Origin of the sequence: Nocardia sp. CWNU-33 (genome assembly GCF_046764895.1) — a bacterium.
Taxonomy (GTDB): Bacteria; Actinomycetota; Actinomycetes; order Mycobacteriales; family Mycobacteriaceae; genus Nocardia.
Genome location: NZ_JBKOQN010000011.1, coordinates 227805 through 277170, shown reverse-complemented (window position 1 = coordinate 277170; position 49366 = coordinate 227805). Strand labels below are relative to the sequence as shown.

Below are 49366 nucleotides of genomic sequence, written 5' to 3'. Positions count from 1 at the left end.
AGTGGTGTCCGAACCCTGGGTGAGAGGGTCGTCGGTTTCCTTGTCCCCTGCGGTGGCCAGGTCTTCCTTAATTGTGTCTGAGAAATCGACGGGTTTCACGCCGGTGTTGTTGGCGCCGGTGTTGTTGCCGCCGTTGTTGCCGCCGTTGTTGCCGCCGTTGTTGCCGCCGTTGTTGCCGCCGTTGTTGCCGCCGTTGTTGCCGCCGTTGTTGCCGCCGTTGTTGCCGCCGTTGTTGCCGCCGTTGTTGCCGCCGTCGTCGCCGCCATCGTCGCCGCCGTCGTCTTTCGGAGGTTTCTTGAGGCCACCGTCGTCACCGTCGATATCTGCGGCCTTCTTCTGGAATTTCGCGGCCTCGTCCTTGTATTTCTTTTTCCAATTGTCGGCACATTCGTCGATGTGTTTGACGTAGTGAAATTGTTCCATCGCTTCGGTTAGTTCATATTTGTTAGAGGTATGGTTCTTCTCGAAGTGGATTTCCTTACCGTCTTTGCTCCAAATCTTGTCGCCCTTATGTTCGCCCTCATCGAGCTTGACCTTGAGCGCCTCTTCGAGTTCTGTCGTGATGCCATCGAGATGTTCGTAGACCACCTTCTGGTCCTTATCGAGATCTTCGGTGGTGACTTTGATGGTTGTGTGTTCTGCCCTGTATGTCGTCTGCCGGCCCTCCATCTCCGCATTCACGTCCGTGTGCTTCTTTTTGACCTGTGACCAGCCATCCACTGTCGTGACCTGGGGGCCGTCGAGCACACTGTCGAAGTCGGGCGCGGCCGCAGGATTACGGGTGCCGAATGTGTCGAATCCCAACTGCATCGTGAACTCGGTGTCCTTGATCAGCGCTTTCAGCGTCTCAGTGGCACCCTTCGGCCGGTAAAATTGAACCTTACGCAGATGATCGCCCCCGGCCTTGGGATCATATAGATAGCCGTATTCTGGGTTGAACTCAACCGCGGCCTTCTGGTCCTCTAGATATTGCTTGGCGTCGAAAAACTTCTTGACGTCTTCCGAAGTGACGATATCCTTATCAAGCGCGGCTAGGAGATCCTTGTAATATGGCTTGTCCTCATCATCGAGGTCATGTTTGCGTGCGTCCGTCGCGAGTCTCTGTCTCACGTCCGCGGAGAGGTCGTTCAGGACATCCGTGAGCTGCTTCGTATCCAGCGTGTTGAGCTTCTCCATCGATTCTTTGGCTTGACCCTCCTGGAAACCTGTATCGTCCCCACCCCAGTCCCCGGGATCGTGGTGCTTTTGGATCAGATCACGGACTTTTTGTGCTTTCTCATCCATTAGGCCTTCTTCCGCTCGTCGGAGCCCTCGGGCCCCGCCAGAACTCTCAGCAACTCGGTGATGGGCGGAGGAGCCCCGCTGGAGCTGACGGAACTGACGCCGTGGGCACTCGGCCCGACACTGCGGGCAACCTCGATGTTCGGGACCGTCGAACCTGTGACGGTCGTCACCGAAGACTGTGCTACTGCACCAGCTGCCGCCGGGAGCAGCGGATGCTCAACTATCTGGCCATACGTGTAGAGCACATCGCGCAACGTCTGCCGGTCGGGTGCGCGTGTGGCCAGCAACGCCAACAGTTCGTTGGCGCGACGCTCGAAAACCATGTCGCGCAGCGCTTCCGCGGTAGCTGCGTCCAGGCGGACGCTCCCGGCGGGAACGTGAGACACATCCATTCGTTGCGATCGCAGTGCCGCCGCTGTCATGTCATCGGCGGCGCGTAGCTGGTCCAACCAGCTGGCGGGGATGGGTAAACCGGCGTCCAGCGCATCGAGGATCTGATGCCGCAGGGCGCGGTGTGCGACGTCCTGCGCATCGATGCCGGAGGCGGCGGTGCGGACTCGCGCATCCGCGGCTCGTGCCAGTTCGATGCACTTGGCCCGAATTTCCGCTTCTGGCACCGTCGCTGCCTGTCGCAGTAACTCGTCCGAGCCGGCCAGTGCGAGACGGTCGACCAGTCCGACACCGGGTGAGGTGAAGTCGACGGCGGACGCCTCGGCGGGCACCCGGTCCTCGATGGCGACATCCACGTCAAGGGCTGCGCGCAAGGTGTCGGGGATTTCCGCGGAGGACACAAGGGCACTGAGTGAGACGTGCTCGTGGCGGCCCATCAAGCCGCATTCGGCGAGCATCCGCGCCGGGTCGGTGGTGTTCTCCAATTCCGCGATGGCCTCCCTGGCCGCAGCGATGGCTTCCCGAGCCGCGCCGTTTCGGGGGAGGTCCCACCCCCACGGGAGGTTGACCTCCGATGGCAGGAACAGCCCAGGGGGTAGCCAGCCACGGCCCTCGGTGGACGTCAGCAGAACGACGGGCCCGACGGGTGTCCGCAGCACCGCCACCGCCCATTCCAGGCCGAGCCTCGAATCAGCTACGGCGGCAAGGGTTGCGGCGAGCACAGTGCGAGCGAGCACCAAGTCCTCGTCGGCCTGCTCACCCACCACGAACGACGGCAGCGCCTGCCTGTCCTTGTCGGCGGCCGCGTGGATTGCTGCCGCGAAGGGGCCTGTCGCCAATGGTGTCGGCTCCCCGCGTGCCATGCTTGCATGACCTGCGTCGGCTGGTGCCGCGGACGGGCTCGTCGCCAGTGGTGCACCTATCCCGCCGGCCATGCCTGGGACACTGCTCATGTCGCTGGTGGCTACGCCTGCGGGGCTGTTCGCCTCGACGGTCGGAGTTACAGGTGTGTAGGTCGCGTTGGACTCCGGTATGTCGACCGCCGGCGGCATTGTCGGTATGCCGACCAACGGCGGCGTCCCGATCGGTGTGGTGGATCCGGCGGGCGTCGTGCCGTAGGTCTGTGGTGCCGATGTGGTCGGTGGCGGTGTCTGGTCGGAGCGGCCGGTCTCGTCGGGCCTACCAGGGGCGTCGGGTGTGGTGGGGGAATGCTGCCCAGGCTGCGTGTCGTGCAGAATCGGCGTGTCCGGGTTGGTGCCCACCGGTGCCGCGGGACCAGGAGGTGTGCCGGGTTCCGGACCGACCTGAGGGGTTTTGTTGTCGACGCCACCACCGGCCTGGGTGATATTGCTCCCGCTGGTCCGTTCGGCCTCTTCGAGCGCATTTGCCGACGCGATCAATTGGTCTCGTGACCGCTCTTGGTCAATCGCGAGTTGTTCCGCACGGTCATAGCGCCTCTGGTAGTAATCTGCCAGAGCCCCCTGCACCGGGTCGGCAATCGAGCCGCGTGAACGTTTGAAGTGGACGAGCCACTCATCCGGTATCGCACCCCACTTCCGAAGGTCTGCGGCGCGCAGTTCGTGCTGCTTGGCGATTCTGCGCAGATCATCCGGCTCAATTTCCATCGAGTAGGGCATGCTCGGTTGATCCTTCCCGCCACCTAGTTCAGGTTCATTGTTCCGCCTTCCCGGAGTTGGGAAGCTGCTGGTCGGGACGGGTCTCGGCCCGCCATTCCTGCACGAGTTCCTCGAGCGGACGCGGCAGATTGGCGGGGTCGTTCATGGCGATGTCGAACTGCCGCTTCGCATCCGCGGTGCTCTCGATGATGGCGGCCATGATGTCGGCGGCCAGGCCCTGATTGTCGAACCGGGCGCAGGTTCCTGGCGCCAGATACAGGTCCGTCAGCCGTCCCAAGCAGTCGACCTCGGGAATGACCAAGCCGCTCGGGGACGGCCGACGCGCAACGATCCCGTCGGCCCGTTCGCGCACTTCGGCGATGCGGTGCTGCAACTCACGCTGCGCTCTGAATACGAGTTGTACCTCGGGGTGGATTTCTCTCATAGGTCCTCACTCATCCGTTGGCAGAACGCTCGTCTGTGTGGTGGTCGACCGACGAGCCGGTTCTTGTCCGGTGCGTCGGCAAACACCGTCGACAGGTGTCCGGACCCGCCGAGTGCCGGCTGCTTTACAGGATGCGGCATCCTTCCCCTCCGAACAACCGGGTCCGGTTCCAGTAGTGGGATGCGGCTTCCATGGCGGTGAAGATCGAGTCCCGGAATTCCTCTCACTTGGTAGCGAACAGGGCGCACACATTGCCGGCACTGCTCGGATGTGCCTGCCGTCGTCCGGAAGATCAAGCGGCACAACTCATTCGATCGACCCGCCCGATACAGCGTAGACGAGTGTGCTCCACGCCTCGGGTGTCGAAACGGCGGCGGAAGGATTCGATGTCACCGAGGTGCCGGTGGGTCCAGGCGCACATCTCATCGCACTTGATGTACCCATCCATCCTGTCGAGGTCGAAGCCGCCGTGGTCATCGACTGAACAGGTGTTTTTGCCTGGTTGCCCACGTCTTCCGCGTCGAGCGCGTATTGCTTTCAGCGTCGGTTCGCTGCCCGACGGTGTGCTCGAGAGCCAAGCAACCCGGCGTGCTGCTTCCATCCCTCGAACCGCGCTGCTAGCGTGGAACTAGAATTGATTTCAGTTTTGAGAGGTGGGGTGGCATGACCTCATTGCTGAGCTCCAGCACCGACACCACGGTCGGGCAGTTGCCGCCGCCGTCGATGGCCGAACGGATCACGCTGATCATGGAGGTCTTCGACCGACCGCATACGGTTCGGACGCTGGAGCAGGTGGCGCTGCGCACCCACTTGCCGCGGTCGACCGCCTACCGGATCCTCGAGCAGCTCACCAGGCTGCGGTGGGTCGACCGCACGGCCACGGGGTACCGGCTCGGGCAACGTTCCCTGAGCCTCGGTGGTCGCGAGATCGGTCACAGCGCATTGCGTGCTGCCGCGGCGCCGGTGTTGCACGATCTCGCCTTGCATACCAATCTTGTTGTGCACCTGGCTGTTCTGGACGGCACCGAGGTCTACTACCTGGACAAGATCGGTGGGCGATCCGTAGGTGAGGTACCTTCGCGCGTCGGCGGCCGCGCGCCTGCGCACTGCACGGCCCTCGGCAAGGCGATGCTGGCCTGGTTGGAACCGGAACGTGTCGACCTCGAGTACGCGCACGGCTTCATCCGCCGCACCCCACGTAGCATCGGAGATCTGGAAACGCTGCACTGCGAACTCCGTCGGGTCCGCGCGCGCAACGGACTAGCGTTCGAACGCGGCGAATGCGTGTCCCGAATCGCCTGCGTAGGTACGGCATTGCGCAGTCCGGACGGACAGATGGGCGCGATCTCGGTGGTCGGCGACGCGCAGACCGCGCTGGAACGGGTGGCGCCACTGGTGATCAAGGCGGCCAACGTCATCGCCGATGGCTTGCTCGCCGCCGTCGACCCGGCCGAGTCCGATACCCGCTGAGAGGATTAGGATCCGATGGCACGAATTGCGCAGGCGCGCCCTGCCGCGTCGCCGATATCGCAGCGGCAGGTGGCACGCCGGGAACGCATTCTCGACGCGGCCGCGGAGCTCGGCGCCACCGCGGAATTCGATCGCGTACAGATGACCGACGTCGCCAAGAGCGCCGGCGTCGCCATCGGCACGCTCTACCGCTATTTCCCCGCCAAGACACACCTTTTCGCGGCGCTGTTCGAGGACCGGATCGCTCGCTTCGTCGAGCAGGAATGGTCGGAAACCGGCGCGGATCCGATCGCGGATATCGGCGGGAACCTGGTCGCGTTGAACCGCACACTGCTGCGGACACCGCAGCTGTGTTCGGCGATGCTGCGCGCCACCGCCGCCGGATACATGAAAGATCTACCGGCCGAAACCTTGTGGCTGGAATCGGATTCGGCGCTGACAAAGGCCATCCTGGACACGCTCGGCGCGCCTGAACCGGACCCGCACGACCGCAGCGCCATCCTGCTGCTCGTCTACAGCTGGTGGGGCGTGCTGGCATCGAGCCTGAGCCACCGGGTTTCGCAGCGGCGCGCCGAGCACGATCTTCGCCTTGCCGCCACGTTGATCCTCGCCGGGCACCCGCGCTGAACTGACGTGCCGGTGCGGCTGCGGCCGAGACGATTTCAATCCGCTGGACACGTGCGCGCGATACTGGGTGTGCGCGTAGTCCTCGGCGCCGGGGACCGCGGTGGTGTCGGCGCCGCCGCCGAGTGCGTAGACCAGCGTGTCGTAGTGCAAGGCTCGTTAGTCGTCGAGGTGCACCGTCCGAGCGTCCGCGTCGAGGGCGGTCACCCAGCCGCGCACGAACTCGACACCGGTGTCCGCCAGCAACTCCGGGATGTCGAAGCTGGTGAGCTGCCGGCCGGTGGCAGTCAGGTGCAGCCGGAGCCGCTCGGTGAATCGCTCGCGCGGATCGACCAGCGTGATCTGCACGTCATCGCGACGTTTGGTGGAGCCTGCGGCGTATGCCGCTGCCGCCATGCCGCTGCCGCCATGCCGCTGCCGCCATGCCGGCATAGCCGGCTCCCAGAATGAGAATGCGGTGGGGAGTCGTCGAGCCTGTTTCACGTGATGGGTTCATCGTTGTGCCCTTTCTGCGGATACCGACGATCACCAGACGTGAGCTGCGCGGCAAATCGTGACACGAGTCGTCTGTCACGTGGGCCATAGGCAGCAACGGGCATGCAGAGCCCAGTCGGGGTGAGCCGGCCGCAGCGTGATGGTCAGCGACTCATTTCAGTCACCGACATTTCCAGCTCAACGGACCTCAGCTCACGGTAATCGGAATTACCGCCGACACACCGTTCGCGCCGTCGATCGTTACGGTCAGGAGGCCGCTGCCGGTGCCGACCGCGCCGACGCCCACAGTGTCCTCGTCCGTTTCACCCGGCAACAGCGCCACGACGTTTCGCCCGATCGACGTGATGAGCAGACCACCGTCCGTTCCGGCCAGATCGACCCGAACACCGGCCTCTGGCGATTCCTCATCACCGGTGTTCACGCATTTCCATTTCACGGAAAATTGGATGTGTGCCTGTGGTGGATCGGGGACGATCTGCGGAAAATCCTCGACAAAATCCAGCTGATGGGCCATGGCAGCTCTCCTGTGTGCTCGCGTCGCGGGCCGCGGTCAGAGGCATTCGTCGATGATGACGTTGCCCAGGGTCAGTGGCGCTTGGCCGTTGATGACGAGCGTCATGACGTAGTTGCCTGCCAGAAGGGTGAAAGTCAACGAGCGCTTCGCCGACTCGCCGACCGCCAGCGGCTCGCATCGCAGCTCCTTGCTGTCGCCCGATCCTTGATCGTCCAGATCGAATATGTCCTGGTACTGGACCGAATCTTCGTCACCGATGTTCTTCTCCTGCCAGGAGACCGTGAATTCTTCTCCTGCACAGGGGCTTACGGGATCGGTCACAAACGTGACCTGATCGTCCAGCATGATTTTGACCGACATTTTCGTCTCCCTACTCTGTTTCCCAGCCGGGCAAGCGCCACCGATGAGGTCTTCGGAATCGTCACCTGGTGATGGCGGTAATGCGAAGATTCGCAGATACTGCGCGCATCGGCGTGAGTGGTGCACTACTCGAATTGCGACGCAGAACTACGCCATCGGCCGGCCACCACGGATCAGCGGCATGTCTCCGATCACGAACGGCGGATGGACGGCGTTACGGCGTTGGCATGCCCGAGGGAGGCCGGCACCCGAACGGTTACTTGATCCCTGTCTTCAGTACCGGGACCAGCTTGTTCAGCAGGATCTGTTCGGAGTCGGAGTTCCAATAGCGAATGGCGTTGACCGTTTGTGGGTCGTCGACGACAAGGACTGTGGCGTGGGTGTCGAGGAGGGCGCCGGGGAGGCCGAGGAGGCCGCCACCGCCTGCGCGGGCGTCGCTGCGGACGGCGAGGATGTAGCCCTCGGTGACGGCGCTGAAGGCGACGTACTGGTTGTCCTTGCCGATCGGTCGGGGGGATGGTTCGTCGCCCTGCTTGGCGAAGGACGGGTGGTAGGTGAGGCCGATGTCGTGCAGGAAAGTGGTGGGCGGGGTGGTGTCGAGGAAGACTTCCATGTCGGGTTCGGCGGTGCGGCCGGTGCCGGTGATGTTGACCATCAAGATCGGGGTGCCGATGAATCGGGGATTCTGGGCGCGGGCCTGATCTTTCGACGTCGGCGGCGGCGCGGATGTCGCGGTCGCGGGGCCTGCGGTGGGGGTGACACCTGGACTGTCGCGGCCGGTGAGCAGCACGCCCGCGCTGATCGAGAGGGCGACCACGACGGCGGCGGCCGCCGCGATCACGCCCCAGCGCTTGCCGGAAGGCTGGGGGATCGATCGGAGCTCCGTGGGAGCCACCGGAATTCGCGGATCGGTCGGTGGCAGGGGTGCGCCGACCCGAATGGGGGAGGTACTGGTCAGGGCGGGGACACGGCCTGGGAGCATGGCGTCGGCGGCAGCGTCGGTGAATTCGCGGCAGCTGGCGAACCGGTCGGCCGGGTGTTTGGCCATGGCTCGGGCGAGCACGTCGTCGATGGCGGGCGGCAGGCCCGGGTTGGCCGCGGTGGCGAGCGGCGGCGGCTGGTGCAGATGCCCCATCATCACCACGGTCGGCTGCGTCGACGGGTACGGATTATGCCCGGTCAGCAGCTTGTAGAGCGAGCAGGCCAGGCTGTAGATGTCCGAGCGCGGATCCAGCTGCAGTCCCGAGAGCTGCTCGGGCGACGCGTAGGCGATGGTCGCGACGAAGCTGCCCGCCTGGGTGAGTTCGCTGGTGTCGTCGGAAGCCTTCGCGACGCCGAAATCGGTGAGCAGGACCCGCTCTTCGTCGCCGTCTGCGGTGGACAGCAGAAAGTTCGCCGGCTTGATGTCGCGGTGCAGCAAGCCTTTTCGGTGCGCATAGTCCAGCCCCTTGCCTACCTCGGTGATAATCCGAAGTGCGCGTAGCGGATTCATGCCATGCGGGTCACGCGTCATCTCCGCGGCGACGTCGGTGCCTGCCACATACTGCATGGCGATCCACAGTCGACCGTGCTCCTCGCCACGGTTGTACACGGAGACGATATTCGGATGATCCAGTCCAGCAGCGAGATTCGCCTCCCGCTCGAATCGCGCGCGGAACTCGTCGTCGACCGAGCGCTCGGTGCCGAGCACCTTGATCGCGTCGCGCCGCGGCAGGCTGGGGTGCTGGGCCAGGTAGACGGTGCCCATGCCGCCTGCGCCGAGTACCCCCAGGATCCGATATCCGCCGACGATGGTGCCGGGGCTCATCGCCATCTTTGCCGTCCTGTTCCTGCGTCGGCCGCGGGGGGCCGAGTGTGATGCCTGGAGGAGCCGATTGCTCGGGTGGGGTCTTGTCACTTCCCGCGGGCTAGCTGTTCGCGAAAAGTGCGTACTGCGCGGCTGCCTGTTTCTGGGCGTCGGCGAGGCTTCGGTGGGAGACGAACCCCACGTACTCGTGATACGCGACGATGCAGGTGAATTTATAGGACGACTTCGACGGCTCGTTCTCCACGCACGCCGAATCGGGCAGATTCGCCGGAGTTGTAGCGTCGCGCGCGACCGGAGTCAGGGTGAGGCGCTCGGTGACGATTCTTCTGGCCGTCGCGGCGTCGGCGGTGTGCGCGACCATTGTGCTTTCGACAGTCGCGAATTGGTCCGCGTTCATCGCCGCGAGGCGATTCTCGGCCAGCTCGCGATCCTTGCTGAGGTGCAGGACGCCTTGGCGGCCGACGAGTACTTGGCGGGTGCTGAACGACGGCACCAGGGACTTGTTCGGGTTCAACGCGCGACTGTAGAGATGGCCGGTATCCCAGGGTATTTGCAGCATTTCCATGGTGGACAACGGCTTCGCTTGCTCGAGTAGCGGCAGCTGTTTGTCGTAGGACTTCTCGGCCAGCGTGCGCAATGCGTTGAGATCCACGCCCGGAGTAGACAACAGGAACGCCACTACGTACGGTCCGCGCGCCAGCATGGTCCGCAGAAACGGCGAGTCTGGATGCCAATACGAGTGCGCCTCACCATATTTCGGCAAGGGCACCGCTTGGTTCTGGTCCGGGTCGACGGCGAGGTCGGCCTCGTAGAACTCTCTCGCCGCCCGCTCGGCGAGCCCCGCGTCCGGGAACTGCATGATCATCGAGGTGATGATCGTCTCGTCCGCCGTAAACTTCTTCGGCCAATCGTCGGGGGCGACACCGATGGAAAGGCTGAAGTCCTTGTCCGATCCATTCGATATGAATCCGGTGACCAGCTTGTTTCGGGTGGCGATCGGTTCCAGATCCGCAGGACGCCCCAGCTTGTCGGGCATGACGCCCGGCAAGATGCTGTAAGGGAAGTATCCGGTCTTCAACCGTGGGTCGATGTCGTGGGCGGTCGCGGCGTACTCGGCGAGCCGCATGGCCGCGACTTCACGCCGATAGAAGAAGCTCGGGGCATAGTCGTCGTTGTGCGCGTGGTACGGCACGGTCGGATACGAGCCGACATCGAGCTTGCGGACATCTATTTCGCCCGGCCCCGAAACACCGGGAACGGTGGATCCGCACGCGGCGACCAACAGCACGAGCGCAGCCGCGGTCATCGCGATCGCGCAGGCACGCACCGGTCCGATTCGGCGCTGGTAATTCTGCATGGAGAACCTCATTCGGCATTCACCAGGAGCGCGTATTGGGCGGACATTCGCTGCTGTAGATCGACCAGCTGATCCGACCAGACCAGAGCGACATAGCGGCCGTAGGAGACCGAGCAGTAGAACCGGATCGCGAACTTGTCGCTGCCGATGTACTCCTGGCACTTGGCCTGCGGAAGGTTCTTCGGCGACTCGACGCTGCGGAGCTTCTTGTCGAGCGCGGCCTGGTGCGCCAGCAGCTTCCTGGCAGCGGCCACGTCGCGGGTCCGGTAGACGATGGCGTGGTCGCGCGCGTACCGGTCGACACCCGCGGCCTCCAGTGCTGGGCGGGCCTCGATCGGTGTGGTGCTGAAGTGCAGTCCGGCGAGGCCGGTGTATACGCCGGGCGGATTGGTGAAGAGTTCCTCATTGATTCGGGGCAGCGTGCGACCGAGCATCCCGTCGATGTCGACCGGCAGATTCATCAGCTGGTCGGGCGGGGTCGGGGTGAACTTCGCGATCGAAGGAACAACCACGTCGAGGCTCTTTTCCACCAAGCTCACCAAGGTGGTCAGATCCACTTCACCCGCTGCGATCCGCAGATAGTCGTAGACCCAGCTGTAGACGACGAGTTTGCCTGCGGCGAACCAGGATCCGATCGACTGCTCGTGCGGCTGCCAATGGGCCTTGGCCGCAGGATATTTGGGAATCGCCACGGCCTGGTTGCGGTTGCTGTACTCGAAGTCGGAGTGTTCCAGCGCGACAACCGCGTCCTTGGCCTTCTGCTCGTCGGGGAAAACCATGACCACGTTCATCAAATCCATGCCCTGGACGTTCGGGTCGGTGGTGCCGCTGCTGGCGAAGCCGGTGATGAAATCCGGTGCGGTCTCGGCGAATTTCTCGAGCTTGATGGCATTGCCCAGGTCGGAATGCTTCGGATCGAAGAATACTTTCGAGGTGAGCTTGTAGCCGTGCGCGAAGCGTGGGTCGATGTCGGAGGCGAGCGGTATGAAGTTCGCCAGTCGCTCGGCCTCGACAATCTTGGCCTGTTCGAGTGTCTTGGCGGTGCCGTAGTCGTGCGGCTTTGTCGCGTTGCCGCCCACGTCGAGCTGCGTCAGGTCGACCACCGGATCCGGCGCTACCGGCACGTCCTGTTCGGACCCACACCCGCCGACCCCGATCGCAACGACCACGGTCCCGACCAATGCTATTGCGGTTTGAACCGCGTTCGATCCCATGACGGATCGCCCCTCCCCCTTGCCGAGCGTGTTTCCCTTGGGGGATGCTACCGGGGACCGATCGGTATGTGCCACCGCAGCTTTGGTAGCCGCAGCAACAGTGTTGTGACTCGCTCGTTCCGCTGCAATCCTTCCCTGTCGCGGGGAGCTGGGACAATACGACAAATTCGGAAGGCGGGTGTCGGCGGATATGGCGGACGGCGATGCTGTAAATGGCGTGGAACTTGCTGGCGTCCAGCAAGGACGGACTACGCCTGGCGGCGGTACATTGATCTCTCCGATATTGCCTGATCCTGGTCGGGTTCCGCCTGGCGGCGGTACGTCGGTCTCTCCGGTATTTCCTGATCCGAATGACGGCGGCACCTCGGTCTCTCCGGTCCTGCCTGATCCCCGGTATGGCCGGCCGGTGATCCCGGAGTATCCGGTACTTCCTGATCCCAGGTATGGCCGGTCCGGGCCCGGCGATCCGATGCCGCGGGATCCCAGCGATCCCGCTCCGCCGCACATCGGGCCCGGTGATCCGATGCCGCGGGATCCCGATGATCCCGCTCCGCCGCACATCGGACCTGGCGTTCCGCCCAAGCGTGGGCGCAGCACGCCCCCAGCGCCGCCCCGTGATCCGGATGACCCCAAGATTTTGCCGGGAGAGCCCGCGCCGAACAAAAATTACTCCGTGCATCTGGTGCCGCCGCCCGGCGCGTCGGACGGCTTCAAGGCGAAGCTGGTGTTGGCCCAGAGAGCGATTCAAACCGCGGTCGACCTGCTCGGCTGCGGTGGGCCGATCCTCCCGCCGCGCATGGACGACCTGCTGAAGTCTGCGCCGGACGGGAGTTTCGGCGAGAGCCAGGCGAACGAGATATACAAGATGCTCGCGGACTTCACCGCCAAGTTGAAGGCGTCGTTGCTGCACTTCGAACGCAAAGTACACATAGCGTCCGGCACCGTGGCAGACGAGCAGAAAAAAACGCTGCGTGCCATCAGGGGCATCGTCGACAAATTGAACAGCGAGCTGAAAGCCGTAGGAACCGGCAAGCTGAAGCCCGCGCAGGAGACGGCGTTGCTGCGGCTGGTCGCCGCCGCAGTGGAGGCCGTCTTCGATGAGGTCGATTCGGTCTCGGAGTTCAATCAAGACGTAGCCGACCCAGGCGAAAAACATCCCATAGGCATCGGGAGCGCCACCGCGGCCACCACAGCCACCGCCGCCGCCGCAAACAACGGCGTTAGTGGGGGCGGCGGCGGTGGCGGCGGTGGCGGCGGCGGTCTGGACGGGTTGATTCAGGCGCTGATGCCGCTCGGCATGATGGCGGCGCCGCTGATTCAAACGCTGCCAGGTCTGCTCAACAAAGAGGATGGCGGCACAGACGCTGCCGACGAGAGTGGGCAGACCGGCAGTCCGCTGCGCGATCGCAATGCGGCGTCGTCCGCGGCTGTGGCTGTACCCACCGGACTCCCTGCCGCACAGCCGATCGCCGCCGCCGCGCCCGTCGCGGGACAGGTCGCTCAGGTTTCGTCTGTGCTCAACGGGTCCAGTACCGGCCAGGTCGAAGCGAGTCTCCCCGCAACCCCGGCGTCGGCGATCGCACGACCTGCCGCTCGCACGCGACGCACGACAGATCCAGCCAAGCCTGCCGACGGTGCGCAAGCAGACAGCACCACGGATGCGGACGATACGGCAATCGAAGACGCGGCCGTGGTCGAAACCGTGTGATCGGTGCCGCCGAATCCCGGGGCTGTGTCGACTCGGCCCCGGGGTTCCTTTCGGCTGGTCAGGGTGGCCGCACGGGTGGGCCACACCGCGCAGCCCGTTGCTCGTCCACCGGGTGAACCGGCCACTGGAGCTGCTCGTCGAGATCACCGGCGGTGATCTCTCCGGAACTGGGCGGTCGTATCAGGTTTAGGCTTCTGCTCTTATGGCCCTCAGCGCAACATTGCACAACTTCGCCGTCCAACTGGCCGACGTCGACCGTAACGTCTACCAGGACCTGGAGTTGCGGATAGCGCGCCACCCGTCCGAAACCGCCGAATACATGCTGACCCGACTGCTGGCGTACTGCCTCGAATACCAGGACGGCATCGCCTTCAGCGACGGCGGTATTTCCGCGACCGACGAGCCCGCGGTGCTGGTGCGCGATCTCACCGGACGGCTCACCGCCTGGATCGAGGTCGGTGCCCCCGACGCGGAGCGTCTGCACCGAGGCAGCAAGCTGGCCGGCCGCGCCGCCGTCTATACCCATCGTGATCCGGGCAAAGTACTGGCCCAACTCGCAGGCAAACGGATCCATCGTGCCGAAGCCATTCCCGTCTACAGCTTCGATCGCGACTTCATCGACGCCGCTGTCGCCGCGCTCGGGCGCCGCAACACCATGACGCTGTCGGTCACCGAGCGCCTGCTATACCTGGATCTCAACGGCACGAGCCTGAGTGCTTCCGTCGACGAGCACCGACTTGGATAATCCTCGCGCCCGATCTCGCTACCGGACCGGCCGTCGCCGACCCCGCACAGCGGTTTCTCGCGCGCGTACTTTCGTTGTTACCGTGGCCTATGGTCAGTGAATCCACGCAGCGCCGCCGCGAGCAGCTCCGTGACTTCCTACGCACCCGCCGGGCGCGGCTGGCACCGCAGGATGTCGGAATTCCGGCGGCGGGCAGGCGACGGACTCCCGGGCTGCGGCGCGAAGAGGTCGCGCTGCTGGCCGGGGTCGGGGTGTCCTGGTACACCTCGCTCGAGCAGGGTCGCAACATCACGGTCTCGACCGAAGTGCTCGACGGCATTGCCGGAGCCCTGCTCCTGAGTGAGCCGGAGCGTGCGCACCTGTATCTGCTCGCCGGTCTGAACCCGCCGTCTACCGACGTGCGGACGGAGGCCACCGAGGTCACCTCCGAGATGCGGCACCTGCTGGATGCATGGGAGCAACGGCCTGCGGTGCTGCGGGATCGCTACTGGAACGTGCTGGCGTTCAACGACACCGCCCGGACGGTGTTCGGCTTCGATAACACCGCCCACAACTGCCTGATCACGTTCTTCACCAATCCGCGATACCGCGCGATGCCCGAGGTGTGGGCGTCGGCCTGCGCCGCTGTCGTTGCCGCCTATCGCGCCGACGCGGCGCACTTTCCCGGCGATTCCGAATTCCGAAGGGTGGTGGACGATCTCAGTGCGGTGAGCCCCGAATTCGCCGAACTGTGGGAACGCCATGAGGTAGGCGTGCCGATTCAGGCAGTCAATGCGCTGCGCCACCCCGAGGCTGGTGCGTTGTTCTTCGACGCGACGACCTTGACAGTCGCCGACCACCCCGACTGGTCCCTCGTGCTGTACAACCCACAGCCCGGCACCGATACCGCCGGCCGACTCGAACGACTACGGCACCTGCGCCTCGCAGCCCCCGCCTGAAAGCTATGGGCGGTTCGATACCGGTCCCGAACGTGCTACTGCCACTCCTACGATAACTGCGCACTGTATATCTCCGGTGCGCGGCGGCACGCTGAACCCATGACACAGAACAGTTCCCGATTCGACGGCAAGATCGCACTGATCACCGGAGGCACCAGCGGCATGGGGTTGGCCACCGCGCACCGGCTCGTCGCCGAAGGCGCGACAGTGATCATCACCGGGCGTGACAAAACCCGGCTGGACGCCGCGGTCGCTCAGCTCGGCGACCGGGCGCTCGGAATTCCTGGTGACGCGGCGAGTCTCACCGACCTCGAAACGCTGGCAGCAGCCATTCGCGAGCAGTACGGGCGGCTGGATGTGGTGTTCGCCAACGCGGGCATCGGTGCTTTCCAAGCTGCCCACGACGTCACCGAGGCCGAGTTCTACCGCGTCGTGGACATCAACTTCAAAGCAGCGTTCTTCACCATCCAGAAGACGCTTCCGCTGCTGTCGGACCAGGCGGCAATCGTGATCAACGCGTCCTTTGCAGTGCACCGCGGTGTGCCGGACGCTGCTCTCTACTCGGCGACCAAAGCGGCGGTGCACAACCTGGCCCGCACCCTCGCAGCCGAATTGGCGCCCAGAGGTATCCGAGTCAACTCCGTCAGCCCCGGCTACATCGACACCCCGGCTTTCCGGGCCGAGGCTTCCGCCGAGGCCCAGGCTGCCGTCGGTGCGACAGTCGCCGCCGGCCGTGTGGGCACTGCCGAGGAGGTAGCCGCCGCGGTCGCCTTCCTCGCTTCCGGTGAAGCGTCCTATATCAACGGACAGGACCTACTCGTCGACGGTGGCCTGATCTCCGCCATCCCGGCGGCGATGCTCTAGGTGGCGGAAGGCCGCGGCGCGGCAGCCGTAGGACGAAACAGGGACATGTGTCCGATACCGCGTGGGTTGGGCCGCTTCTAGAGTTGGCGTGCGGTCCGGTGTCGTCGACCACCAAGTAATTGGGGGCACGGTCCATTGCTGTGACCGCCGATTGATCCGTAACGCACCCAGCCATCGATCCGATGTCAGGTATGTGTCGCAAATGATTGCAGCACAATGATATTCGTGTGCTCGGTGTGAACCGTGCCGCTGCGGTGGGAACGCAGCCACGCTGTTCTTTGCGGACGAACAATCGAATGTCGACAACCCAATCGGGTCAACTGGTTGAAAGGGAGGCTATGAACATCAAGACGTCGGCTCTTATAGCGATCGCCGCGAGTGTCGTCATCGGCACCGCTGGATGTGGCGCGACTTCGGCGCCATCGGCCACCACTGGAACACCTGTCCCATCGGCGAATGCCACAGTGTCGCCCGCCGACCGACCGGTGCCGGCGGCCGCTCCGAAGCCTATCGCGCAGCAGCCCGCGGGCGCGCCGCAACCCGTTGCCCAGGAGCCCGAGACGGCACCGGGGCCTGCTGTTGCACCGGAACAGGCCGCGCCGCAACCCGTGACTGCGCAGGAACCTGCGCCTGGCCCAGCGGAATCCGCTCCCAACGGCAGCGGGCACGGTATGTGCTTCGACGTGAACTCGGCACTGGCCAACTCCGCGATCGCCGGACTGGCGCCGCCGCCGGCCGGGGGCGGATGGACTATCGAGGGCGCGAGCACCGACCCGATCCAGGCGGGATGCTCCGGCGTCTTGTCATGGATGGCGGTGGACTGGCAGGGAATTCATCCCGGAACCCACGTCCTGTTCTTCACCAACGGTACGTATCTCGGAACAGCGACGTCCAAGCCGTACGGCTACACCGAGGTGATCGGCAAGACCAGGAATACCGTGTCGGTGCAGTATCGGTGGCCGAAGCCCGAGGATGCACTGTGCTGCCCGCAGGGGGGACCGAGCGTGGTGACGTTCACCCTAAATGGAACGTCGATCCAGGCGCAGGGGCAATTCCCGCCCGACAACTGAGTTGCCGGGTCGGACACCTACACAAGAAGAAGCTCCCGCCCGTAGGCGGGAGCGGATCGTCAGGGGTGGGCGGGCGGCGGGGGCAGGGGCTTGCCGTCCGGACCGATCGGGGGCGGGCACGGCTTGCCATCGGCACCGGTGGGTGGCGGCAGCAGCTTGCCGTCGGATCCCAGCGGCGGGGGCAGCGGCTTGCCGTCCGACCCCATCGGGGGCGGCAGGCACCCGCTGGGTGGCTGCCCGGCGGGCTGCGCGCCGACCGGATTGTGGTCCGGGTGCGCCGCCGCCGACGACGCAGCGACAGGGGCAGGGTCGTGATGCTGTTCCTGCTGCGCGGAACACCCCGCGGTGACGGTGACAGCGGCGGCGACTGCGCACAGGCCAACCACGAGGCGACTTTGTATATGACGCATGATGGTGAACGTACCAGGCGTACCCGGGCACCGTCACGACCTTGTAGACGCATCGAAACTTGTTGAGCTGGAACATATTCGGCCACAGATAGTCGGATTTTGTCGAGCCTTGCGTCGTGCAGGATTCGTGGTGCAATCCGCATGGTCGGTTCGGTGTGTCGATAGCGCGCGATCGCATCGCCGTGTTGGGAAAGTGATTCATGGATTGTGCTGGTACGGTTCACCGGCATGTCCGTCTTGTCTTTTCGGCGCGCAGCTCTCGTTGTGGCTTCGCTGGGCATCTGCGCCGCAGCCAGTATCGCTATGCCGCAGGCGCAGGCGCAGGACCTTGGACAGCTGCGCAGCATCGGAGTGCTCGATCCCGCATGGTCATTCGCCGAGGCCGCGGTTGCGTTGGAGATCGTCTACACCACAAAGGATCAGCGCGACGCGCCTGCTCCGGCATCGGGTGCGCTGTACCTGCCCAAAGGCCTGCCGCCGCAGGGTGGGTGGCCGTTGGTGGTGTGGGCGCACGGCACTGCGGGCATCGGCGATTCCTGCGCACCCTCGCGCAGGCCGCAATCGGAACGCAACAAGACCTACTTCGACCAGATTCTGGACAGCGGGTATGCGGTCCTGGCGCCCGACTATCAGGGGCTGGGCACCGGTGGTCAGTTCAGTTACTACAACACGAATGTCGAAGGGCGCTCGATACTGGACGCGGTCGCAGCGATTCGCACGACGCCCGTTCCATTGTCGAGCAGATGGGTGGTCATCGGCCAGTCGGAAGGGGCGCATGCCGCGATGAGCGCGGCCGCCCTCTACGGCGCGAACGGCGGCGGCTCCGCGGCAGGGCTGAACGGGGTGATAGCCACGGGGCTGCGCACCAACCCGAGCAAGAGCCTGCGGGAGATGTTCGAGCGAACCTCGACCGGCGCCGAGAACCAGGTGGGCTACGCGGCGTACTTTCTTGCGTCGTTGCAGGAGTTGCACCCCGACGGCGTGACTCCCTTCCTTTCCGACTTCGGAAGAGACTATGTGGAAAAGGCGGCGTCGGAATGCCTTGCCGATCTGGTCGCCCGCGCCGATGGCCGTCGCCCCGCGGCACTGGTCGCCGACCCCGACGAGCCGACGCCGACATTCGAAGCGGATATCACCGCGTTGGCCGGATACCCCGAGGACCGCTTCGCCAGTGACGTCATGATCGGCTACGGGACCGCCGACATCGACGTACCTCCTGCGGAGACCGACAGTTACGGAAACCGGCTGCAGGAATTGAATACCGGCGTTCGAATCACCGTGCGGAAGTATCCGGGCAAGAACCATAGTGGCGCGTTCCTGGCCTCGCTGCCCGATGCCCTCGATTTCCTGAAGACACACCTGCGCTGAATCCTGCGCGTAACGGCCTTGCTGCACCGGCTCATCGAATCCGAGGATTCGATGAGCCGGGCCGGAGGCTTCGGATCGATTAGGGCACCGTGTATTCCACGCTACAGTCGCCGTAGGTGTAGTTATCGCCCGTACCGTGGTTCGTCACGCTCAGTACCAGGGCAATCCGTCCCGTTTTCGTGACAGTGCCGGGGATGGACAGAGTGTTGTCGGAGCCTTTCACAAAGGCGGAAGTATCGGCCTGTCCGTTGCGACCGGTAGTGATGTTCGCCCAGGTAACCGCGAATTTTTGATCATATCCGGTCTGCGACCGAGAGTCGGTGTGCAGCTTCAGTTCCATGGACCCGCTGTTGACCGAGGTGGCAAACGCGTCACTGGATGCCTGGACGGAAAAGTCGTCCGGAGTGGGGTATGTGATCGTGCACAATGGATCCGATGGAGCGTTCGGTGCCGCGAATGCGGTGGGTGCATAGCCGACTGTCACCGCGGAGATGCATGAGATGGCCGCGATCCCCGGCAGTAACCCCGAATACGTGCGCGATTTCATCAATACCGTCCTATCGATCCTAGAGCTGTACAGAGTGAACATGCGTGCCCTTGCCGAGCGGGGCCCAGAAGATTGGTTCCGCTGTCGAACGAATCGTCTCCCATGCGTAATCGCCCAAAGGTCAACGGCCGACCTGTCATTCATCCGGTGGTAGCGATGTCGCGGTCGTTTGCTCGGGCGTTTCGAACGTTGACCGGAGTTCGATGCTAGTGGGCGGAGGTGGAGATGTCGGGGCCGAAGGGTCGGTGGAGTGTCGTGGGGATCAGCCGGAGTGAAGACTAAAAGTGTTGTCCTACAATCGATTTAGCGAAGCGAGTCGAATGTTCGACGAATGCGCATCGGTTCCCAGGGTTGAGAGGAGGTCATGGTCGGACCTGCAGGACAACATCATCAACCGGTGAACTCGGCGACCGTATCGCGGTGTGCGCCAACGGAAATCGGCTTCGGTCCGGCGAGAGCCGGATCGGCCGCACGGCGGGTGCTGCGTGATCATCACGCGCGTGACGGAGAAATCAGCGGGGAACGGCTACCGGGTCGGTGCAGCTGGCGACGGCGTCGACGAGGGAGCAGGATTTCGGGGCACGGGTGGGGCGGTAGTCGGGGGTGACGCCGTTGTTGCGGGTGATGGCGGTGTAGGCGGGGACGGCGTCGGTGGGGCGACGGGTGAGGGTGGGGTCGGTGCGGACGTCGACGGTATAGAGGCCGAATCGGGGTGTGTAGGAGCCCCATTCGTAGTTGTCGGTGAGGCTCCAGTAGTTGTAACCGATGAGGTTCATGCCGTCGGCTTTGGCGCGTTGGAGCCAGTAGACGGTGTCATTGAGGTCGTCGGCGCGGGTGTAGCCGTCGGCGCGGGGGAGGCCGTTCTCGGTGGGCATGCCGTTTTCGACGATGTAGAGCGGCTTGCCGGGGAAGAGGCGGGCGTAGTGCTGGAGGGCGTAGTAGATGCCTTCTGGCTGGAGCGGGTTCTTCCAGAGTTCGGTGAAGTTGGTCATCCCGGCGAGAGTGTCGGGAGAGGTGCCGTAGTAGTAGTCGATGCCGATGTAGTCCAGTTTTGCCGCGATGCGGGAGATGATTGTCGAACCGTTGACGGCGTCCTCGGCGGCGGGAATGTAGGCGACATTGCTGGTGACCATCGCAGCCGGCTGGGTGTGGTGGATGTAGTCGTAGATGCTGTTGTGCGCTTGGGCGATCCGATCGAACATAGCGGGGGCGGCGAGCGGTGGGATGCCGCCGTGGCGCGTTTCGTTGAGGACATACATCGTGGGCTCGTTGAAGGTGACCCACAATGGATCGACCGCGGCGTAGCGATCGACGACCTTGCGTGCGTTGGCGAGCCAGTCATCGACGATGTCGGGGTTGTTCCAGCCGCCGCGGTCGGCTTCCCAGCCGGGGTAGACCCAGTGGTCCAGGGTCAGCATCGGGCGCATCCCGGCGGCGGTGATGGCGGCGATCACGTTGTCGTAGAAGCGAAGTCCGTTCTCGTCCCACACGCCGGGCTGCGGCTGTATGCGCGCCCATTCGATGCCGATTCGGTACACCCGCGTGCCCAACTGCTCGGCCAGTTGGATGTCGGACCGGTACCGCGAGAAGAAGTCGACCGAGTTCTGGTATTGATCGTCGGTCTTGCCCGCCGCGATGTAGCGGGTCCAATTGCTGTCGGGCGCATGCCCTTCCGACTGGAATCCCGAGGCGGCGACACCCCACAGAAAGTCCTCGCCGAGCGGCGCGACCCGCGCGGGCGGCTCCGGTCGTGCGGCGGCCGGTGCGCCTTGCGCGAACGTGGTGACGGCGGCAAGTGCGGCCAGGCAGAGGCTGCTGAGGCGGAGTCGCATCGAGGTGCTCCTGTTCATTCTGTGCAGGCACGGCAGGTACGAGGAGTGCGTCTGAACGAAAACCGTACAGTGCTCGGTTTTTGCTGGCAAGGTGTGTCGGGTCCGTGCCTACACTGACCCCGTGGTGAAACGGGGTCCCTATGGAAAAGGCATCGAACGGCGGGAACAGATCCTCGACGCCGCGCTGCGCACCATCGCCGAGCGCGGATACCTGGCCACATCCATTGCCGAACTCGCGGAGGCGGTCGGGTTGAGCCAGGGCGGTCTGCTGCACTATTTCGGGACGAAAGAGGAATTGTTCGTCGCCGTGCTGCGCAAGCGCGACGAATCCGACCTCGCCACCGTGCATGGCCCCGCGCCCGCGGCATTCGTGGAGATCGTCCGCCGAAACACGACGGTGCCCGGACTGATCGAGCTGTTCACCCACATGCAGGCGGCCGCCGCGGATCCACGCCATCCTGCCCACCACTACATGCTGGAGCGCTATCGGCTGGGCACCGAGGGTTTTTCGCGCGCACTGCGCGAGATGCAGAAAGCGGGTGAGCTGTCGGAGGACCTCGACACCGATGCCGCGGCGACAATGTTCTTCGCCCTCGCAGACGGCCTGCAGGCCCGGTGGTTGATCGATCCGAGCCTTGATATGGCAGCGCTACTCGAACAATGGTGGCAGCGCTATACCGCAGGCACGTCGATCAATAGCCGTCCTGCGAAGCACATCTGACGACGTGATCGACACACGGGAATCGCGCGTGCGCTGTCCTGAGTTTTCGACGGTTGCCGTGTTAGCGTCGCCAGCGATCTGCACGGGCGTCACCGGAAAGGAATCTACAGTGGCAAGGCGAATCATTGAGGCGCTGGTCGACGACATCGACGGTTCACAGGGTGACGAAACGGTGTCCTTCGCTGTCGACGGCCGCGTGTACGACATCGATCTGTCGGCCGCGAATGCCGCCAGGTTGCGGGCGGCACTCGCGCCGTGGGCGGAGAAGGCTCGCAAGACGGGCCGGGTGTCTTCCGGCGGTGGCCGGAAGCGGGCCGCATCCGGTGGCGAGCAACTCGCCGCTATCCGCGCATGGGCTGTCGAGAACGGACACCAGGTATCGAACCGCGGCCGTATCTCGGCGGAGGTGATGGCCGCATACCGCGCAGCGCAAGACGCACCGCGGGTGCCGCCACCCGCACGGAGTAAGCGGGACACCCCAGCTGTCGCGGAACGGGAACGGAAGCGTGGCGCGAAGGAAGGCAAGAAGACGGCCGAAGTCGGCGCGTAGGCGCTGGCTGCTGCCGGCGGTGGTTGCCTGGCCCGCCTTCGGGACCGGTCAGTATCCAATCGTCGGTGGCGAAGCTGCCGATGGCGTCGGCGTGTGCATCGACCGATGCCATGCGCGTGTATCGGATGAGCGGAACTCGCCCGTGATTGCTTGCCGATACGGCCGGGTTCCTTGTTCGATCCTCAACGGGTGAAGGCCTGCGCGAGCGCTGCCGCGGCCTCGGCTCGTGCTTGTTTGCTGTCGTCGAAGGGGTGCCGAAGGAACTCGTGGATCATGCCCGGATAGCGGGTGACCGTGACCGGCACGCCCGCTGCTTCGAGGCGTTCGCCGTACTGTTCGCCTTCATCGCGCAGTGCGTCGTATTGGGCGGTGATGATGAGTGTGGCAGGGAGCCGGGCCAAGTCGGGGGCCAGCAGTGGCGAGACGCGTGGATCGAGCTTCTCCTCGGCGCTGTTGAGGTAGTTGTCCATGAACCAGTGCTGGGTTTCGCGGCCGATGTTGCCGTACTTGCCCGCGTACTCGCGGATGCTGAAATTCGTTCTGCGGAAATCGAGATCGGGGTAGATCAGCAGCTGGAAGACCAGCGCCGGGCCGTCGTTGTCTCGTGCCATCTGCGCGACAACGGTCGCCAGATTGCCGCCCGCACTGTCACCGCCGACGGCGATCCGCGCGGCATCGGCATTGATGCTCGCCGCGTTGTCGGCCACCCACTGTGTCGCGGTGTAGCAGGCCTCGGGCGCCGCGGGGAAAGTGTGTTCGGGAGCCCTCGGGTAGTCGACCGAGACGACGATGCACTGTGCGCCGTTGGCAAGGCTGCGCGCCAAGCCGTCGTGGGTGTCCAGATCGCCGAGCATGAAGCCGCCACCGTGGAAGAAGACGAGCACGGGGAAGGGGCCGCTGCCATCGGGGGTGTAGATGCGGATCGGAATCCGGCTGCTCGAGCCCGGGATGGTGCGGTCCTCGACCTGTGCGATGGGTTCCGGCTCGCCGAGCAGAGCAATCTGTCGGCGGAGACCTTCGCGCGCCTGCTCCGGCGGGAAGGTGTGCAGCGCACCGAAGTTGAAGCCGGCCAGGCGCGCCAGATAGGCCTGGACCTGCGGGTGGAGTGAGATCTGGTCGTTTTGTGTTTCGGTCATGACACCAGCTTCGGACTTGAAGCGCGGTTCAAGTCAAGAGGCAACCATGCCGAAGGTGCGGGTTCGTGGCGTCGGGTCGATCACACCTGGACCGCGGCGATTGCCGCGATGAGGTTGTCGACGTCCGGTTGTGCGGAGGCGGCAAGGCTCTTGCCCATCAGGCGAATCCACAACCAGCTCAGCGGACCGGTGATGCTGATCTCGACGTCGAGGGTGGTGATGCCGTCGGCGCGGGTCAGGAAATGGGCGAAGGTCAGTCGTGCGCCGATCAGCTTCGAGACATCTACGAATTCGCGGTCCTGGACGAGGCTTTCGACGAGGAAGGGCACGGTGGGGCCGCCCTTGGGCTTGAGCTTGCCGGTTGCGCTCTGGCGGAATTCGCCGTCGAGGTGAACCCATTCGGTGTCGGTGTTCCATTCGGGCCAGGTCGCCATGTCGGCCCATTTGTCGAAGAAGGCGGCGGGGAGGGCGGTGGTGGTGCCGTGCGCGGTGGCGATCGTCGTCATAAAAATAGTATGCGCGCTTACTAAATCCTTGTCAATCCGCGCTGCTGCCTGCTCCGGGTTCTACGTCGACGAGGCGCGTAGGGCGCGGCGAGCCGCGATCGAGCCGAAGGTTTCGCGGTCGGCGAGGAAGCCCTCCAGGGCGAAGGTCGCGGCGCCGAGGCTGGCCGGGTTGTGCCGGAGCGTGCACAGTTGCAGCGTCACCGCATCGAAGGGGTCGGACATCGCGTGGTGTGCGGCGACGCGGCGGGTCACCTCGAGCAGCGGCGTGCCGAGGTGGTTGGCGACGAGGTCGCCGAAGACCATGGTGCGCGGGTTGAAGAGGTTCACCAGATTGGCCACGGCGACGCCGAGGTACTGGCCTGTCTTGTCGATGACCTCGAGTGCCACGCTGTCGCCGCGCGCCGCGGCCGCGGCGATGGCCGCGATGGTACGTGCATCGTCGCCACTGATCAGCGGGCTGGATGGGGCGAGTTCGCGCAGGGTTTGCACGATGCCCGGTGCGCTCACGTATGCCTCGACGCAGCCGTTGCGGCCGCAGGAGCATGCGCGTCCGTCGAGCACGAGGTTGGTGTGGCCCCATTCGCCCGCGCTGTTGGTGACGCCGCGGTAGAGCATTCCGTCGATGACGACGCCGATGCCGACACCGGCGCGCAGCGTCACGACGATCAGGTCGTCGACGTCGCGGCCCGCGCCGAACCACAGCTGTGCCGCGGTGCTGGCCTTGAGTGGGTTGTCCAGGTAGAGCGGGTGTGGCAGCCGCCGTTCGAGCAGTTCCTTGAGTGGGACGTTGTGCCAGTGCCAATATGGCGAGAACACCGAGACTCCGCCCTCGGGTTCGACGAGCCCCGGCACGCTCAAGCCGATGCCGAGCACCCGGTCGGCATCGCCCGCGGTCAGCTCGCCGATGCCGCGGATGATCAGTTCGGCGACGTCGTCGGGCCGGGTGGCCGCGGGATCGACGGGGATCTCGACCGAGCGCAGCACCGACATGGCCAGGTCGAAAAGGTCGAAATGGACGCTGGTTTCCGCGATGTCGACACCGAGGAGGGTGCCGCGCACGGGATTGATCGCAAGGCGGGCCCGCGGTCGGCCGATGCCGGGAGCGTCGTAGCCGAGTTCGGCGAGCACGCCGACGTCGAGCAGTTCGGCGATCATGTTGCCGACCGTGGCGAACGACAGGCCGGTGGCCTGTGCGATCTCCTGTCGGCTGGTATGGCCGTCGGCGGCATAGACCGCCTGTAGTACGCAGAACCTGTTACGGCGTCTGATGTCGCGCGCGGTCAGCTGGTACACGGTCGGGCCCACTCCTTCCGATGATGTGGCAAACATACCGGACCACTTCGGCCAACAGTATTTACAACAGTTATCCGAAGTCCTACTGTAACCCGCATCACTATGCGACGCCGCTGTGCGTCAGATCACGTAGGAGTGCTCATGTCCTCGACTCACCGACGCCCTTGGGCCAGCGCCGTGCTGTGCGGGGTGGCGCTGGCACTGGCCGCGACCGCCTGTTCATCGGGCAAGGAGACCGGCTCACAGACGAGCGGGCCACAGCACAACACGGGCACGATCAGCCTGGTGTACGCCCAGAAGCAGGGCGACCAGGAGTACTTCATCGGCGAGGCGGAGGGCGCCAAGGCCAAGGCCGCCGAACTCGGTGTCGAGCTGAAGGTGGTCAACCTTGGCAACGACGCGAACAAAGCGGTCACCGAGGTCAACAATGCGGTCAACCAGAAGGCGAGCGGCGTGATCGTCGTCGTCCCCGATCCCTCGGTCGGGCCGCAGGTCGCGCAGCTGACCAAAGCGGGCGGCGTCGCGCTGCTGACCTCCGACGACCAGGTCTGCACCAGCGGACCGGACCCGTCGAAGTGTGCCAAGGATCAGCTCGTGCCCCGGGTCGGCTTCAGCGGCGCGCAGATGGGCGCCGAGGTCGGGACCAGGGCCGGTCAGGACTTCAAGAAGGCCGGATGGAAGCCGGAAGAGACCGCGATCATCGACGCCTGGAAACAGGACGTGACCGTCTGCACCGACCGGGTAAACGCCAACCAGAAGGCATTCCGGGATGCGGCGGGCGCCGACGTCCGGGTGATCGAGGTCGGCACCGACAACACTCCGTCGGACGCGCAGAACAAGATCTCCGCGACGGTCGCGGGCAACAGGTCGGTCAAGAACTGGATCGTCATGGGCTGCAATGACGAGAACGTCAGTGGTGGTGTCGCCGCGATCCAGAACTCCGGATACGCCGCGGACAATGTGCTCGGTGTCGGCCTCGGCGCGTATCTGGCGTGCAAGGAATGGCGCGGTGGCAAGCCGACCGGCTTCAAGGCTGCGCTGTTCATCAACGGCAAAGACGTGGGTGCGCTTGCGGTGCAGACGATCTACGACTACCTGAAGAACGGCAAGCCGATGCCTGCCGAGGCGTTCGCGCCGACCACCATGGTGGATTCGAGCAACTGGCAGCAGGCGGGCGTCACATGCAGCTGACGGGATTGCGTGTGACCGGGGTCGGCAAAAGCTTCGCCGGGGTCCCCGCCCTGCGCGAGGTGAGCCTGGACTTTCCAGCAGGCGCGGTGACGGCCCTGATGGGGGAGAACGGCGCGGGCAAGTCCACCCTCATCCGAATTCTCGGCGGCGATCACCGACCGGACAGCGGCACGCTCGAACTCGATGGCGCGCTGTTCGAACCGGCCACCCCGGTCGCCGCGCGGGCGGCCGGGATCCGGGTGATCGCCCAGGAGCCGGAGATCGTGCCGCACGTCTCGGTCGCCGAGAATGTCTATCTCGGATCGCTGCCGCGCCGTGCGGGCCGCCTTGTCGACCGGGCGGCGTTGCGTGAGCGGGTGCGCGCCGACCTGGCCAGGCTCGGCTTCGACCGCGACCTCGATCCCGGTGCCCTCGGTTCGAAGCTGACCGCCGCGCAGCGTCAGCTGGTAGAGATCATGCGGGCATTGACCACCGACGCCAAGGTGATCGCGTTCGACGAGCCGACCTCGTCGCTGTCCGAGCACGAGACCGAGTCACTGTTCGCGCTGATCGGCCGGTTGCGGGAACGCGGCCTCGCAGTGATCTACGTATCGCACCGGATGCAGGAGATCTTCCGGCTCGCCGATCGGGTGGCGGTACTGCGCGACGGTGCGGTCGCGGGCGTGCGGCCGACCGGTGAGACCACCGACCGGGAGATTGTCAGGCTGATGGTCGGCCGCGACCTGTCCACGCTGTTCACCCGCAAGCGCCACGCGCCGGGCCCGGTCGTGCTCGAAGCCGACGCGGTGACCACCGACGACGTGCGGGAGGTCAGCCTGCAGGTGCGGGCCGGTGAGGTGGTCGCGCTGGCCGGGCTGGTCGGCGCAGGCCGGTCCGAGCTGGCCGGGGCGCTGGCCGGCGATCTGCCGATCCGCTCCGGCGAGGTCCGGGTGGAGGGCAAACCACTGCGGCTGCGCCAGCCGCGCGATGCGGTGCGGGCCGGGTTGGGTTACGCGCCGGAGGAGCGCAAGGCCCAAGCTCTGCTGCTGCATCGCGGTGTGCGCGACAACATTTCGCTGGCGATGCTCGACCGCTTGCGGCGCTGGCGGTTCATCCGGCGCGGCGCCGAGCGGCGCCTCGCCGAGCAATACGTGCACTCGCTGCGGGTGCGGACGCCCTCGATCGAGCAGGAAGTGCGCAAGCTGTCCGGTGGTAACCAGCAGAAGGTGGTGCTGGCCCGCTGGCTGGCCCGCAAGCCGGCGGTTCTGATCTTGGACGAGCCGACGCGGGGCGTCGATGTCGGCGCCAAGGTCGAGATCTACCACGTCATCGAGGAACTGGCCGAGTCCGGTGTTGCGGTGCTGGTGATCTCCTCGGAGCTACCCGAAGTACTCGGTCTCGCCGACCGGATCGTCGTCATGCAGCACGGCCGCGTCACCGGCGAACTCGACCGCAGCGAGGCCAGCGAGGAAGCGATCCTCGCGCTGGCCATGGCCGAAGACCTGACGTCGCACACATCTCGAGGAAACCGATGACCGAACAACAACTCGCACTCGCCACGGAACCCGCGGCTACCGAGACTCGACCACCGGCGCTCCGCTATACCGCCGCGCTCACGTCACGAAACCTGGTGCGCGCGATCGGGACCGGCAACCTCAGCCTGATCGGTGCGCTCGTGGTGATCGTCGCGATCTTCGGCTGGCTCAACGACGGGTATCTCGATCCGGCGAACCTGGCCGGAATCGGTGATGCGGTGACGGTTTTCGGTCTGCTCGCCGTGGTGCAGACCGTCGTGATCATCTGCGGTGCGCTGGACATCTCTGTCGGTTCGCAGGCCGGTGTCGCCTCGGTGATCAGCGCGATGGCGTTCACCGCGACTGCGAGCAACGCGTTACTGGGTGTGCTCGCCGCGATCGGCGTCGGGCTGGTGCTCGGCTTGGTCAACGGCGTGATCATTGTTTACGGCCGGGTCAATCCGGTGATCGCGACGCTGGCGACGTTGGCCGCGTACAAGGGCCTCGCCCAATTGATTTCCGGCGGCAAGGCCCAGGGCTTCGTGCTGGACAACGACGTGTTCATCTTCCTCGCCAGGGGCAAGGTCCTCGGTCTGCCGGTGCCGGTGATCATTCTCGCGATCGTCGCATTGGGGGTACACGTCCTGCTGAAGTACACCGACATCGGTCGCAATATCTATGCGATCGGTGGAAACGACACCGCCGCAAGGCTTTCCGGCATCAACATCAATAAGTATCTGATCGCGGTGTACGTACTCGCGGGCGTGGTCGCCGCGATTGCCGGGATCATCCTGACCGCGCGCACCGGGTCCGGCCAGCCGGTGTCGGGCAGTGAAGGACTCGAGCTCAAGGCGATCACCGCGGCGGCACTCGGCGGCTGTGCACTCAAAGGCGGCAAGGGCACGGTTGGCGGCACTCTGCTCGCGGTCGTGCTGCTCGGCGCGCTGGACAACGGTCTGAATGTCGTTGGTGTCAACACCTTCTGGCAGAACGTCGCCCAAGGATCGCTGTTGGTGGCTGCGGTCGTCATTCAGCAGCGCCGCAGCGGCGAACGCGCCGTCGGATTACCGACCTGACCATTAGCCATGTTCTGCCGACCGGTGGTGATCGCCGTTGCCGTCGGCCAACCGAGATATCGGGAGCGAAACCATGATCATGTTGCGCGCGCATCCGTGCGGCCCGCCGCCGGGGCGGTTGTGCGAAAGTCCGGTGTGGGACAGCCGCACCGAAGAAGTGCTGTGGGTGGACATTCGCGGCGGCCACGTCCACCGCGCGCGGCTGACCCTCGGTGACAGCGGTCCGGATCTCGCCCACCGATCCACGATCGGGCTGGACCCTCCGGTCAGTGCGGTGGTGCCGTGCGCATCCGGTGGACTGCTCGTGACCGCCGGCGCGACCTTCTACCGAATCGAGGCCAACGGCACCGTCGACCCAGTCGCCGCACTGTCGTTGCCGGACGATGGAATTCGGCGGCGCCTGAACGATGCGAAGGTCGACCCCGGGGGAAGACTGCTCGCAGGCACGATGTCCGAGGACGGTGTCGAGGGCAGCGCCGCTCTCTACCGACTGGATCCGGACGGCACGCTCGGCATCCTGCGCGACGGGGTGACGATCTCCAACGGGCTCGGCTGGAGTCCGGACGGCGCTATCCTCTACTACGCCGACAGCCCGACCCAACGCATCGATGCGTTCGAATATGACCTGGCTACAGGCACTTTCGGTGGCCGACGGCCGTTCGCCCGATTCGGCGACGGCGATCCCGACGGACTGACCGTCGACGCGGACGGTCGTGTGTGGGTGGCGGTCTGGGGTGCCGGCCAGGTTCGCGCTTTCGACCCCTCCGGGCGGCAGTGTGCCGTCATCGACGTCGGCCCGTCGCAAGTGTCCAGCTGTGCTTTCGTGGGCCCGGATCTGGATGTCCTGGTGATCACCACCGCCGCCGAGGGACCGGCCGCGCTCGAGCCCGACGCCGGTCGTTTGTTCGTCTGCACACCTGGCGTGACCGGTCTGCCCGCCACCCCATACGCCGACGTGGGGTTGGTGAGATCCGATGTCCGATAGCCCCTTGAATCTCGACACGCCGATCATCGCGATCCTGCGTGCCCCCACCGCCGCGCGGTTTGCGGAAGTCGCCGCCGTATTGCACGAATCCGGCATCACGGCAGTGGAATTCACCCTTACCTCCGCGGGCGCACTCGATGCGCTGCGCGACTGCGCGCGATCGGGCCACCCCATCGGCGTCGGCTCGGTGCTGAGCGCCCGAGACGCCGCCCGAGCGGTCGACGCGGGTGCGGCCTACCTGATCACCCCGATCGTCAGTGCCGAGGTCATCGCCGAGGGCCGCCGACTCGGCGTCCCGGTGATCTCGGGTGCATTCACCCCCACCGAGATTCACTACGCGCGAGCGGCAGGCAGCACCATGGTCAAGGTCTTTCCCGCCTCGGTGGGCGGGCCCGAATACCTCCGAGCCATCCGTGCGCCACTGCCCGACATCCCCTTGGTCCCCACCGGCGGCGTCGGTCTCACCGATATCGAGGCATACCTGGATGCGGGCGCTGCAGCCTTGGGTATGGGTTCGCCGCTCATCGGCGATGCCTGTGCCGGTGGCGATCTCGATGCGCTGCGTGAACGCGTATCGGTCGTGCGGGAGCAGTTGTCATGACCGTCGATTCGCTCGGTCGAGGGCACCTCGGTTCCGCGCGTGCCGGGGGCGGTCTCGGCGAATCGCGCTTCCGGATGTTCTGTCGACCTGGGGAAGCTCTCGGCGAGGTGCGCGGCGTCGGTCGCGCGTTCGTCGGATTTGCCTGTGCCGGTGTCAGTCTCGCGCATTCACCGGAACGGGTATACCGCGCCGCGGGGAGGTTGTCGATGAGGGACAACTTGCCCGTTGCGACGCACATCGAACTCGCCTGTGCCGGAGGCAAGTTCGACGTGTGCTGCGACCGTGCGCCCGTCGAGAGGGACCAGTTGTCATGAGGGGCAATCTGGTAACTCTCGGCGAAGCTGTCGGCGTCGTCGCCGCCACCGAGCCGGGGCCGTTGGCGCCCGGCGCGACCATGCGGATGGACTTCGCGGGTGCGGAGGCGACAGTGGCCATCGGCGTCAGCAGGCTCGGCCACGACAGTGCCTGGGTGGGCACGGTCGGGGACGACGCGGTGGGCCGGATGGTGCTGGATCGGTTGCGGGCCGAGCGGGTCGATGTCTCGCGGTGTCGAACCGATCCGGAGCTGCCGAGCGGACTGATGCTGCGCGAGCGGCGGACAGCCGATCGGATTGGCGTCACCTATTACCGCAGGGGGCTGGCCGGTTCGCGGTTGTCGGCGGACGATATCGACCGTGCGCAGATCGCCACGGCGCAGGTGCTGCACCTGACCGGGATCACGCCCGCACTGAGCGCGTCCGCGCGCGACGCCGTGCACACGGCGTTGGACTGCGCTGTCGATTCCGGTGTGACGGTATCGCTGGACATCAATTACCGCCGCGCGCTGTGGTCGCCGTCGGAGGCCGCCGCGGAACTGGCCGAGCTGGTGTCGCGGGCCGACATCGTGTTCGCCGGACCGGAGGAAGCGGCCCTGCTCGTGTCCGCGGCGAGCGCGGCGGAAATGGCTGAAGCCCTTGCTGCGCAAGGTCCTTCGCAGGTCGTGCTCAAACTCGGAGCCGAAGGCGCGCTCGCGCTGCACGACGGCGAGCTGATCACGCAACCACCGATCGCCGTCACCAGCGTCGACCCGGTCGGGGCAGGCGACGCGTTCGTCGCAGGTTACCTCGCAGGCGTGCTCGACGGCAGGTCCGTCCGGCACCGCCTGGACCTGGCCGCGACCTGCGGCGCCTTCGCCGTATCGGTGCCGGGCGACTGGCAAGGCCTGCCACTGCGGCGCGAACTCGGTCTGCTCACCGGGGCCGATATCAACCGATGACCACGAAAGGAAGACCATTGAGTCGTCTGGCAGACCGGGTCGCGGTCGTCACCGGGGCCGCGTCGGGGATCGGTGCGGCCACCGCGCAGCGCCTCGCCGCCGAGGGCGCCGCTGTCGTCATCGCCGATATCGCCGAACCCGCGGGACAGGAAGTCGCAGCGAAGATCCGCGCCGCAGGCCAACGCGCCGAATTCGTCGGGTGCGACGTCTCGGACGAAAGGTCGTGGATCGAGCTCCGGGAACGGGTCACCGAGCGCTTCGGGCCGCTGGACTTCTTGTGCAGCAACGCATCCATGCAGGCCACCGTCCCCGCACACGAGCTGACCCGGCAGCAGTGGGACGAGGGTCTCGCGATCAACCTGACGCCGCTGTTCCTCGGTGTGCGCACCTTCATCGACGATCTGCGCGCTCGGCGCGGCAACGTGGTCGCCGTCTCCAGCGTGCATGCCCACTTCGGGCTTCCCGGCTACCCGGTCTACGCCGCGGCCAAGGGTGGGCTGACCGCCCTGGTCCGGCAACTTGCTGTCGAGTACGGACCGTCCCGAGTGCGGGTCAACGCCATCCTCCCCGGACCCGTCCTCACCCCCGTGTGGGATGACGTGGACGCCGAGGGCCGCAGGCTCTCGGCACAGGCCACCGTCCTGGACCGGCTCGGCGCCCCGGAGGAGGTCGCGGCCGCGGTCGCCTTTCTCGCCTCGGACGACGCGTCCTTCATCACCGGAACCAACCTGGTCGTCGACGGCGGCTGGAGCGTGCGAAAGGAGTCCCGGTGAAAATCACCGCACTCACCACCTACCTGGTTGCGCCGCGCTGGTGCTTCCTGCGCATCGACACCGACGAGGGCATCACCGGTTGGGGTGAGCCGGTGATCGAGGGCCGCGCGCACACGGTCGCCGCCGCGGTCGATGAACTGGCCGACTACCTCATCGGCCAGAACCCGATGCGCATCGAAGCGCACTGGCAGGTGCTCACCAAGGGCGGCTTCTATCGCGGTGGACCGATCCTGTCCAGTGCGGTTGCCGGGATCGACCAAGCGCTGTGGGACATCACGGGAAAGGCGCTCGGGGTACCGGTGTGGCAGCTGCTGGGCGGCGCGGTCCGCGACCGGATCCGGGTGTACAGCTGGATCGGCGGTGACCGGCCCGACGATGTCGCACAGGCCGCGCTGGAACGAAAGCGACAGGGCTTCACCGCCATCAAGATGAACGGATCGGCCGAACTGGAGTTGATCGACACGCCACGGGCCACCATGGCCATCGTGGAGCGGGTAGCCGCCGTGCGGGAGGCGACCGGCGACGACTTCGATATCGCCGTCGACTTCCACGGCCGGGTTTCCATCCCCATGGCACGGCGCGTGCTGCCGCTGCTCGAGCCCTACCTGCCCTTCTTCGTCGAAGAGCCGCTGGTACCGGAGGCGAGCAGCCAGATCGGCGAAATCACCCGCGCCACCAGCATTCCCATCGCCACCGGCGAGCGACTGTATTCACGGTGGGACTTCGACACCGTGCTCGACCAAGGCATCGCCGTGATCCAACCCGACCTCTCGCACGCGGGCGGCATCTCCGAAGTCCGCCGAATCGCCGCCTGCGCCGAGACCCGCGATATCGCCCTCGCCCCGCACTGCCCGCTCGGCCCCATCGCGCTCGCGGCCTGCCTGCAGGTCGGCTTCGCCACCCCGAACCTGCTCATCCAGGAACAAAGCCTCGGCATTCACTACAACACCGGATCCGACCTGCTCGACTATCTCCTCGACCCGGCCGTTTTCGCCTACCGGGACGGTTACGTCGACCTGCTCGAGGCACCCGGCCTCGGTATCCAGATCGACGAACAGGCGGTCGCCCGCGCCGCCGAGCACGGCCACCGCTGGCGAAATCCGGTGTGGCACCGCAAGGACGGTTCCTTCGCCGAATGGTGACCGGTTAAGCCGGGGTCTGCGCCAGGTCCGGCAACGGCTCGGGCGCGAACTCCGGAATGTCGCTCAGGCCATCGATACCGAGTTCGGTGCGCGTCGCGTTGATGACCGAGCGTTCCTCCTCGACGGTCCGCGCGATCGCCTTCGTCCACAGGGTCAGAACGGCCTGCATTTCCTCGCCGGTCGCCTCGTCGTCCATCTCGATCTTCAATCGCTGCAACGTGATATTCCGGGCGGCGGTCAGGGTGCGCAGCAGATCTTCGCAACGACTGGGGATCTCGCCATCCGACAGCACGCGAAGTTTGTTGATGAGCCCGCCGCGTCCCCAGATCGTCTGCTCGATGTCCTCGCCGATTCTGTCGATGTCGTCGCTTCCTCCGACATTCCAGCGGTGGCAGGCCGACAGCTGCTGCCGAACTTCGGTGGCGACGGCCAGCACGGAGCTGACGGTCGTCAGAATCGTTTCGCGCCGCCACATTTCGTGTCCACGCTGTTCGGCGGCGGTATTGGTCAGCTCGACGGTGCGTTGCGCGGCCGCGAGTATCACCTGGTTCCGCTCGTCTGCGGCGGCGATCGCGCCGCGATTGGTGCGATTGTTGATCACCACACCGATAAGCGCCACACCGGCGACGACCAACGAACTGAGGAGCGGAAGCCACGGAGTCACGGGTAGATCATTGCATCACGGGGTACCGGGGCCGTCTGATCGGCCGGTAATGCCGAAGGGCGACCGATTGATTCCGAGGAATCGGCTCGGCTCGAATCCGCGATCGACGCGCCGGTTGCGCATTGAAGGACCATTGCACTGCGGACTGCCGCTGACGGTCATCGTGACAGAATGATCGGCAGCTGCGCCACTATGTCGGCGAGCAGCTCGGCCCGGGCCTGCCAGTTCGCACCGGCAAGCGGGTCGTGGCGGAAATATGCTGCGGCGGTGGCTGTTTCATGCGCCGCCAGTAGTGGCGCACCGTTTCCGATATACGATATCGCGCTGTCCCGGAAGATGATCCGACGGTCACCACCGAACGCTCGACGAGCGCGGCCAGGTTCGCGAGCGCTGCGGCATCGGATTCGGCCACCGCCTCGGCGGCCTGCCAGGTGAAACCGCCCTCGAAAGGGCGCAGCCGCGACAGCAGTGCCTTGTCCACATCGCCGAGTTGCGCGACACTCCATTCGATCGCGGCGGTCAGCGAGGTGTGGGGTGACAGCGATTACAAACGCCGCAAGCGCCAGCTGGATTCGATCGCGAGTGGTGCGTCGGGGGTGACAAGGCGCGGCAGTGTGTCGAGGCCGTTCGGCGGACCCGACTGCGGTTCGACGCACACGGCCTGATCCGTCATGTCGAAGACGACGACCCACTGCTCGGGGCTTGCGATGTTCAGCTCCAGGAACTCCGGCCAGACCAGGGTGACGTCGACGCCGCTCGGCATGCCGAAGCAATCGTCCCAAGGGCCGGGGCGCGGTTCGATGCGCCGACCCGTCGGCAGATAGTCCGATCCCTGCTCTTCCTGCCAGTCCGGCGAAAACTCGATGGCGACGCCCGTCCTGCCGGGCACCGGGTTGCGGTTGAACCACGGATGCCACCCGGCCTGTGCCGGAAAGGCGTCGGCATCTGCGGTGATGCCCATAGTCAAGGCAACCGAGTCCGGTGTGAGCGCGAAGGATTGCGTCACTCGGCCCGCGAACGGCCATGGCGCCGCGAGCTCCTGGGTCAGGACGGCCTCGGTGCCGGAGGTTCGAGTCACCTTCCAGGGGCGATCGCGGACGGTGCCGTGGATGGCGTGCGGCGCGTCGTTCAGCGGGAGTTGGTGGACCACCGACCCGTTGGTGAAGCGCCCGTCGCGGATTCGGCCACACCACGGGGCCATGGGAAAGCAACCGAACGTCGCGCCCTGCCGCAGCAGCTCGACGTCGTCGACGGTGAAGCTGCTGATCCGTCCGCCAGTGCCTGCGGACACTGTCAGCCGAACATCGCCTGCCGTGAGCGTGATGTCGTCAGCGGTCATTCCTGGTCAGGTCCTTTGTCTGCAGCGACTGTCGGGCATGTGCCCGAATGCGATTGGACGCTAGTGGGTCCGCGCCGGCTTCGCGTGGTGTCGGAGATGTGCGTCGCGTGGGGTTCCGGGCGCGAGGGCCGAGGTGTGCGTACCGAATGCCTGCGACCCCGACTCTGTCGCAGAAGCGTAAGGGGACTTTTTGATCCGAACCGTCGGTGTGACTATCCCTGCGCGCTGCGCCATCGAATTGCCGGACTGCGCAACGGCAGTCGGTCCGGCAACCAGCGTCGGACCGAGCGGCGCGCTCCGGCTAAGATTCGATCGGAACAGTCCGCCTGCCGAGATTGGGCGCGCGCTGCCCACGAGCCAAGTAGGCTCACTGTGTCGAATTGTGTCGCGACAGCGAAAGATTGGTTTTCCGTAAGGGGGAACAGTGGACGCGCTGAAGCTCGACCCGGCGGTGCTTGCCGCCTACACCACGATCGCGAATACGGTCTCGCAACAGCTGGCGTCCGCGTCGGCGTCCGCGGCCGGTGCGATGAATCCGGAGCAGTTGGCCACCGATCTCGGGCTGGTCGGCGCCGGATTCGCAGCGCGATTCAACGAAGCGGTAGCCGAGCACACGCAGGCGCTCTCGACCGCGGGCCAGCTGGTTGCCGCCTACGGGAAGGTGCTGCGTGACTACAACGAGGACACGCACACCGTCGATACCGACACCGCGGGTGCCATTTCCCAGGCAGGGGAGGCGCTGACATGAGAACCATGAGCAGCCTGATGGGTTTGCGCAGGCGAGCGGCGACGACTCCGGTCAGCACGCCCGCAGTCACTCCGACGCCGGTCATGGACCCGGATGTCGATCCGCCGATCGTGGCCGCGCTCGTGCAGCCGTTGCTGTCGCTGCGAGCCTCGCTCGGCACCGGTGTCGCCATCCCCGACAAGGCCATCACCAGTGCGTTGGCCGCCGCCTCCACCCAGGTGGCCGACACCGAGGCCCCGCAACGCGAAGGCCTGCACGCGCTGGAATCGTCGTGGGAATCCACCGGCGCCGACGCCGCGGTGCCCGCGCTGCGCACCACCAGAACCGAGATCGGCGAAATCTCCGACCGGGGACCGGCATACCTGTCGGTGCTCGGTGACGCGCACGTCACCAGCTCCCGCGCCGCGCGGCGAGTGGACCAGATCATCGAGGACTTCCGCAAGGACGCCCGGGTGATCATGGGCAATGCGGCCTCGGCCCCGGACACCGATGCGGTGATCGCGCGGGCGACCCAGGCGCTGCGGGATGCCGTCACCACGGTCACGGCCGCGCAGACGGAAATGGACGGCCACACCCGGCGTCTGGACGAAATGGGACCGCTCACGGTCACCACACCGGCGGGCGTCGCGGCCAACCAGAGCACCACCCCCGGACAGCTGGTGCCCGGCGCCACCACCCCGGCTGCGACCGGGCAGCCCTTGGATCCGGCCGCAGCGGCGCAGCTGCAATTACAACAGCAGTTGGTCTCCGCGGGCGTGCAACTCGGCACCGCGGCTATCAGCGCGGGAGTCGACATCGGCACCCACCTGATCGACAAGATCGTCGAGGTCGGCACCCACGCCATGGACACCGTGGCCACATCGGTCGACAAGGCGATTCCCGAACTCATCCACCCCGGCAGCACCACCGGCGGCGGCACTGCGGGCAGCGGCACCTCGACCACTCCCAGCGGCACACCGCTGTTCGATTTCGGTGGTGGAGCGCCGAAGCCGACTCCGGCGCCGGGGACAAGCGCGGTGATTCCGCCTGCGCAGAACGGTTCCGCCGCGAGCGGGAAACCCGACACCAAACCGGCTCCCGCGCCGGCGGAGGGGCCGACTCCCTCGGCGGACGCGCCGTTGCCGAAACCCCCTGCGCCCGCGGGCCAGCCGGGTGTCACCGGTGGGTTGGCGTTGCCGCCGCCGCCCGGATCGGGCGACCAGGAGCACAAGCCTCGTGACGGTCAGCTCGGCGTGACGGTTCCGACCGGCGCGGAAGCAGTCCCGGCCGCCGTTATCGGCGACTTCGACGATTTCGGCGATGACACGCTCTGATCCCGGCGACTCGAGCAAGGATCAAGGACAGGCCAACCCATTCGATACCGGCCTGCCCATGTTGCGCCTGCCTGCCAAGCCACCGCCGAAGCGGCGTCGGCCCTCGGCTCGTCGCTCTTCGGGCGCTGAGCTGACCCCGGAGGTGGACGTGCCCGAGCAGCGACCGGACCCGAACCCCGGCCCGACACCGAGTCCGTCGGAGCTATCCGGCGACTGGAAACATTGGCTGGACGCGCCGAGCCCTGCCGAGGAATTCTCGGATTCGGCGGTCGAGCATGGTGGATATCCGATCCACGACGCGGACACCGAATCCGACCGCTACGAAGAGCCCGGTGAGCTGTTGCCGACGCTGGTCGACCGATCCGGCGGAAGTCCCGGCCCGCGACTGCGCCACCCGCCGCGGCGCCAGGAGCAAACGGGCGGCAGCAGACTGCTCGCGGTATTGATCGTGTTCGGCATCGTGGTCGCGATCTCCGCGGTCGTGCTGATCGCGGTCAAGAGTTCCGGCAAGCACCAGCCATCGGTCGCGGCGACAAGTCCGGTGTCGAAGGCAACTTCGGCGTCGAGTGCTGTTACGCGTACCTCGGCAACCGCGGTGCCCGGGGACCGGTCGCCCGCGTTCGCGACCCCCGGTTGCGAGCAGCGCCGTACGCCGGATGTGGTGTCCGGCACCGACCCCGGCGGCACCAGCGACGGCCCCTCCGCGATCCTCGCCTTCGAACGCGCCTACTATGTGCAACGCTCCGGCTCCGCGGCCCGCGCCGTTGTCGCCGATGACGCCGCCGTTCCGCCCGCCGAGCAAATCCAGCGTGGTATCAACCAGATACCCGTCGGCACCCTCTACTGCGTGCTGATCACTCGAACGGCCACCGGCGTCGGCGACGGCCAATCGCACTGGGAGGTCCAGCTGACCCAGCAGAATCCCGGGCAGCAACCGCAGACCTTTACCCAGATCATCACCACCCGCACCGCCGCCAACCGGACCTTGATCACCGCCATCAACGCCGCTTGAACCGAGGTCGACCGGCGCGACGGCGCGCCCGCCGGAAAGCCTTGGCGCGCAACATGGTCGATGCACGAGGCGGCGCGGACGCGGTGCTGATCGTGGGCGGGCACCCGGTGCACCACCCTGCGTGACGCCGTGCAGCCGCTGCAGCGGTGTCTCTGGGCAGACCCCGGCCGGTCGCCGAGCCGAAAAGACCGGAGCACAGCGAGGTCAGTAGGAGTCCGGTCTGGGGATATGGATGCCGGCGGCGCGGAGCCTGGTCTCGAACAGCACAGCCGCCCGCGTCGTGGCCGGTGTCTGCTCTTCGCCGTGGCGGGCAATCAGCGTGTACCGGGTCGCGGTGTCGGTGCGGGCTTGCAGGGCGGTCACGATTTTCAGGTGTGTGGGGTTGGCGAGGTAGTGGTCGGCCATGGCGGTGGCGAGCTCGGCGATGCGGGGGTCGTCGGGTTCCCAGGCCGCGGCCTCGGCGGCGCGCTTGATCAAGGCGACGTACCGGGGGTCGTCGAGGGCGTGTTCGAGATGGGTGAGGTAGTCGTCGAAGCCTTCTGGGACCAGGGCCTTGGCCAGCACCCAGCCCTCCCGGGCGTTCGCGACCTCGTCCGCAGGAAAGCCGAGGTCGGCCATCCGCTCCAGCAGCGCCACGGCGCGGTCGCCCAGTAGCGCCCGGTCGCCGTCGCCGAGCCGGTGCAGCGTGTGACGTCGCGCGATCAACTCCTCGATCCGTTCGGTGAGCTGCCGCTCGACGTCGGCGAGCGCGGCGGCGAACAGTGTGGCGTCGGCGTCGACCAGGGACCCGATCTCGGCCAGCGGCACCCCGGCAGCGGCCAGCGTCCGGACCCGCACCAACCGCAACAACTCGGCCGATCCGTAACGCCGGTAACCGGAGCTGTCGCGTTCGGGCTCCTCGACCAGGCCGAGCTTGTGGTAGTGCCGCACCGTCTTGACCGTGACGCCGACGAATGCCGCCGCCTGCCCGATCGTGACTCCGTTCCTCATCTGCTCAGCCTTCCTTGTGTTCGAGCCGCCGCTCTACTAGATGATGTTCAGCGCAACGGCGATGGTGCCGAACAGTTCGTGAAATGAATCGGAAAGTGCCCACCCAGCCGGGCAGAACTCGAGGGACGGGCCTGATGAGATTCCGCCGGTGTTCAGTCCGTCGCGGCCTGCTCACCGCAGAACACCTCGTTGACGAGCCTCTGCTGGGCGTTCTGGAATGCGGTTGCGATGGACAGGTCGGCGTCGTCCACGCAGTTCAGCGCGGCGGTCAGGGTCTTGCTGCCGTCAGGTGTGCTGTACATCAGCGCTGCGTGGCCCACGGCGGCGCCGTTGTGGGAGATGACCGTGCCGCCGCCGTCCGTGGTCACCACGAACACTCCCAGGCCGTAGTCCATGTTCGGGATGCCCGTCGGGTGCGGGCGGCACATCTCGGCCAGCAGCGGGGCCGGCAGGAGCTCGCCGCTCATCAGCGTGGAGATGAACGTGTGCAGGTCCTGGGTGGTTGAGATCATGTCACCACCGGTGGAGATCCAGGACGGGTTCTGGCGGGTGATGTCGACCGTCTTCTGCTCGCCGGCGTCGTCGTAGCGGAAGTAGGCGTGGGCGTGCGGCTCGGGGAGCTGCGGCGAGGCGTCCGGCACCACGGTGCCCGACAACCCGAGCGGGCCCAGGATCAGCCGTTGCATCTCCTCGGCGAGCGAGCGGCCGGTGACCTTCTCGATCAGCAGCCGGGCCAACACGTAGTTGGTGTTGGAATAGCTCCAGCCCGTCCCCGGCTCGAACCGCGCCGGCTTGGACAACCCCAACTCCACCAGCTCCTGTGGCCGATAGGTCTTCAACCGGTTGTCCATCCACTCCGTGCCCGCGGGGCCGTAGGGCATGGGGATTCCCAGCACCATCGTCCCGTCGTCGTAAACCTCGCCGGTGAAGTTGAACAATCCGCTGGTGTGCTGCAACAGCATTCGCACCGTGATCCGCTCGTCCAGCCCGAACTCGGGCAGGTACTCGGTCACCGGGGAATCCAGCCCGATCTTGCCCTCGGCCACCAGCTGCAGCACCAGGGTCGCAGTGAAGGTCTTGGTGTTGCTGCCGATCCGGATGTGCCCGTCTACCGGAGGCTTCGCGGTCCCGCCCAGCTCCGCGGCCCCTGCGCTGCCGACCCACTCGCCCCGCTCATCGTGCACGCGCAGCGACACCCCGACGAAACCGGAATCGACGATGTCTTCGATGGCCTTCTGAAGTTCCGGGTGAGCCTGCCCGACAGCGGGCATCGGCTCGGCCCCGCTGCCCGAGGCCGAAGCGGCGTCGAGGGCTGCGGTGATCTTGCGGGCCATCTCGGCCGTGGTGGTGCTGGGCTTGTCCGGGTGAACAGGAGCGGCTTCGAGGGCAAGGAGGATGGTGCTGCGGAAGTTGTCGGCTTCTGCCGGAACTTGCTTGCCGAGCAGGTTCATGGCCGCGGTCAGGGCCGGCAGTACCCGGTCGGCGAGTTCGGCGACGGTTTTGCCTTTCAGTTCGATGTCCTTGGTCTTCGCGGCGAGTACGTGCCCGACCAGGCCGGTCGCCGACGTCAAGGCGATGGAGGCATTCGTGACGGCCTTGTGGGGCGAGCCGGTGGCGGCGGCCATCAGCGACACGGCGCCGTACGCGGCGGTCCGCAGGGTGCTCTTGTCCTGGTCGGAAAGGGTGATGGACATGGTGGTTTGCTCCTCAAATCTGTTATGTCCGGTCGGCGTCGTGCCGCTGCGACGAGCTTCCACCCTGACCCAAGGTCAACCTCAACCATGATCTAGATCACAGCCACTCTTTCTTTGGAGTTGGACAGCTTCGGGAGCAGGACGCCGTCACCGGGCTGCAGGTGGTGCTGACCACGCGGCCGCTCCACCATCCACCGCATCATCAGCGGAGCCGCACCACGGGCATAGTCCTCGCGCGATTGCCGCTCATGACACCTTCTTCTGCCGCTGAGTCCACGAAACACCCTCGACTAGGCGGCATCTCGAACATCGTTGGATTTTCGGCGATTACTACCGGAACTCCCACTGAGACACCGGGCTGCCAGGTACCGGCATGGCAGACACGAAGGCGGGAAGGGGCAGCGCATCATGAGGATTGACCATGGCGCTGTCGCAGGGGATGGTGCCCTAGTGAGCGGCGAAGAGGTCCGTGCAGGCGTGAAGCTGACCAATCTCGACACCCCGCTGTTCGACGGCGCGGAGGCGACCAAGCGGGATCTGATCGACTATCTGGAAGCAATCGGGGATCGGCTGGTGGGACAGCTGCACGATCGGCCGCTCTCGGTGCTGCGGATCCGGCCGGGGCAGGAGCCCTTCATGCAGAAGAACCTGCCGAAATACACCCCGGACTGGATGCACCGCGTGACGATGTGGGCCGACAGTTCCAAACGCGAAGTGACCTATGCGCTGTGCGACGACGTGCGCACGCTGCTGTGGTTCGGCAACCAGCGTGCGGTCGAGTACCACACGACGCTGCTGCTCGCGGAGTACGAGAAAGGTCCGACGCATCTCGTTCTCGACCTCGACCCGCCGCCCGGCCAACCGTTCCGGCAGGTCGTGCTCGCCGCCGAGCTGATCCGTCAGGCGCTGGACAACGACGGACTCGCGGGCGCGGTGAAAACCAGCGGCGCCAAGGGCTTGCACGTGTTCGTCCCGCTCGCGCCCGGCATACCCATCGAGGACGTCGCCGCGGCGACCCGCGCGATCGCCGCGCGTGCCGAGCGCATCGATCCGGTACTGGCCACCACCGCGTTCATCCGTGAGGACCGCGAAGGCAAGGTCTTCCTCGACTCGACACGCGCGGGTGGCGCGACCGTTGTCGCCGCCTACAGCCCGCGGATACGACCCAGTACGACGGTGTCGTTCCCGCTCGATTGGGCAGACCTCGGCAACATCACGCCGGGTGATTTCACCATCCACACCGCACCGAAGCTGCTCGGCGACCGCGACCTGTGGGCAGCGAATATGCCTGCGCCGCAAGCGATGCCCACGGATCTGATCGAGGAGGGTCACACCATCCCGATCGCCAGAGTTCAAGCGATGCACGAAGGAAAGCGCCGCGCCCGCGCGCGGCGCAATTAGTCCGGTTCGACATTGCGAAGGAGTATGCCCCGTGAACGTAGACCTGTCCGGCGCGAAGTGGTTCAAAAGCTGCCGGAGCACCGCATCAAAGGATTGCGTAGAGATCGCGCATCTGGACGGGGGCATGGTCGGTGTGCGGGACTCCAAGCACCCAACCGGCCCGGCGCTCGTCTTCACTTCTAGCGAGTGGGATGCCTTCACCTCACGCGTTCATGACGGTGAGTTCGACCGCCCCTGAACATGCAAGGCGATTCGCTCCGCAGCGTTGGACGAGCAGGCGACCAGGGAACTGGTATTGGATATTGCTAAGGAGTATGGCGAGTGAGCACCGACCTAACCAAGGCGGATTGGTTCAAAAGCAGCCGCAGCGGACCTAACCAGGACTGTGTCGAGGTCGCGTACCTGGACCGAGGCATGGTCGGCGTGCGGGACAGTAAGAATCAGTCTGGCCCCGCTTTAATGTTCACCCCTGACGAGTGGTCCGCCTTCACCGCTTGTGTGCACGATGGCGAGTTTGACCGTCGGTGAATCCGATGAAGCCCGGTATGTCACCTGTCTGACTCCCGGGCTTTTTTGTGCACTGAACATGATGCCTGGGGAGTGCTGGCTGATGTATGACCCGCACCCGCTAAACGGCGAACAGGATGGTGGAGTGCCGAAGGCTTCGACGATCACAATGGCGTACAACCGATCCGGCCGTTATGTGGAACAAGGTCGTGAGCATGACGATGCCGTTGATCTCGCCACGGTCAGCCGTGCCGACCTACGGTGGTACTACTTCATGTCGGACATCGTGTTCACGATCGGTGACGTCGATCTGACTCCGCCATGGTCGTGGACTCCGGTGTTCGACTTTCTGTGGTCGATGAAGGGCGTGCTCCGGTATCTGGACCGAGGTGAGCGGTCGACGATCGGATTCAATGAGAACGCCGAGCTGATCGAGTTCCGCCCCGAGGGCGAGTTCATCCGCGTGTCCTGCACGTACACAACGGATGTTGCGGTATGCCGCGCGGACGAGCTCGCGAGAGCCTGGCTGACATTCACACAGTCCGTGTGCGCCGTGCTGGCTGCCGAGTACCCTGCACTGGCGGCGAACCTCGCGCTGGCGGGTCTCTTGGACGCAGCCGAGCCCGATCCACCGCGCCGGCGCATCGGCAGGAGCTGAGCCCGAATCCCGTTCTGATCGACAGAATGCGATCGCCCGGACCCGGGCCCGACCCGTCGCTACCCGAACAGTCCGCCCAGCACGCCGCCGCTGCGAACCAACCCGCCATCGTCTGCGCATCCGAGAACATCGGCATCCATCCGAAGACCCTCGCCAATCGGATCAAAGAGCTCGAACAACACCTGGGCGGCAAGGTCAAGCAAGCTGGCAAGTGCCACGATTCACGAATTTTGAGACGCTACAAACCGCATAGACCCTCACGACGGATCCGGTGCCCGCCCAGCGGGCACCGCCACACCGCCGAATCCGTCCACACCCTCGGCCCTGGCGCTGCGGGCGCTCAGTCGCCGTCCACGCTGGTGCTCGGGGCCGCAGTCGAATCGTCCAGGCGAACACGCACCGTGACCCGCCCGCGCTCGTCGCGATGTGCGAGCGCGTGACCATGCCGGTCGCCGCCCTCGAGGTGCAGCGTGATCGGGCCGCCTTCATCGGTGAAGTTGCGCCACCAACTCTTTCGATCCGGGAGTGCAACCCCGATGACGATCGAATCGCCGGAACGGCGGTAGTTCACGGGCGTGCTGAAGGTTTTGCCCGAACGGCGGCCCACGTAACTGATCTCGACGAAGCTCTTGCGCATGAGCGACCCCACCACGGGTGCATTCGTCAAGGTCAGCATCACCGCGTTGAAGCCGTTCACGAAAGATTTCGCATTCACCGAATGCCTCCTGGTACAGCTTGGATAGCGGTCGAGCTCACTTTACCGACCATCCATGACACCGGCACTCGGCGGCGGTTGGTGTATCCAGGCGGGACCACGTCTCGGCCGGATTATGCTGAGCCCCAGCGCTGTTCAGGGGCATTTCGGGCCTGGCAATCTGCCGGATTCGTATGATTTTCGAGGGGGTCACACCATCCCGATCGCCAGAATCCAGGCGATGCACGAGGGCAAGCGCCGCGCCCGCCCGCGGTGCACGCCCTCGCTCGATCAACTCGACAAGATCGGCGTGGTCTGCGCGGACTCGATGAGCCAGCGGCCGTCCTGTTCGACGACCACATAGGTGAGCCGTCCCGCCGACGCGGGCAGCGCGTCGGCGTCCGCCCGCTCGTCGAAGACGTTTTTGACGCAGGCCACGATCGCGACGTCGTCGCGAATGAAATGCACGTCGTCGACCTCGATCTCGGTGCGCACATGCGCGAGCGGGGAGGCCAGTGCCGCCGTCATCGCCGCGGACAGCGCGCCGATTCCACTCACGCGACGTCCACCGAAATTGACTATGTTCACCGTGCTGGTATGCAGCGGCAGGAACTGATCGGGATCGTTCTGATACTTCACGGCGTCCGCGACCAGCGTGTGAATGGCCGCGGTCGCAACCGCTTCATCGAAGGTACCCATGGTGTCCGACTCCTTTCTGTCGCACGATAGGCGCTGAGCCAGAATCCCGTTCCGCTCGCGAGGATCCGATCGCCGGCCGCACCCTACCCGAACAGTCCGCCCAACACGCCGCCACCCTGCCCGGCCTCCTGGCCGCCGCCGGTGCCGCCGATGAATCCGCCGGGCGGCAGTTCCGAGGGTTGCACGATGACGAAGCCGCGGCCGGAGAACGACAGGGTCAGGCCCTCGCCGGTGCTGCGGCCCATGAGCCTGCCGAGGCCGAAGGAGTCGTTGCGTTTGATACCGCTCTGCAGGCTCGACGACCAGGCCACCGCGGCCTGCGGATCGGCGTAGGTCGGCTGGTCGACATTGAGCACGACCGGTGTGCCGTGGGTGGTGATGGCGATCCGGCCGCGGCCGGTGAAGACGCAGTTGAACAGACCGGCATTGCTGGCGAACCCGGCGGCGCCCTGGACCCTGCCGATGTTGTAGGACAACGTCGGATCGAAGGCGAGCACGTTCGCGCCGTTGATGGTGAGACCGTCGGTGCCGTCGAGGTCGACGGTGTGCACGTCGGCGGCGGCATTGGCGAGGAACAGATCGCCGCGGCCGGTGACCTTCATCAGCGGCACGCCCTCGCCGGTGAGCCGCTGCTGGATGGCCCTGCCGATGCCGCCGGAGCCGAGCGCTTGGAAATGCAGGTCGCCTTGATAGGCGACCATCGATCCGGCCCGCGCCATGACCTCGCCGTTGACGGCGACCTTGATCATCTTGCCGCCCTGCTTCTGGATGCCGACGCCTGCGACTTCCGCATGGCTCGGGTTGAACAGATCGCTCTGCATCGGCAGCGCTCCTTGCTGAGGTGATGACATCGGTGGGGGCGGCGAGTAGGTGGGGGGCGCCTGGTGTCCGGGTGGCGCGTACTCGGGCGACGGCGCGGCCGCGGGCGGGTAGTGCGGTGCCGCTGCTGGCGTTTGAAATCCGGGCGCGGGCGGGAATTGCGGTGGCGCTGTTGGTGTCTGGTATCCGGGCGGGGCTGGGGGTGTCACGGCCTGCGGTTGGTAACCCGATCCCGCAGCAGCGGGCGGGCTCGGCGGTGCCGGATCGTCGTCGATATTCACGCCGAACGCCGTCGCGATTCCGGCCAGGCCGTTGTCGTAGCCCTGACCGACCGCACGCACCTTCCAGCCGCCGCCGCGCCGGTAGATCTCCACGCACACCACGGCGGTCTCGGTGCTGAGCCCGGTCATCGGGAAAGTGACAGTGCCCGAATCGGATCCGATCGTTGCCAGCAGCGAGCTCGCGCCCGCGAAAGTGGGAGGTCCACTGCCGTCGAGACTGGCGGTGATGACCACCTTGTCGACGTCGGCGGGCAGCGCGGAGGTCTGCACATCCACCATGTCGCCGGCCCCGCGGCCGTGCCGATAGACGACACCGGGCCCGACCGGCTGGTTGAAGAACACGAAGTCGCCGTCGGACCTGACCCGGCCGCTCGCGTCCAGTAGTAGGGCCGAGACGTCGACAGGAGCGGAACAGGTGACGGTGATCGTCATCCGGTCGGCGGGAGCAGGCCGATTCTCGCCGCGGGCAAGCGCGGTCACGACCGACCGCCCCGGCCGTCGAAATGTCGGTTTGGCGTGCGATTCACGGCCTCAAGTGTTGCGCGAGTACGGGCTGCGCGCCACCGATCCGCCGATACGGGTCACCGATCAGGGGATACGGGCCACACCGCAGAGCATGGAGACGGCCTCAGCTCTCGGGTGTGCGCGCCAGGTTTCCGGGCGCCACGTCATCACCGAGGTGATGCCCGGTGAGACGAGCTCGTATCCGGTGAAGAAACGGGTGAATTCGGCTGTGGACCGCAGTTGGAAGGGCACGCCGCTGCGCTGATTGGCCGCTTTCGTCTCGGCGAGGTCCTCGGCGGTGAGGTGGTCGCTGGTGGCGTGGGTCATCACCAGGTAGCTGCCGGAGGGGAGTGCGTCGCACAACTGCCGCACCAGGTCGTAGGGGCCTTTGTCGTCGGTGATGAAATGCATGATGGCGACCAGCATCAGCGCCACCGGTTTGTTCAGGTCCAGGACCTTGGTGAGCTCGGGGTGGGTGAGAATGCGCTCGGGGTCGCGAAGATCCGCGTCGAGGTAGGCCGTCGCGCCCTCGGGGGAACTGTTCAACAGGGTGTTCGCGTGCATGAGCACGATCGGATCGTTGTCCACGTAGACGATCCGCGATTCGGGGGCGATGCCCTGGGCGATCTCGTGCACGTTGCCCGCGGTGGGCAGGCCGGCGCCGATGTCGAGGAACTGCCGGATTCCGGCCTCGGCCAGGTATCCGACCGCGCGCCGCAGGAAATTGCGGTTCTCCAGGGCGGCGAGGCGGACGGTCGGGAAGGCTTCGGCCACCGCGTCGGCCGATTCTCGATCGGCCGGGTAGTTGTCATTGCCGCCGAGCCAGTAGTCGTACCGGCGCGCCGGGTGCGGCTTGGTCACGTCGATCCTGGCCGCTGTCGATTCCGAGTCCACCACGCCCTCAATTCGTCTCGGCTACGGTCATCATGTCAGCTCGAGTTGTGCACCGGTAGCGATGGTGATGTCGCACCGCCCCGGAAGGCTTCGTCATGCAATTGCAGTACAGCCCATACGATTTCGACGTCCACAGCGATCCATACCCTTACTACGCCAGGCTCCGTGAGCAGGCTCCCGTGTTCCGTAACGACGCCGACGATTTCTGGGCGTTGTCCCGGCACGCGGACGTGCTGGCGGCGTTGCGGGACTCCGACCGCTTCTCCAGCGCCAACGGTTTGCGGATGGAGCCTGCCTTCTGGGGCCCGCAGGCAGAACGGTTCTTTTCATTTGTCGCCATGGACCCGCCCAAGCACACGCGCTTGCGCGGGCTGGTGACGCGGGCGTTCACCCAGCGTCGCGTGCAGTCGCTCGAGCCACGACTGCGGTCGATCGCGAATACGCTACTGCAACCGCTGCTCGAGCGTGGCAGCTTCGATCTGATGGCCGATTTTGCGGGCCCTTTCCCGACCGAGGTGATCTCCGAACTGGTCGGCGTGCCCGCAGCCGATCGCGACATGGTTCGCAAACTCGGCATGGAGATCATGTACACCGATGAGGAGTCCACCGACCTGCGGCCCGAGGCGATGCAGGCGATCGGCGCCTTGGTCGGCTACTACACCGAGTTGACCATCGAGCGCAGCAAGACGCGCAGCGACGATCTGCTCTCTGGACTACTCGATGCCGCCGACGGCGAAGACCGGCTCAGCCCGGAGGAAATCGTCGGCGTTCTGATCCTGTTGGTCGGAGCGGGTATCGAGACCACCATGCTGACGCTCGGCAACACCTGGCATGCCGCGGCACTGCATCCGCAACAGCGCCGGAAGGCCTTCGATGGTCGGATCGATGACTGGATCGCCGAGTCGATGCGCTACGACCCGTCATCGCAGACGCAGTTGCGCACGACCACCGAGCAGATCGAGTTGCACGGGGTGCGGATTCCGGCCGATGCGCGCATGCTGCTGATCGCGGGTTCGGCCAACCGGGACCCCGAGGTCTTCGACAACCCCGACACCTTCGATCTGGACCGTGACACCAGTAGGTCGCTGGCCTTCGGCAGCGGCCGCCATCACTGCCTCGGTTCGAATCTGGCGCTGCTGGAACTGCGTGTCGCTTTGCAGGAAATTGTTGCGGCCGTGGCCGACTACGAGGTCGACACCGAGCGCCTGCGGCGCATCCACTCTTCCAACAATCGAGGCTTCGCCAGCCTGCCGACCACGGTCACGATGCGCTGATCGTAGGCGACTGGTCGGTCGTCTATAAGAAGTCCTCGTCGTCGGCGGAACCCGCCGAACCCGCGTGTGTCGCGCGCGGCACGCCGAGTTTTTTG

General features: G+C 65.8%; 51 protein-coding genes. 26 read left to right on the top strand and 25 right to left on the bottom strand.

The features are described 5' to 3' along the window. The 3 genes from ACLMAL_RS18195 to ACLMAL_RS18185 form a co-directional block, all read right to left on the bottom strand. Window positions 1–1284, bottom strand: a 1284-nt coding sequence (locus ACLMAL_RS18195; protein WP_412000145.1) for a hypothetical protein, incomplete at its 3' end; no start/stop codon positions are given. Further along, window positions 1284–3311, bottom strand: coding sequence for a hypothetical protein (locus tag ACLMAL_RS18190; protein ID WP_412000144.1), 2028 nt, complete (start codon window positions 3309–3311; stop codon window positions 1284–1286). The genes ACLMAL_RS18195 and ACLMAL_RS18190, both read right to left, overlap by 1 nt. Before the next feature lie 34 nt (window positions 3312–3345). Then, the gene (locus tag ACLMAL_RS18185; RefSeq protein ID WP_412000143.1) at window positions 3346–3735 is read right to left on the bottom strand and encodes a hypothetical protein; all 390 of its coding nucleotides are present in this window, start codon (window positions 3733–3735) and stop codon (window positions 3346–3348) included. A gap of 663 nt (window positions 3736–4398) precedes the next feature. Here ACLMAL_RS18185 and ACLMAL_RS18180 point away from each other — a divergent pair. Together ACLMAL_RS18180 and ACLMAL_RS18175 are read left to right on the top strand one after the other, a co-directional pair. Beyond that, window positions 4399–5205, top strand: coding sequence for an IclR family transcriptional regulator (locus ACLMAL_RS18180; protein WP_412000142.1), 807 nt, complete (start codon window positions 4399–4401; stop codon window positions 5203–5205). 15 nt (window positions 5206–5220) lie between these two features. Then, window positions 5221–5832: a TetR/AcrR family transcriptional regulator gene (locus tag ACLMAL_RS18175; protein ID WP_412000141.1), complete on the top strand. Its 612-nt coding sequence runs from the start codon at window positions 5221–5223 to the stop codon at window positions 5830–5832. 156 nt (window positions 5833–5988) lie between these two features. Here ACLMAL_RS18175 and ACLMAL_RS18170 read toward each other — a convergent pair whose 3' ends face one another. The 6 genes from ACLMAL_RS18170 to ACLMAL_RS18145 form a co-directional block, all read right to left on the bottom strand. Further along, the gene (locus tag ACLMAL_RS18170) at window positions 5989–6261 is read right to left on the bottom strand and encodes a hypothetical protein (protein WP_412000140.1); all 273 of its coding nucleotides are present in this window, start codon (window positions 6259–6261) and stop codon (window positions 5989–5991) included. Window positions 6262–6511: 250 nt separating this feature from the next. Next, window positions 6512–6838 carry a hypothetical protein gene (locus tag ACLMAL_RS18165; protein WP_412000139.1) on the bottom strand — a complete coding sequence of 109 codons (327 nt, stop codon included), beginning with the start codon at window positions 6836–6838 and terminating at the stop codon, window positions 6512–6514. A gap of 36 nt (window positions 6839–6874) precedes the next feature. Continuing rightward, a complete protein-coding gene (locus ACLMAL_RS18160) occupies window positions 6875–7198 on the bottom strand; it encodes a hypothetical protein (protein ID WP_412000138.1) in 324 nt (107 codons plus the stop codon). 256 nt (window positions 7199–7454) lie between these two features. Then, window positions 7455–9011: a protein kinase domain-containing protein gene (locus ACLMAL_RS18155; protein WP_412000137.1), complete on the bottom strand. Its 1557-nt coding sequence runs from the start codon at window positions 9009–9011 to the stop codon at window positions 7455–7457. Between the two features lie 94 nt (window positions 9012–9105). Then, entirely contained in the window at window positions 9106–10362 is a 1257-nt protein-coding gene (locus ACLMAL_RS18150; RefSeq protein WP_412000136.1) for a hypothetical protein, read from the bottom strand. Window positions 10363–10370: 8 nt separating this feature from the next. Further along, window positions 10371–11531 carry a hypothetical protein gene (locus ACLMAL_RS18145; RefSeq protein WP_412000135.1) on the bottom strand — a complete coding sequence of 387 codons (1161 nt, stop codon included), beginning with the start codon at window positions 11529–11531 and terminating at the stop codon, window positions 10371–10373. A gap of 718 nt (window positions 11532–12249) precedes the next feature. Here ACLMAL_RS18145 and ACLMAL_RS18140 point away from each other — a divergent pair. The 5 genes from ACLMAL_RS18140 to ACLMAL_RS18120 all read left to right on the top strand — a co-directional run bounded on the left by ACLMAL_RS18140 (window position 12250) and on the right by ACLMAL_RS18120 (window position 16901). Then, window positions 12250–13284 carry a hypothetical protein gene (locus tag ACLMAL_RS18140; protein ID WP_412000134.1) on the top strand — a complete coding sequence of 345 codons (1035 nt, stop codon included), beginning with the start codon at window positions 12250–12252 and terminating at the stop codon, window positions 13282–13284. A gap of 202 nt (window positions 13285–13486) precedes the next feature. Next, on the top strand, window positions 13487–14029 hold the full coding sequence (locus ACLMAL_RS18135) for a YaeQ family protein (RefSeq protein ID WP_412000133.1): 543 nt from the start codon (window positions 13487–13489) through the stop codon (window positions 14027–14029). An 89-nt stretch (window positions 14030–14118) separates the two neighbouring features. Beyond that, window positions 14119–14967: a helix-turn-helix transcriptional regulator gene (locus ACLMAL_RS18130; protein ID WP_328404678.1), complete on the top strand. Its 849-nt coding sequence runs from the start codon at window positions 14119–14121 to the stop codon at window positions 14965–14967. Window positions 14968–15066: 99 nt separating this feature from the next. Beyond that, entirely contained in the window at window positions 15067–15831 is a 765-nt protein-coding gene (locus ACLMAL_RS18125) for a glucose 1-dehydrogenase (RefSeq protein WP_412000132.1), read from the top strand. Window positions 15832–16169: 338 nt separating this feature from the next. Continuing rightward, entirely contained in the window at window positions 16170–16901 is a 732-nt protein-coding gene (locus tag ACLMAL_RS18120; RefSeq protein WP_412000131.1) for an LppP/LprE family lipoprotein, read from the top strand. Window positions 16902–16960: 59 nt separating this feature from the next. Here ACLMAL_RS18120 and ACLMAL_RS18115 read toward each other — a convergent pair whose 3' ends face one another. Continuing rightward, window positions 16961–17311 (bottom strand): hypothetical protein, encoded by a 351-nt coding sequence (locus ACLMAL_RS18115; RefSeq protein WP_412000130.1) that lies wholly within the window; start codon window positions 17309–17311, stop codon window positions 16961–16963. A 228-nt stretch (window positions 17312–17539) separates the two neighbouring features. Here ACLMAL_RS18115 and ACLMAL_RS18110 point away from each other — a divergent pair, with 228 nt between their 5' ends. Continuing rightward, entirely contained in the window at window positions 17540–18679 is a 1140-nt protein-coding gene (locus tag ACLMAL_RS18110) for an alpha/beta hydrolase family protein (protein WP_412000129.1), read from the top strand. Window positions 18680–18758: 79 nt separating this feature from the next. On the opposite strand, the gene ACLMAL_RS18105 is transcribed toward ACLMAL_RS18110, so the two are convergent. Both ACLMAL_RS18105 and ACLMAL_RS18100 read right to left on the bottom strand, forming a co-directional pair. After that, window positions 18759–19226: a hypothetical protein gene (locus tag ACLMAL_RS18105; RefSeq protein ID WP_412000128.1), complete on the bottom strand. Its 468-nt coding sequence runs from the start codon at window positions 19224–19226 to the stop codon at window positions 18759–18761. A gap of 512 nt (window positions 19227–19738) precedes the next feature. After that, window positions 19739–21058, bottom strand: coding sequence for a family 1 glycosylhydrolase (locus tag ACLMAL_RS18100; RefSeq protein WP_412000127.1), 1320 nt, complete (start codon window positions 21056–21058; stop codon window positions 19739–19741). A 121-nt stretch (window positions 21059–21179) separates the two neighbouring features. Between ACLMAL_RS18100 and ACLMAL_RS18095 the strand changes: the two genes are divergently transcribed. Together ACLMAL_RS18095 and ACLMAL_RS18090 are read left to right on the top strand one after the other, a co-directional pair. Beyond that, the gene (locus ACLMAL_RS18095; RefSeq protein WP_412000126.1) at window positions 21180–21779 is read left to right on the top strand and encodes a TetR/AcrR family transcriptional regulator; all 600 of its coding nucleotides are present in this window, start codon (window positions 21180–21182) and stop codon (window positions 21777–21779) included. A gap of 109 nt (window positions 21780–21888) precedes the next feature. Beyond that, window positions 21889–22329, top strand: a complete 441-nt coding sequence (locus ACLMAL_RS18090) for a histone-like nucleoid-structuring protein Lsr2 (protein WP_412000125.1) — start codon at window positions 21889–21891, stop codon at window positions 22327–22329. 182 nt (window positions 22330–22511) lie between these two features. On the opposite strand, the gene ACLMAL_RS18085 is transcribed toward ACLMAL_RS18090, so the two are convergent. From ACLMAL_RS18085 to ACLMAL_RS18075, 3 genes are all read right to left on the bottom strand, one after another. Continuing rightward, window positions 22512–23465: an alpha/beta hydrolase gene (locus ACLMAL_RS18085; protein WP_412000124.1), complete on the bottom strand. Its 954-nt coding sequence runs from the start codon at window positions 23463–23465 to the stop codon at window positions 22512–22514. An 80-nt stretch (window positions 23466–23545) separates the two neighbouring features. After that, window positions 23546–23971: a hypothetical protein gene (locus ACLMAL_RS18080; protein WP_412000123.1), complete on the bottom strand. Its 426-nt coding sequence runs from the start codon at window positions 23969–23971 to the stop codon at window positions 23546–23548. A 60-nt stretch (window positions 23972–24031) separates the two neighbouring features. Continuing rightward, window positions 24032–25264: an ROK family protein gene (locus tag ACLMAL_RS18075; RefSeq protein WP_412000122.1), complete on the bottom strand. Its 1233-nt coding sequence runs from the start codon at window positions 25262–25264 to the stop codon at window positions 24032–24034. A 141-nt stretch (window positions 25265–25405) separates the two neighbouring features. On the opposite strand from ACLMAL_RS18075, the gene ACLMAL_RS18070 reads away from it, so the two are divergent. The 8 genes from ACLMAL_RS18070 to dgoD all read left to right on the top strand — a co-directional run bounded on the left by ACLMAL_RS18070 (window position 25406) and on the right by dgoD (window position 33780). Further along, a complete protein-coding gene (locus ACLMAL_RS18070; RefSeq protein ID WP_412000121.1) occupies window positions 25406–26455 on the top strand; it encodes a substrate-binding domain-containing protein in 1050 nt (349 codons plus the stop codon). After that, window positions 26446–27969, top strand: coding sequence for a sugar ABC transporter ATP-binding protein (locus ACLMAL_RS18065; RefSeq protein WP_412000120.1), 1524 nt, complete (start codon window positions 26446–26448; stop codon window positions 27967–27969). Before ACLMAL_RS18070 ends, ACLMAL_RS18065 begins: the two co-directional genes overlap by 10 nt. After that, the gene (locus ACLMAL_RS18060) at window positions 27966–29024 is read left to right on the top strand and encodes an ABC transporter permease (RefSeq protein WP_412000119.1); all 1059 of its coding nucleotides are present in this window, start codon (window positions 27966–27968) and stop codon (window positions 29022–29024) included. The genes ACLMAL_RS18065 and ACLMAL_RS18060 overlap by 4 nt, the downstream gene beginning before the upstream one ends. 73 nt (window positions 29025–29097) lie before the next feature. After that, window positions 29098–30009, top strand: a complete 912-nt coding sequence (locus ACLMAL_RS18055) for an SMP-30/gluconolactonase/LRE family protein (protein WP_412000118.1) — start codon at window positions 29098–29100, stop codon at window positions 30007–30009. Then, on the top strand, window positions 29999–30610 hold the full coding sequence (locus tag ACLMAL_RS18050) for a bifunctional 4-hydroxy-2-oxoglutarate aldolase/2-dehydro-3-deoxy-phosphogluconate aldolase (RefSeq protein ID WP_412000117.1): 612 nt from the start codon (window positions 29999–30001) through the stop codon (window positions 30608–30610). The genes ACLMAL_RS18055 and ACLMAL_RS18050 overlap by 11 nt, the downstream gene beginning before the upstream one ends. A gap of 310 nt (window positions 30611–30920) precedes the next feature. Then, a complete protein-coding gene (locus tag ACLMAL_RS18045) occupies window positions 30921–31865 on the top strand; it encodes a sugar kinase (protein WP_412000116.1) in 945 nt (314 codons plus the stop codon). A 17-nt stretch (window positions 31866–31882) separates the two neighbouring features. After that, entirely contained in the window at window positions 31883–32638 is a 756-nt protein-coding gene (locus ACLMAL_RS18040) for an SDR family oxidoreductase (protein ID WP_328404644.1), read from the top strand. Then, window positions 32635–33780 (top strand): galactonate dehydratase, encoded by a 1146-nt coding sequence (gene dgoD, locus ACLMAL_RS18035; protein WP_412000115.1) that lies wholly within the window; start codon window positions 32635–32637, stop codon window positions 33778–33780. Before ACLMAL_RS18040 ends, dgoD begins: the two co-directional genes overlap by 4 nt. Before the next feature lie 4 nt (window positions 33781–33784). Here dgoD and ACLMAL_RS18030 read toward each other — a convergent pair whose 3' ends face one another. The 3 genes from ACLMAL_RS18030 to ACLMAL_RS18020 form a co-directional block, all read right to left on the bottom strand. Further along, a complete protein-coding gene (locus tag ACLMAL_RS18030) occupies window positions 33785–34444 on the bottom strand; it encodes a hypothetical protein (RefSeq protein WP_412000114.1) in 660 nt (219 codons plus the stop codon). 190 nt (window positions 34445–34634) lie between these two features. Beyond that, a complete protein-coding gene (locus ACLMAL_RS18025) occupies window positions 34635–34925 on the bottom strand; it encodes a hypothetical protein (protein ID WP_412000113.1) in 291 nt (96 codons plus the stop codon). 63 nt (window positions 34926–34988) lie between these two features. Further along, window positions 34989–35783 (bottom strand): aldose 1-epimerase, encoded by a 795-nt coding sequence (locus ACLMAL_RS18020; protein ID WP_412000112.1) that lies wholly within the window; start codon window positions 35781–35783, stop codon window positions 34989–34991. 424 nt (window positions 35784–36207) lie between these two features. Between ACLMAL_RS18020 and ACLMAL_RS18015 the strand changes: the two genes are divergently transcribed. The 3 genes from ACLMAL_RS18015 to ACLMAL_RS18005 are packed head-to-tail and all read left to right on the top strand — an operon-like array spanning window position 36208 to window position 38856. Continuing rightward, window positions 36208–36531: a hypothetical protein gene (locus ACLMAL_RS18015; protein WP_412000111.1), complete on the top strand. Its 324-nt coding sequence runs from the start codon at window positions 36208–36210 to the stop codon at window positions 36529–36531. Then, window positions 36528–37844, top strand: coding sequence for a hypothetical protein (locus tag ACLMAL_RS18010; protein ID WP_412000110.1), 1317 nt, complete (start codon window positions 36528–36530; stop codon window positions 37842–37844). Before ACLMAL_RS18015 ends, ACLMAL_RS18010 begins: the two co-directional genes overlap by 4 nt. Then, a complete protein-coding gene (locus tag ACLMAL_RS18005) occupies window positions 37831–38856 on the top strand; it encodes a hypothetical protein (protein WP_412000109.1) in 1026 nt (341 codons plus the stop codon). The genes ACLMAL_RS18010 and ACLMAL_RS18005 overlap by 14 nt, the downstream gene beginning before the upstream one ends. Before the next feature lie 204 nt (window positions 38857–39060). Here the strand turns inward: ACLMAL_RS18005 and ACLMAL_RS18000 are convergent, their stop codons facing one another. Both ACLMAL_RS18000 and ACLMAL_RS17995 read right to left on the bottom strand, forming a co-directional pair. Further along, window positions 39061–39846 (bottom strand): MerR family transcriptional regulator, encoded by a 786-nt coding sequence (locus ACLMAL_RS18000; protein ID WP_412000108.1) that lies wholly within the window; start codon window positions 39844–39846, stop codon window positions 39061–39063. 152 nt (window positions 39847–39998) lie between these two features. Then, entirely contained in the window at window positions 39999–41540 is a 1542-nt protein-coding gene (locus tag ACLMAL_RS17995) for a serine hydrolase domain-containing protein (RefSeq protein ID WP_412000107.1), read from the bottom strand. 450 nt (window positions 41541–41990) lie between these two features. On the opposite strand from ACLMAL_RS17995, the gene ligD reads away from it, so the two are divergent. From ligD to ACLMAL_RS17975, 4 genes are all read left to right on the top strand, one after another. Next, a complete protein-coding gene (gene ligD, locus ACLMAL_RS17990) occupies window positions 41991–42941 on the top strand; it encodes a non-homologous end-joining DNA ligase (RefSeq protein ID WP_412000154.1) in 951 nt (316 codons plus the stop codon). Between the two features lie 31 nt (window positions 42942–42972). Next, window positions 42973–43179, top strand: coding sequence for a DUF397 domain-containing protein (locus tag ACLMAL_RS17985; protein ID WP_412000106.1), 207 nt, complete (start codon window positions 42973–42975; stop codon window positions 43177–43179). Window positions 43180–43262: 83 nt separating this feature from the next. After that, complete coding sequence (locus ACLMAL_RS17980; RefSeq protein ID WP_412000105.1) at window positions 43263–43469, top strand: DUF397 domain-containing protein; 207 nt, start codon at window positions 43263–43265, stop codon at window positions 43467–43469. 124 nt (window positions 43470–43593) lie between these two features. Then, on the top strand, window positions 43594–44106 hold the full coding sequence (locus tag ACLMAL_RS17975) for a hypothetical protein (protein WP_412000104.1): 513 nt from the start codon (window positions 43594–43596) through the stop codon (window positions 44104–44106). Between the two features lie 59 nt (window positions 44107–44165). Here ACLMAL_RS17975 and ACLMAL_RS17970 read toward each other — a convergent pair whose 3' ends face one another. The 5 genes from ACLMAL_RS17970 to ACLMAL_RS17950 all read right to left on the bottom strand — a co-directional run bounded on the left by ACLMAL_RS17970 (window position 44166) and on the right by ACLMAL_RS17950 (window position 47997). Beyond that, window positions 44166–44324, bottom strand: coding sequence for a hypothetical protein (locus ACLMAL_RS17970; RefSeq protein ID WP_412000103.1), 159 nt, complete (start codon window positions 44322–44324; stop codon window positions 44166–44168). A gap of 122 nt (window positions 44325–44446) precedes the next feature. Further along, window positions 44447–44821 carry a hypothetical protein gene (locus ACLMAL_RS17965; protein ID WP_412000102.1) on the bottom strand — a complete coding sequence of 125 codons (375 nt, stop codon included), beginning with the start codon at window positions 44819–44821 and terminating at the stop codon, window positions 44447–44449. 270 nt (window positions 44822–45091) lie between these two features. Next, entirely contained in the window at window positions 45092–45499 is a 408-nt protein-coding gene (locus ACLMAL_RS17960; RefSeq protein WP_412000101.1) for an SgcJ/EcaC family oxidoreductase, read from the bottom strand. An 83-nt stretch (window positions 45500–45582) separates the two neighbouring features. Then, the gene (locus ACLMAL_RS17955) at window positions 45583–47031 is read right to left on the bottom strand and encodes an AIM24 family protein (protein WP_412000153.1); all 1449 of its coding nucleotides are present in this window, start codon (window positions 47029–47031) and stop codon (window positions 45583–45585) included. 156 nt (window positions 47032–47187) lie between these two features. Beyond that, window positions 47188–47997: an SAM-dependent methyltransferase gene (locus tag ACLMAL_RS17950; RefSeq protein ID WP_406231981.1), complete on the bottom strand. Its 810-nt coding sequence runs from the start codon at window positions 47995–47997 to the stop codon at window positions 47188–47190. 95 nt (window positions 47998–48092) lie between these two features. Between ACLMAL_RS17950 and ACLMAL_RS17945 the strand changes: the two genes are divergently transcribed. After that, entirely contained in the window at window positions 48093–49271 is a 1179-nt protein-coding gene (locus ACLMAL_RS17945; RefSeq protein ID WP_412000100.1) for a cytochrome P450, read from the top strand. The last annotated feature ends 95 nt before the right edge of the window (window positions 49272–49366 follow it).

Bases quoted from the DNA above. Each gene is read 5' to 3' on its own strand.
- ACLMAL_RS18190 (WP_412000144.1), bottom strand. From the start codon at position 3,311: ATGCCCTACTCGATGGAAATTGAGCCGGATGATCTGCGCAGAATCGCC.
- ACLMAL_RS18185 (WP_412000143.1), bottom strand. From the start codon at position 3,735: ATGAGAGAAATCCACCCCGAGGTACAACTCGTATTCAGAGCGCAGCGT.
- ACLMAL_RS18180 (WP_412000142.1), top strand. From the start codon at position 4,399: ATGACCTCATTGCTGAGCTCCAGCACCGACACCACGGTCGGGCAGTTG.
- ACLMAL_RS18175 (WP_412000141.1), top strand. From the start codon at position 5,221: ATGGCACGAATTGCGCAGGCGCGCCCTGCCGCGTCGCCGATATCGCAG.
- ACLMAL_RS18170 (WP_412000140.1), bottom strand. From the start codon at position 6,261: ATGCCGGCATGGCGGCAGCGGCATGGCGGCAGCGGCATGGCGGCAGCG.
- ACLMAL_RS18165 (WP_412000139.1), bottom strand. From the start codon at position 6,838: ATGGCCCATCAGCTGGATTTTGTCGAGGATTTTCCGCAGATCGTCCCC.
- ACLMAL_RS18160 (WP_412000138.1), bottom strand. From the start codon at position 7,198: ATGTCGGTCAAAATCATGCTGGACGATCAGGTCACGTTTGTGACCGAT.
- ACLMAL_RS18155 (WP_412000137.1), bottom strand. From the start codon at position 9,011: ATGGCGATGAGCCCCGGCACCATCGTCGGCGGATATCGGATCCTGGGG.
- ACLMAL_RS18150 (WP_412000136.1), bottom strand. From the start codon at position 10,362: ATGCAGAATTACCAGCGCCGAATCGGACCGGTGCGTGCCTGCGCGATC.
- ACLMAL_RS18135 (WP_412000133.1), top strand. From the start codon at position 13,487: ATGGCCCTCAGCGCAACATTGCACAACTTCGCCGTCCAACTGGCCGAC.
- ACLMAL_RS18130 (WP_328404678.1), top strand. From the start codon at position 14,119: ATGGTCAGTGAATCCACGCAGCGCCGCCGCGAGCAGCTCCGTGACTTC.
- ACLMAL_RS18125 (WP_412000132.1), top strand. From the start codon at position 15,067: ATGACACAGAACAGTTCCCGATTCGACGGCAAGATCGCACTGATCACC.
- ACLMAL_RS18120 (WP_412000131.1), top strand. From the start codon at position 16,170: ATGAACATCAAGACGTCGGCTCTTATAGCGATCGCCGCGAGTGTCGTC.
- ACLMAL_RS18115 (WP_412000130.1), bottom strand. From the start codon at position 17,311: ATGCGTCATATACAAAGTCGCCTCGTGGTTGGCCTGTGCGCAGTCGCC.
- ACLMAL_RS18110 (WP_412000129.1), top strand. From the start codon at position 17,540: ATGTCCGTCTTGTCTTTTCGGCGCGCAGCTCTCGTTGTGGCTTCGCTG.
- ACLMAL_RS18105 (WP_412000128.1), bottom strand. From the start codon at position 19,226: ATGAAATCGCGCACGTATTCGGGGTTACTGCCGGGGATCGCGGCCATC.
- ACLMAL_RS18100 (WP_412000127.1), bottom strand. From the start codon at position 21,058: ATGCGACTCCGCCTCAGCAGCCTCTGCCTGGCCGCACTTGCCGCCGTC.
- ACLMAL_RS18085 (WP_412000124.1), bottom strand. From the start codon at position 23,465: ATGACCGAAACACAAAACGACCAGATCTCACTCCACCCGCAGGTCCAG.
- ACLMAL_RS18080 (WP_412000123.1), bottom strand. From the start codon at position 23,971: ATGACGACGATCGCCACCGCGCACGGCACCACCACCGCCCTCCCCGCC.
- ACLMAL_RS18070 (WP_412000121.1), top strand. From the start codon at position 25,406: ATGTCCTCGACTCACCGACGCCCTTGGGCCAGCGCCGTGCTGTGCGGG.
- ACLMAL_RS18065 (WP_412000120.1), top strand. From the start codon at position 26,446: ATGCAGCTGACGGGATTGCGTGTGACCGGGGTCGGCAAAAGCTTCGCC.
- ACLMAL_RS18060 (WP_412000119.1), top strand. From the start codon at position 27,966: ATGACCGAACAACAACTCGCACTCGCCACGGAACCCGCGGCTACCGAG.
- ACLMAL_RS18055 (WP_412000118.1), top strand. From the start codon at position 29,098: ATGATCATGTTGCGCGCGCATCCGTGCGGCCCGCCGCCGGGGCGGTTG.
- ACLMAL_RS18050 (WP_412000117.1), top strand. From the start codon at position 29,999: ATGTCCGATAGCCCCTTGAATCTCGACACGCCGATCATCGCGATCCTG.
- ACLMAL_RS18045 (WP_412000116.1), top strand. From the start codon at position 30,921: ATGAGGGGCAATCTGGTAACTCTCGGCGAAGCTGTCGGCGTCGTCGCC.
- ACLMAL_RS18020 (WP_412000112.1), bottom strand. From the start codon at position 35,783: ATGACCGCTGACGACATCACGCTCACGGCAGGCGATGTTCGGCTGACA.
- ACLMAL_RS18010 (WP_412000110.1), top strand. From the start codon at position 36,528: ATGAGAACCATGAGCAGCCTGATGGGTTTGCGCAGGCGAGCGGCGACG.
- ACLMAL_RS18005 (WP_412000109.1), top strand. From the start codon at position 37,831: ATGACACGCTCTGATCCCGGCGACTCGAGCAAGGATCAAGGACAGGCC.
- ACLMAL_RS18000 (WP_412000108.1), bottom strand. From the start codon at position 39,846: ATGAGGAACGGAGTCACGATCGGGCAGGCGGCGGCATTCGTCGGCGTC.
- ACLMAL_RS17995 (WP_412000107.1), bottom strand. From the start codon at position 41,540: ATGTCCATCACCCTTTCCGACCAGGACAAGAGCACCCTGCGGACCGCC.
- ACLMAL_RS17960 (WP_412000101.1), bottom strand. From the start codon at position 45,499: ATGGGTACCTTCGATGAAGCGGTTGCGACCGCGGCCATTCACACGCTG.
- ACLMAL_RS17955 (WP_412000153.1), bottom strand. From the start codon at position 47,031: ATGACGATCACCGTCACCTGTTCCGCTCCTGTCGACGTCTCGGCCCTA.
- ACLMAL_RS17945 (WP_412000100.1), top strand. From the start codon at position 48,093: ATGCAATTGCAGTACAGCCCATACGATTTCGACGTCCACAGCGATCCA.